The organism is Leptolyngbya sp. CALU 1928, from assembly GCF_056784215.1.
The window spans coordinates 2610724-2668394 of record NZ_JBXBCE010000001.1; the positions used below are offsets into that span (position 1 = coordinate 2610724).

A 57671-nucleotide genomic window follows, 5' to 3' on the forward strand; every position below is an offset into this window, starting at 1 on the left:
GTTGTGAAACGCTTCTGCGGCAAAGATAGTTGGACGGCAGCGTCCCGCAAAAATAGCTCGATGCCAGGTCAATATTACCTACGAAAAGAGGCTCTCATCCACTGCGATACGAGCCTCTTTCTGTTATCTAAATTCAGAAATAAGGATGCTAAGTCTTTGTATAAGATTCTGAGTCTTAATAAGGAACAAGTTGCTGGAGACTTGATAATCTCCTAGCCCAATAAGCCTGAAGCTTAGGGGCATTGTTCAAGATAATGACTGTATATCATTCCATAGGTGTGCTTGTTATACTACAAACACTACAAGCGCTTATATTTCTTTAGAGAATTATCTAAATCATGGCTGCAACAGACCCCGGATCGTATAAAACTACCGTTAACTTGCCGAAGACCTCTTTTGATATGCGGGCAAATGCTGTGAAGCGGGAACCCGAAATTCAGCAGTTTTGGGCAGAACACCAGATTTATCAACGGCTATCGCAATCAAATCCGGGGGAAGTGTTTGTGTTGCATGATGGTCCACCCTACGCTAATGGATCGTTGCACATGGGGCACGCCATGAACAAAGTGCTAAAGGATATCATCAACAAGTATCAATTGCTCAAAGGGCGCAAGGTGCGCTATGTACCTGGTTGGGATTGCCATGGCTTGCCGATCGAATTAAAGGTGCTGCAAGGTCTGAAGCAGGAGGAGCGACGATCGCTGACTTCATTGAAACTGCGGCAAAAGGCAAAAGCGTTTGCTTTAAAGGCTGTGGATGAACAGAGGGAAAGCTTTAAACGATATGGCGTGTGGGGCGATTGGGAAAATCCTTATCTGACACTTAAGCCGGAGTATGAAGCGGCGCAAATTGGTGTGTTTGGTCAAATGGTGCTACATGGCTATGTCTATCGCGGATTTAAGCCAGTGTATTGGAGTCCTAGTTCTAAGACCGCGCTGGCAGAGGCAGAACTGGAATATCCTGAAGGGCACACTTCGCGATCGCTTTATGCAGCGTTTGAAGTCACTAGTTTGCCAGCAGCACTGCAACTGCCGTTTGATCCATTTTTGGGTGAACTGGGAGTTGCCATCTGGACGACGACACCCTGGACAATTCCGGCAAACTTGGGCGTGAGCGTTAACCCAGAACTGGTCTACACCGTGGTTGAAGTGGGTGAAAACGCACCGGGACGGTTTACATATCTGCTGGTTGCCCAAGAGTTGATCGATCGCCTCTCCGAGACTCTCGGTACTACTTTAACTCCTCAAGCTTCGGCAATGGGCAAAACTCTAGAACATCTTACTTATCGCCATCCCTTGTTTGACCGTCACAGTGAAGTGTTGATTGGCGGTGACTATGTTACTACAGACTCTGGAACAGGCTTGGTTCATACCGCACCGGGGCATGGTCACGAAGACTATCAAGTGGGCTTGCGATACGGTTTGCCCATCCTCTCGCCCGTGGATGACGACGGTAACTTTACGGAAGAAGCCGGAATATTTGCAGGGCTAAATGTTTTGGGTGATGGCAATAGCGCAGTAATTGATGCATTGCGAGAAACGGGATCACTCTTGAAGGAAGAACCCTATTTACACAAATATCCTTACGATTGGCGCACCAAAAAGCCAACTATCTTTCGGGCGACGGAACAGTGGTTTGCCTCTGTGGAAGGCTTTCGGGATGAAGCGCTGAAGGCGATCGCTGAGGTGCAGTGGATTCCCGCGCAGGGTGAAAACCGGATCACGCCCATGGTTGCTGAGCGATCAGACTGGTGCATCTCTCGCCAGCGCAGTTGGGGTGTACCTATTCCCGTATTTTATGACGAAGCCACCAACGAACCACTGATGAACCAGGAAACGATCGCCCATGTGCAGGCGATCGTGGCTGAACATGGTTCTGATGCTTGGTGGGAAATTTCTACGGAAGAATTGTTACCCGAACCCTATCGCAGCAACGGCAAAACCTACCGCAAAAGCACTGACACTATGGATGTGTGGTTTGACTCTGGCTCATCTTGGGCAGCAGTCTTGGGAGGGATGAAGGACGAACTGCGAAGTGTGGAGCAAGAATCAGAACCTCCGTCACTCGCTACTCATGATTCGTCCCTTTCTTATCCTGCCGATATGTATTTGGAAGGCTCGGATCAACATCGTGGCTGGTTCCAGTCCAGTTTGTTAACCAGCGTAGCGGTGAATGGACATGCGCCCTATAAGATCGTGCTGACTCATGGCTTTGCTTTAGATGAACAGGGGCGCAAAATGAGCAAATCTATAGGCAATGTGGTTGATCCCGCTATCATCATCAACGGCGGCAAAAACCAAAAAGAAGACCCTGCTTATGGTGCGGATGTGTTGCGGCTATGGGCATCGTCGGTAGATTACACTTCAGACGTGCTGATTGGCAAAACGATCTTGAAGCAGTTGGGGGATGTACGTGCCAAGATCCGCAATACGGCACGGTTTTTGCTGGGCAATCTGCATGATTTTGATCCGGTAAAAGATGCAGTGCCCTATGCCGAGTTGCCGGAACTCGATCGCTACATGCTGCACCGGATCACCGAAGTTTTTAGCGATGTTACCGATGCCTTTGAAACTTTCCAGTTTTTCCGCTTCTTCCAAACGGTGCAAAATTTCTGCGTTGTAGATCTGTCTAACTTTTATTTGGACGTTGCTAAAGATCGACTGTATATCAGTGCCGAGAACTCACGCCGTCGCCGCAGTTGCCAAACCGTGATTTGGGTAGCGCTGGAAAATCTGGCACGAGCGATCGCGCCAGTTCTCTCTCACTTGGCTGAAGATATCTGGCAGTTTTTGCCCTACTCCACGCCCCACCAATCGGTATTTGAAGCAGGCTGGGTAAGGCTGGAGCCAGAGTGGAATCAGCCAGAACTTGCCGAAAAATGGGTCAAAATCCGCGAGATTCGGACTGAAGTCAACAAAGTCTTGGAGCAGGCACGTACCGCCAAAGCGATCGGCTCTTCCTTAGAGGCAAAGTTACTACTGTACGTTCCTGATGCTGGACTTAAGCAAACACTGGCAGCATTCCAACAAGCTGATAGCCTAAATGAAAATTGTGTCGATGAGCTACGCTATCTCTTCCTCACCTCGCAGGTGGAACTCCTGGATTCCACCGATCGCTTAGTCGGTGTTAAATATGCGGCTCAAACTGACGCGATCGCAATTGGCGTGGTCGATGCAGATGGGGAAAAGTGCGATCGCTGTTGGAACTATTCCACCCATGTCGGTGAATTTGAAGAGCATCCCTTGTTATGTGAACGCTGTCACGAAGCGATCAACGGAAAATCCTAACTAGAGAATTTCTATAGACCAGCACTCAGAAATTGCAGACATGGCGGTTAATGAACTTGAAATGTCTGATGATTTCTGGACAATTTATCGTTGGGCAACTCGTCGTTCTGTCTCTTTTTTGATGGCTTTCAGCGAATCGGCAAGGGCATTTTTGTAGATATTAAATACCAGATTGCGAGGTGCCGAATTACCTGGATCAAAAGTAACCTCATGGGTGATCAACACTTGGTTCATTGAAACAGGTTCTAATTTCCAGATGCCATTGAGCGCTTTAATGTTTCCTTCTTTTAATCGAAAGTCAATTTGCTTGGGATATTGCTTCGTGGCTGCCACAACTAGCCGACTTTTTTGAGAAAACAAAAGAACTTTAACTAAATTCACTTGCTCAAATACCGTCTGGTTGCCTTTAGTCTCCAAAATCCGGCTAGACACTACTCCGGGAAGGAAGTCTTTGAAATGGTCATAGTCGGTCAAGACTTTCCAGGCTGTATCCACAGGAGCAGTGATTAACATGCGCCCCGTATAACGACCATTATCACCAGTGAGGACAACGTTTCCAGCTTTTAAGGTTGCTTGCTCTTGAGAGGGCAACCGAGTCAGAAAACTACTAGGTTTTGGTAGGGCTTGGGCAGCTAAGGCAACGGGCAGGCTGAGGGCGATCGCGGAGGTGCAACCCATGAAGCCTAAGTATTTTTTCTTGAAGCAATTCAGCATTAAATTTATGGCGATAGGTACGGATTTCTGTCTTTGTGGGGGTGATATAGAGTCCCAGCTTGCTGGCGCGATCGCCTACCTAACCTTAGCCAAAATAAGTCAGGTCGTGGTGTTTAGATAAAAATTTCTTCTGAAAGCCCAGCGTTTTGGTTCAAAAGAAGAATTTCTGGGAAATCTAAGATGAAATTTGCTTCGGTTACCAAAAAAATATATGCGTTCCCTATTTATGTTGATTAGTCGTGTATCCCTGCTTAGCAGTTTCGCACTTTTATTGCTGAATCCTGCCTATGCTGCTGCTGAAGCGGTTCAAAACCTAAATGTTTCTACTGATTTGCGATCGCCGCGCACCCTCAAAGAAGCGAACCTCACCGCTCATGATCTCACACCTCTTTCTCCAGCAAACCAAACTATGGCAGTCGAGCCGACTCCTGCCGGCACTGGAAATCCTGCCGACTTATCCAGCGCCTTTACTTACCGTCCTCTTCCAGCCCAAATCGGAGCCTCTTTTACTACCGGACCGGGTGTTGGGTATGAAAGCTCTTTTGGCAGTGTTGAAGGGTTCGTGCCGCTGGTACAAACCCCTGGAAAAGAAATTGGTTATGTACAAGGACGCTTGAATTTAGACACTGCGGCTGATCCGGGCGGTAATCTGATCTTCGGCTATCGCGCCTTTAATCCAGTAACAAGCACGGTGCTAGGCGGCTACCTTGGCTTTGATATTCGCAGTACAGGGAATCAAACCGTGAGCCAGCTAGGAGCCGGACTAGAAGCAATCCTGCCAACTGTTGAGTTGCGGCTGAATGGCTACTTGCCTGTGGGAAACCGTAGCCGCGAAATTGCTAGCAGCAGCGTGTTCACCGATAGCATCACAGCGACTTCATCTACACCCAGTTTTCAAGGAAACTTTTTGGTGGTGGATGGGCAGTCTCTCCGCACCACTCAAACAACTCGCTTATTTGAAGATTCGCTGGCAGGCTTTGATGCAGAAGCAGGGGTGAAACTGGCGCGGTGGAGTCCGGTGGGCACTTTGAAAAGTTATTTAGGGCTGTATTACTACGGTTCTCCTAGAGTGGATGGCTTTGTGGGGGTGCGGGGCAGATTGGAAGCGCGGATTAATGAGAATTTCAGGGCAGGGCTATCGATTCAGGGCGATCGCGAATTTGGCATCACCGCCGCCGTTAGTGTAGCGCTCTCCTTTCCGGGGGTAGGGTCTAGCAGCACCGCACCGCAGCAACTCGCTTGGGCAGAAGCCGGAAATTTTGTGTTTCGCCAAAGCACGGTCGCTGTAACTCAGCGCCGCACAACCAATATTGTTACTGCGGTTACAGGAGCTACCACCATTCCATTGCTGAACCCAGCAACCAATCAGCCGTGGTTCTTTCAGCATGTGGCATTGGGAGGAGCCGCCGGAAGTGGCACGTTTGAAGCACCCTTTAGCACGGTACAAGATGGATTGGCAGCAACCAGAGGCGATCGCAACGACATCGTGTATGTGCAAGCTGGAACCAATCCCGGAATTCCGGCGTTTACTATCCCAGCTAACGTGCAAGTGCTATCCACGGGTGTCACTCAGCAGATTCAGACAGCGCAACAGGGCTTAACCACACTGCCACTGTCAGGAAGCGGCATCTTGCCCACCGTGACGGGCACCATAACTTTAGGAAACACCACCACGCTGGCAGGGTTTAATATCACTCCGCCCATAAACAATGTGGGGATTCTTGCCAATAGCGTGCAAGATGTGACCGTTCGGCAAAATCAAGTATCGGTCACAGGAGATAACACCAACGGAATTAGCCTACAAAACGTGACAGGCACAGCGACGATAATTGGTAATACTGTTGCAACCCAGGGCTTTGAATCTCACGGTATTTTCCTAGCTCCGAATGCCAACAGTTCTATCACCACCGCAATAGTTTCAGATAACATCGTCACCACAGATGGAGATTCTGCCCGTGGAATTTTCATCAACTCCGATAACAATAGTGAGATCGCCACGCTAACGGTTTCAGGCAACACCGTCACCACGACTGGATTTTTTGCTGATGGTATTGCGCTTTTTCTTGACAACAATAGCTCTGTGACCACAGCAACGATTTCAGGCAACACAGTCAGAACCCCTGGAGCCGATGCGAATGGGATTTATACAGAGTTACAGGGTGGCAGTTCACTTTCCTCATTTAGCCTGACCAATAACCAAATCCCCGAATCTGGCTTGAACAATGTGCAGATTACGAACCTTGGCGGGCAGCCTATCTGTGCCTCGATTCAAGGCAACGTTGCCCAAAATCCTGGGCTGGGTGGAGTGAATTTTGATTTACTCTCTGGTGGTGCAACCTTTCGGGTAGTTGATTTGCCAAATTTGAACACCAACAACAATGGCGGCACCTTCCGATATGATAACTTTTTCGTAATGCCTACGGGGCCTTTTGTGAGTGTTCCGAGTTGTCCGTAGAGACTGGGGGCGGCAGGGGGGCGGTTGTTGGGTCGTCCTCCAGTTCGGCAGCCCAAGTGATTGGCTCGATCGCGGCATCGCTTACATCGATCGCCACCTCAATCACCTCAGTCGGTTCGATCACCAAGGTTACTTCCTGAGCAAAAATATCTTCCAGCAGGTCTTCCACAATTTCAGCGGCTGACGTTTCCACAGGCGCATTGCCCAGCAAATCCGATACGACCGCTTCGCTAATGGTTTCGCTGGTTGAGGCGATCGCATCCGGGGTGTCTACCCTGTTGGCTACAGACTCTTTGGCTGCTGTCTCTTTCGTTTCTGCGATCGCCTCCTTTACCGATTCTTGGGGTTCTGGAGGGGGTTCTTCTCGAAACTGCTTCCGCACATAGACGGGCTTACTGGCTGGCTTACTTTCTTTGCGTGGGTTCTCCTTCGGTGAGGGCTTCTTTCTCGTTTTTGCAGGGGCAGCAGCGGCATCTTCCCGAAACTGCTTGCGGACATAAACAGGTTTGCTCTCTTTTTTCTGATTTTTTGGGTTCAATCCCTGAAACAGACCGCCCAGCCCTTTCGTAGTATTATCCGCAGTCTCAGCCACCTGCTCGATCGCTGGCTTCGGCACCGGAGCGATCGCTGGCTTCCTCGCTTGAGTAGAGTCTGCCACAGTATTTGCCAGTGCCTCGGTGGGTGTTTCTGTCATATCTGTCAGCTTTTGAAGCATTTCCTGCTTAGCTTGTTCAGCCGTATCCGCGACTTCTCTGGGGATTGTTTCACGCATCGCGTCTTCAACCTGAGCAAGAGGCGATGCAACAGGTTCAGATTCAGGAATCGCAGCCTTGGCAAACCGGGCGATCGCATCCTGTCCGGCGGTGCCAAACTCTTCTAGGCTGGGAGGAACATAGATTTCACTCTCAGTGGGCGATCGCTTTGAAGAAGTCATCCGCGCCACGGCTCCCTGCATCCCCTGTTTCATCTGATTCAACAGACTAGAAGCCTGACCTGCCACCTCTGCCCGACCCTCAGATCCAGTGAGCGCAGATAACGAAGCTTTCACATCATCCGCAGTCGGCAACGGCGTTTGCTGATCGAGTGGAGCCACTTGTCGCCGCAGCAAAAATGTTTGCCAACCCAGCCAGCCAAGCAGCGCCACACTAGCCGCCTGCCCCAGCAGCACGCCCCCCGTAATCCGTTCAGCACAGACCCATAGCACCAGCGCATAAAACAGCCCGACTCCACTCCAAAGAAAGTCATTTTTGCGATGAACTTCTGGAAAAAAGAATGCAGACATATAGAGGGCGAAGCTACCTGAGCCAACAATCAATGCAAGAATATACGCCAGCATTTTCCGGTTTCCATTGTGCTGAACAACTACCTATCACTCTACTCTGTGACAGCGCTTTCGATTTTCAGTCTTTAAGTTTTGCATTGTTTTTGCTGCTGTGTGTCGTGTGTTCTATCGATCAGGTGTAGGACTTTCTCGTCCACTCGGCAGCCTCACCCACCGATACGACTAGCGATACGACTATTGCTTCCAAGGCAAACTTTGATTGATAGGCTCTAAAAATCAGCGAACTGTAGCCGCTGCCTAAGTCCAAAATTCGTTTAGCTTGAGTGAGTCAAAAAGTTTTAACAAAAAAAGATGTGTCTCACTATGCATCCGTCAAAAGCGCAACAGCTTAATATTGTCTTTCTAGATAACCTCATGGGGTTGATCTACCCTAAGGGGTAACGAGTCCCGGTACTTTGCAGCATTATCAGAGAGTTTTATGGCACAGCAATTTGGTGTAATCGGTCTCGCCGTTATGGGCGAAAATTTAGCATTAAACGTCGAGAGCAAAGGATTTCCCATTTCCGTCTACAATCGCAGCCGTGAAAAGACTGACCACTTCATGGCGACTCGCGCCCAAGGCAAAAACTGCGTCGCCGCCTACACCTTAGAAGATTTTGTCGCCTCTTTAGAGCGTCCCCGTCGCATTCTGATCATGGTGAAAGCAGGTGCTCCTGTGGATGCCGTGATTGAGCAACTCAAACCGCTGCTCGATGAAGGCGATGTGCTGATCGACGGTGGCAACTCGCTGTTTACCGACACTCAGCGTCGGGCTAAAGCCCTAGAAGCTGATAAGTTCACCTTTATCGGCATGGGTGTAAGTGGCGGTGAAGAAGGTGCGCTCTTAGGGCCTAGTATGATGCCTGGAGGCACAAAGCAGGCTTATGACAACCTAGAACCCATCCTGACAAAAATTGCGGCGCAAGTCGATGATGGTCCCTGCGTCGCCTATATTGGACCCGGTGGCGCAGGTCACTATGTCAAGATGGTTCACAACGGCATTGAGTATGGCGACATGCAACTCATTGCGGAAGCCTATGATCTACTCAAGAGTGTTGCCGGATTAGATGCCGTCCAACTGCATGAAGTGTTTACCGAGTGGAACACGACGGATGAACTCAACTCTTACCTGATTGAGATTACTGCTGACGTGTTTAAGGTGGTTGACCCGGACACTGGCACCGCTTTGGTAGACGTAATTCTAGATGCAGCGGCTCAAAAGGGAACTGGACGTTGGACGGTGGACAGTGCCATGGAATTAGGGGTGCCGATTCCCACGATTATCGCCGCCGTAACTGCTCGCATTATGTCTTCTTACAAGCAGGAACGAGTGGCTGCATCCAAAGAATTGTCGGGTCCTCCCATGAGTTTTGATGGCGATGTAAAAACTTTCGTCTCAAAAGTGCGCGATGCGCTTTACTGCTCCAAGATGTGTTCTTACGCCCAAGGAATGGCGCTGCTCAAAAAGGCATCCGATGAGTATGGATTCGATCTTGATCTGGGCGAGTGTGCCCGGATTTGGAAAGGTGGCTGCATTATCCGGGCTGGCTTCTTGAACAAGATTAAGAAGGCGTTTGATGAGAACCCTAGTCTGGCAAATCTGCTGCTGGCTCCAGAGTTCAAACAAACGATTCTCGATCGCCAGACTGCATGGCGTGAAGTGGTTTCAATGGCAGCAACCGTTGGCATCCCTGTGCCGGCATTCAGCGCCTCCCTGGACTACTTTGATAGCTACCGACGCGATCGCTTACCCCAAAACTTGACCCAAGCCCAGCGCGATTACTTTGGTGCCCATACCTACGAGCGCGTAGACAAGAGTGGCAGCTATCACACTGACTGGATTCATGTAGTGGACGAAATTCCTGAACCCGCCATGGTGAATTAGGCATTCATCAAAGGAAGAAACCTCTATTGGGTGCGCTATGGCATGGTCATGGTGCACCTTTCCTGTATGAAAATACTGATACTAAAAATGCTAATGCCTTAATCCTGCCAAGAAAATCTAATAATTTTCATTTCACTACTCCTACTCAGGGATGCGCTTTCATCCCATTCATGACTAGGATAGGAAAACGAACTTACCTGTCAACCTTGGCAGGTGGAAACAATAATTTTTCATGAAAAATAATGACTCAAAATGAGCTAACTCAGTCCCTCAATCTTGCTAGGGCGCTTGATCTAATTGTGTCCAGCCGGATCATTAATGGGGTATTGCATGTATACAATGCGGCTGGGCAGTCCAGATCTTGGGATAGTTTTATTTCTGATTTTCCGCTAGAACGAATGCAGGCAATGGCAGCAAGAAGCCAGCCGCGTCAAGCCAGTTAGCGATCGCCACCATCTTTTAGCATCCGCTGTCTCTTAATCCTAAAACTGCTCTAAAAATCGCGAATCGCTGGTATAAAAACGGCGAATGTCGTCAATTTGATACAAAACAGCGGCTAATCGTTCAACGCCCATACCACCCGCAAAGCCTGTATAGACTTCAGGATCATATCCAACCGCTTTCAACACATTCGGATCGACCATACCGCAACCCATAATCTCTAGCCAGCGCCCTTTCCACTCCATATCCACTTCCGCAGACGGTTCGGTGAACGGAAAGAAACTGGGACGCATTCGGATCGCCACTTCACCAAAAAGCTGTTCTAAAAATAGACGAACCGTGCCTTTCATATCGGTAAAGGTTAACCCTTCATCGATCGCCAAAAATTCGATCTGGTGAAATACTGCGGTGTGAGTCGCATCCACCGTATCGCGACGATAGCAGCGACCTGGAATGATAATCCGAATGGGAGGCTCATTCGCCTCCATGTACCGAATTTGCACAGAGGAGGTATGAGTTCGCAGAATGTTGCCGTCGGGCAGGAAAAGCGTATCTTGCATATCGCGTGCCGGATGATCGGGCAAGAAGTTGAGCGCCTCAAAGTTGTAGTGATCGGTTTCCATTTCGGGACCTTCCGCTACGGTGTAGCCTAAGCCCACAAAAATATCATTCACCCGATCCATAATCGTGTTGAGCGGATGAATTCGTCCTTGAGCGCCATAAACTCCCGGCATCGTCACATCCAGGGTCTCGGTTTCTAGCTGTGCCTGGAGTTTGGCTTGCTGTAATGCCGATCGCCGCTGATCTAATTCAGATTGAATCGCTTCTTTGACCTCGTTCGCACGGGCACCAATCCGGGGGCGATCGCTGGGATCAAGCTTCCCCATGCCGCCTAACACGAGGGGAATTGGACCCTTCTTGCCTAAATACTTCACCCGCAACTGCTCTAGTTGGTCAAGCGAACTGGCTTCAATCAGGGCTTGTTGAGCTTCCAGACGGATGGCTTCTAGCTGGGCTTCCAATTCAGTGGACTGAACAGTCATAGGAAAAAGGGTATCAAGATGAACATCAAACAAATTTTAGGGTAAAACAACCAAGCCCTACCCCTATCTAGTGTAGAGGTAGGGCTGGTCATCTGATGCGATCGCACAAAATTAGGCGACAGGATATGGGTTTCTACCGTCCGTAGATCACGCGCGCATTAAGGTTACTATTTCTCAGAAAATAGGTCACAGAATTTGCCGCTTCAAAGCTCGAATAGCCACCAGCGTTGATAAAGCCACCTTCTCGCGCCCGATCAAAATAAGCACCCGGCACAATTCGGCGAACTTGGATCAAATTAACTGGATTGGTTCCCGGCACTGCAACAATATAAGCCCCACCCTGACTAGTAGAGATGGGTCTCAAAATGGGTTGAACCGGATCAGCAGGACCTCCAGCACAATTGTCTACTGGAAAAGACACTTGCTGATAGCAGTTTCCATTGAAGCTGACGTTAACGCTACCCCCAGCCAGATAATCTGTGGCAACCCACCCACGAGGAGTGATCTGCTGCCAGCGATAGCCATCGGCAATCGTAGGAATACCAGTCACATTAAGAGCGACACCATCATTAGCCCACCCAATAATGTCGAAGTTAAGACCGGGTCCTGAACGGACATTAAGACCAACGCCAGACCGAGTGCTAACCGTTCCCCCTGTTCGCGTTACCGAGATTGGACGGTCGAAATAGGTTTGCGCGATCGCCTGATTTGCACTGATCCCAACACCGATAGACGCGATCGCCAGCCCTAAGAGGTAAAGCCAAGTAGCAGAACCTCGATAAAACAAGCGCATCCTTGGGGTCAAACAAACATTAGAAATCTGGTCTTTTTGCTTGGAAGAAGCGCAGACAGAGCCAAGAATTTTCATAGTAAAAGTGAGGTAAACAACAGAATAACCTGCGCCCCAATTTGCTGAACGCCAGGAGAAGAAGCTATTCATTAAATTATCAGAGTCTCATAGGATATGCCTACAGTAGTCAGCTATTTCATCAGGCTAAAAAATCCTATTTTTGGATTGGAGGCTTTGTTTTTTAATCCTATTTACCGATAGGAAAGATTTTTTTGTTTTGTAAAGACAATCAAATTTCGAGATAAAACTGAGTCAACTAACTATTGATAGAAAAGCAGAAATGTGGTTCAAAATACGACCGAAAATTTAGACACCTCAATTGCGATCCGATGAAGCATGGTTCTGTCGCGATCGCAACGACGAAGAATGCCGTCGCCGCATTTGAACTTAAACGATAAAAATCGTAACTAAGCAGGCAATCATTACAGTGAATTCAAGGCTTAAAACAATTCAAAAGACAGATCTTTGAATATTTTGAATATCAATAGACTGAGTGCTAAATCTTCAATTTCATTACATCAATAAATTTGACATCTTAATTTGAAATTAATGTTGATACCAAGCGGTTAGAGCGACAGCAAGGGCATCTGCGGCATCGTCTGGCTTGGGAATCTTGTCTAAATTAAGTTCACGGGCAACGGCTTCTTGCACCTGATATTTCTCTGCATTGCCATATCCGGTTAGAGCTTGCTTAATTTGAGCCGGGGTAAATTCGATTAAGGGCATTTTGTGTTGTGAAAGCACCAGCATGACTACGCCACGGGCTTGAGCAATGGCGATCGTGTTTCCCATACGGTAAAAGAACAGTTTTTCAATAGAAATCAAATCGGGTTGCACCTGATTTAATACGGTATGCAAATCCTCGTAGATCATCTGGAGGCGATCGCCCATATCCGTTTTCGCTGGAGTTTGGATTACGCCAAAATCTAAGGGTATCACTTGCTCAACAGCGCCAGGGTTGCTCGCATCGGGAGCCGAACACTGGATTGCACCAAAGCCTAAGGTCGCCAATCCTGGATCGATTCCTAAAATGCGCTGCTCCATATTATCGCGGGTATAACTCTATGACATCACGCTTAATCTTAATGTCGTAGTTACCCAGAAAATCGTGACCCAATAAGCCATCTGCGGCATTAGGGGCGATCGCCACATTCACATTATTCACCTTCGCTCCTTGAATTGAGATGGAATTGAGCCGACCTAAGGGCATAACAATCGTTCTGCCATCCGCCATGGTGAACTGCCCCGCTCCAACAATTGGAATTTGCAAAGCCTGTGCCATGGAGCGAGTAATCAAAGTGCCACTTGCGCCAGTATCCAACAGCATCTCAAACTTCTGATTGCCATTAAACGTGACATCAATCACCGGGGTTCCCCCATCCCGGCGTTTAATCGGCACCGAGTACAGCCCTTTGGCGGAACTAGAACTAGGCTTGGCATTGCCCGCGCCACACAGCTTGCCGAGGTTGATTCGCCGACCAGCAGCGTTAACCATATAGCACGCTTCATCTTGAGCGGCGGCGGTTAGCTGACTGATTGGCGCAGGTATCAGCCATGCAGTAGTCGCGATCGCGATTGACCAAACTAAATGATATTTCACCGAGCGATCTCCTACGGGATGATTCGACTAGTACTTTAGTGCTTTAAATGCTTGACTCTATTGTGCAGGATTGGGCAAGGGATTGGATCGGTTTTTCTTTTCGGCGATCGCGACCGACTTTGATTATCCCTTACTGCTAGTTTGATGAATGGGAATCTCGATGATGAATTTGGCTCCCTGCTGGGGTGTGGATTGGCAAGTGAGCCGACCTTTGTGTTTTTCGGTGACAATTTGATAGCTAATCGAAAGCCCTAATCCAGTGCCTTTGCCCACTGTTTTAGTGGTAAAAAACGGATCGAATAAGCGCGATCGCACTTGCTCATTCATTCCGGCTCCATTATCCGCAATCTGAATTGCAATGGAACGGGTAGGAAGCACAGCAGTGCTAATGGTGATCAAGGGCAAGAAAGGATCGGCTGCCTTCAAACTTGCCTCTTCCAATGCATCAATGGCATTGCTGAGAATATTCATTAATACCTGATTAAGCTGACCGGGGTAGCAATCGACTAGGGGCAACGTGCCGTACTTTTTAAGGACTTGAATACTAAAGTTGCCAGATTTTGATTTTAGCCGACTTTGCAAAATCATCAGCGTGCTGTCGATCCCGTCGTGAATATCTACCGCTTTAAATTCAGCTTCATCTAAACGAGAGAAGCTCCGCAGCGATCGCACAATTTCACGAATTCGCTCCGAGCCAACCTTCATCGAACTCAGAACTTTAGGCAAATCTTCTTTCAAAAAATCTAGATCAATGGCTTTAGTGGTGGCTTGAATAATGGCAGGGGGATTAGGCACATGAGTTTGATACAACTCCACTAAGTCAATTAAGTCTTGGGTATAGCCATGAGCATGACTGAGATTGCCGTGAATAAAGTTAACTGGGTTATTAATTTCGTGAGCCACCCCTGCCACCAATTGCCCTAAACTGGACATCTTTTCACTTTGAATCAGTTGGGTCTGCGCGTGCTGTAACTCGGCTAAGGTTTGCTCTAAGTGACGGCTTTTTTCATGAAGCAACGCCTCCGCCTGTTTGCGATCGCTAATATCCACTGCGGTTCCCACAAATCGATAAAGCCTACCTGCCTCATCAAACTGTGGGTTAAGGGTGGTTAATAACCAGACCGAGTGATTCTCAAACGTTAAATGTTCCTCATAGGTGACTTTACTTCGCAGTTTTAAGCACTGTGAAAACTGTTGACGCACTTGGGTTCCTAGCTCGATCCCAAACACGTCTTCTGGCGTTTTGCCAACTGCATCAGCACTTTTCATCCCAATCATTTTGTCGGAATACCAGTTCCAACCGCCAAATCGCAAGTCTCCAGTTTCCGTTACGTTAACCACAAAAATATCTTGCTGCACGCCCTCAAAAATGCTGCGAAGGAATTCTTCTCGTTCCTGTAGCTTGGTTTCTGCTTGCTTGCGATCGCCAATATCCAGGGATGTTCCCACAATGCGGTAGATCCTGCCGGACTCGTCTTTTAAGGGATTCAGCGTCGTTAACCACCACCGGGGTTCACCCAAAAATAATAGACACTCTTCATACGACACCGTTTCGTTTGCGGTGATGCATTGCCCATACCGTTGGCGCACTGCGATCGCATCGATTTCACCAAATACTTCTTCTGGCGTTTTGCCCACCGCTTGAGAACTGGTGATATTGGTGATTGTTTCTGCAAACCAGTTCCAGCCTGCATAGCGAAACTCTCCTAATGGCAGGACATCAATCACAAAAATTTGCTCCTGAATCCCGTCAAAAATGCTACGAAGAAATTGCTCTTGCTCTTCTAGTTTTGCTTCTGCGTGTTTGCGATCGGAAATATCTACAGCTAAAGACGCAGAGCCAACAATTTGCCCATCAGAGGCAATCAGCGGCACGTTATACCACTCGCAAGTAATTATTCTGCCGTCTTTGGTCAGGTTTTCATTAATCGCAGAACCCGCTTGCTGATGTTGATTAAGTTTATCCAACCTTTGACTGACATCTTGCCTAATCGCATCAGGTATCAAAAAGCCAAAAGATCGACCGATCGCTTCTTGCCGTTTATACCCAAAAATCCTTTCCGCAGCGGGGTTCCACTCCTGCACTTCTCGATTAGCATTCCATTCGATAATCGCTAAGGGCGTTTGTTGAAAGAGCAACGAGAGCTTTTGTTGAGAATGGCGCAGCTTTTCTTCTGACTGTTTGCGATCGCTAATATCTAACAGCACTCCACAGAAAATAATCTCACTCGCTTCATTCATAGTAGGGGTTGCGTCGCCCTGCCACCAACCCACGGTATTATCGGCTTTAATCACCCGTCCTTCAAAATGCCAGGGGGTTAAGTTGGCAATGGCAGTTTCAATCGCTTCTTGGTGGCGCTCTCGATCATCAGGGTGAATGCAGGCGGTGAAGCAATTGAGATCATTCATAATTTCGGCAGCGGTCACGCCAATGATGCGATGGACGCGATCGCTCATGTAGTCCATCGCCCACTGCCCATCTCGCACCGAAAATTGGAAGACGGCTCCGGGAATGGTTGTTGCAATCATCCGAAATCGCGCTTCACTCTCTGCTAATGCGGTATCGGATTGCTCGCGATCGCAGGTTTCTTGCTCCAACTGGCTCACCACTCGGCTTAGGTCGGCTGTGCGTTTAGCTAGCACACTTTCTAGCTGCGATCGTGCCTCTTCAGACTGCTCTAGCTGCTGGCGGAGAGCCAAATTTTTCTGCTCCAATTCTCGAATTCGGATCTCATCATTCATAGCCAGTCAGAAATCCAAAACAATTTTTAACGTATAACGAGGCACCTACAAATCGCTGTTCAGCAAGCACAGTAACCCTATTTCCAGTCAGCGCTATGGTTTAGATTGCCCCAGGGAAGAGAATGGCTAACGCTTGTAATCTTCAAGTTCTAGTCGGTGTCAGCGATCCAGAAACTTGCAATAATGGGGAGACTGAGGATGCAGAGTGCGGGATTCTTATAAGCAATGAATATAGTCGAATTTTTTGAATTGAGCAGTGGTAAGTGGTTTTCTCAGCGAACCAGTCATCACTTTGACTCCAAGCCGTCCGAAGCAGGCAAGTCTGACCTAATGATCGAAATGGTTGATAAGGCAGATCCGGCAGTTGTAAAACTTTGTCAGCAGTGCCACATTGACCCTGCATTAGCACTGTGTGGCGCACGAGCAACTTGGAACGGCACGATGGAACAGGGTGGGAAAAAATATGCAGGGTCAACGCTGCTAGTCTCCATCGCAGATCCTGAAAATTCTAATCAAGGACAGCTATTGAGTGAACCGGGTACGACTGGAACCGCACCTAGTTTAGGGCGCTATATTGTGGGCGATGATGACGCAGTTACCCTGATTACCGAAGACGAAACCCTCTATGCCGAAGAGCGGCTATGGTTTGCCAGCCCTAATTTGCGCTTACGGACTAGTGTTTTGAAGCGATCGGGTGGGTTTAGTTTGGCTTCATTTTGCTCAGAGATTCGCATGGGTGTTTCTAAACCAGCCGAAGCCCCAACACCAAAGGCTTAATCGCTAGGGGCTAAAGTCTCAACCTTCCGCAGTCGAGAGTTGAGCGAAAACGCAGCCTGATTCACTAGCTCTTTATTTCTATGGGAGTCTTTTATCCGGCTACTTGATTAGGAAATCTCCAAATATTTCCTGGAAACAACCGCTCTATGTCAAGCTGAGAGGCTGCTTGAGCCAATTGAGCGATGTCCATTAGGTTTGAGACATGGGGAAAGGTGCCTAATACTGGAATATTAGTCAATGATTCAATCAATTTAACTGGGGCAAAGTCAGCAACTTTTTGATCAGATTGTGGCTGCGCGCAGTTAAGGATAATCCCTTTTAGGTGGATTTTCGATTGACGGGCTAAGGCGACATTGGCAACGACTTGGGCGATCGCCCCCAATCTCACAGGCACTACCAGCACGGTCGGCAATCGCCAATCCCACGCCAGATCTGCCACTGTAGTGTCGTGAGTCACTGGAGAACCTAGCCCACCGAGACCCTCAACCAAAACAAAATCTCGACTCCGGCGTAACTGCTCAAACGCTTGCCATGCCAATTCCACTGCAACCTTTTTACCTTCTCGATCAGCGGCGATCGGGGGAGCTAAGGGAGCCTCAAACCGAACCGGGGTCACTTTTGCCGGGTCTAGCCCAAACAGTTGGCTATAGAGTTCGCAGTCGCCCACTCCAGACTGTATCGGCTTCAAAATTCCTAGCTGTTCTTTTGACCAATAGGTCTGCCAGTAAGCCGCGAGGGCACTCATAACGACCGTTTTTCCGGCATCTGTATCCGTTCCAGCAACGAGTAAAGCGTTCACTGTGCGCTCCTTTAGCGGTTCACAAGGCTTAAATCTAACGTGTAATCGGTTCCTTGAGATCCCAATGCATCGATGCGATATATTCCTGGTTTGTATTGTCCATCGTAATCAATGATTGCTTGCCAGTAGGTCGCTCCGTTAGAACTGAGAACTTGACCTGCGGAATTATAAACTCGAAGGGTCGTTCCTCCATACATCTGGGCTGTCAATACTGTATTTTGAGGTGCGGACATTACATAGCGGTTGGTGACATTGCGTTTAATGCGATCGCTAAACGATTGAGACGCATCGCCCGGTGGAAACTCGACTGGAATTTCATTAATCCTGGGTTCCGGGGGCGGCAGTGGGGGATCGGTTTGGGTTTGGGTTGGGGTCGGGACTGGGCTGGGTCGAGAGGCACTTCTGAGGGTAACATCCAAGTCGTATCGCCCGTTGTTTGTGCCTTTCACAGGGCTGAGTTCAACGAAGTAATCGCCATTAAAGGGCAAAGAACCTTGCCAATAAGACACCCGTTGAGCGCGACTGTCTACAGGTCTACCATCAGGTCCAACAATGGTCATCAACACGCCCTCCCCGTTGATGACTGTTTCTAGGGTTTGATTTTGAGAACCAGCAACAATGTAAGTCATGGTTTCGTTGCTTCTTAACACGCCTCGCTGGATCACGCTGGTATCTGGATCAATGGTGAGCCGCTTAGTATAGTTCACCGGATCGGGAGGCTGGGGCGTAGGGGTAACTGTGGGCGTGGGCGTAACGGTGGGCGTAACCGTGGGTGTGGGCGTAATAGTTGGAATGACAATGGGCGGAGGGGGAGAGTTTGACGAATTCTGATTGCTGAGGATCGTTTGCATAATCAGCCAAGAGCCTAAACCCGTTAGCACAACTAGCCCAATGCCAAGGGCAATAATTGCCAAGGGGTCATCCCACAAGGAGCTACGGGGTTCTTCGATTATGGGCTGCGATCGCGGAGGGTTTGGAATTGATTCTGGTGGTTGCCGCTGCCCTACTGCCACGGTCTGCATGTGAGACTGGGCTGGCTGAAGTGGTGCAGAGACAGGCGCTTCAACGGGATAGGCTGCTGGCGGTGGCGGTGGCTGAACGAATTGTGGCACCGATGGCGGTTGAACTGGAGCCGCTGGATTGAATGCCAATTGTAGCGCTTGAACGACTTCGCTGACTGATTGATAGCGATCGCCCGGACGATAGCTCAGCATCCGATTTAGCACCTGGGCAAACCCTGGATTCACCGTCACCCAGCGCTGCCAATACCAAGTCATGGTGGAATCATCAAACAATTCTTGCGGTTCTCTGCCCGTCAGCAACACAACCGCCGTTACTGCCAGCGAATAGAGATCACTACTGGGATATGCCTTGCCCGTTTGCATTTGCTCGATCGGGGCATAGCCCGGTTTTCCCACCGTAGTCGGTTGCATCATGCCCGTTGTCATCGTTTGAAAGCGAGTTGCGAGTTCTCGAACCACGCCAAAATCAATCAGAACAGGCTTGCTATCCTGCTGCCGCAAAATCACATTGTCCGGGGCAATATCACGATGAATAATCCCCTTGCTGTGAATATGCGCCATCACAGGCAACAACTGCCGCATAAATTGCAGCGCTTCCCCTTCAGAAAAAGCAATTCCTTGCGCTTTCCGCTGATCCAGCAACGCTCGATACGTTTGCCCTTCCACATAATCCTGCACCAAGAACAAACGTTGATCTTGCTCAAACGTCGCTCGAAATTGAGGAATTTGAGGATGCTGAATCTGGTATAAAATCTGTGCTTCCCGCTGAAACAGTTCCTTAGATTTGTCCAGTGCATACTCTCCTCCTTGGGCGGGAGTTAATTCTTTTAGGGCGCAGCGTTCGTTAAATCGCCCTTGGTCTTCGGCTAAATAAGTGCGGCCAAATCCACCCTGACCCAGAATACTGAGAACGCGATAGCGATTTTGCAAGATAGTTCCAACGGGCAAAGAGGGGCGCATAGGAGTGGATGAGTTACGGGGTTTCGGGTTTCGGGTTTCGGGTTTCGGGCTTCGGGTTTCGGGTTTCAGAAAATAGGAAGCTTTGCTTTTCTGACCCCTGACCCCTATTCTCCTAGTTTAGCTTTCACCATTTCTTGGACTTTTTTGCCATCAGCTTTCCCTTTAAATTGCTGCATGGCAGTTCCCATGACTTTGCCCATATCTTTGGCGGAAGTTGCCCCAACTTGGGAAATAATCGTCTCAATCATTTGGCTAATTTCGTCATCGGAGAGTTGTTTGGGTAGATACTCTGCCAAAATGGTCAATTCCTGAGCTTCTTGATTGGCGAGATCGGTACGCCCTGCCTTCTCGTATTGGGCGATCGAGTCCCGGCGCTGTTTGGCAAGCTGCACGACAATTTCGATTTCTTGTTCTTCGGTCAGGTTTTCTTGCCCCGAAGAGCGAATGACTGACTCTTTTTCCAAAATTACTTTTTTAATGTTGCGAACGGTTTCTAGCCGGATCTTGTCTTGGGCTTTCATGGCTAGTTTAATATCTTCGCTGATGCGCTCTTTTAAGCCCATTGGTTGATGCCTTTTTCGATGATTAAAGTCGTGAAATAATTTTACGCCCAGTCAGACTTGCATAAATAACTATGATTCAGTAGGCTACGGTTTCAAACTTCAAGCTAAAATCACAAAGTATGACGCGCGATCGCTCAACAGCTACCACAATTTAAGCAGTTGTGTGGCGCGATCGTCTCAATTTAGCCATGCCTCTCCGAGAAACTGCTGGAGATGGATACAAAAGCGAGTGATAAGATTTCTATGGTTGCGTTTAAGGGTACGCTGTGATTCATTCCGTATTGCCGACTCCCCAACTTACTTTGCCATCCTTTAATGACAACAATCGTTTGAGATTGCTGTCTGGTTCGGCGAATATGGAACTCTCCCACGAGGTTTCACGGTATCTTGGGATCGATTTAGGACCCATGGTACGCAAACAGTTTGCAGATGGCGAACTGTACATCCAAATTCAGGAATCGATTCGAGGTTGCGATGTTTATCTGCTCCAGCCAACCTGCCGCCCGGTCAACGATCATCTGATGGAATTGCTGACCATGATTGATGCCTGTCGGCGCGCTTCTGCACGGCAGATTACAGCAGTGATTCCTTACTATGGCTACGCGAGAGCCGATCGCAAAACCGCTGGACGAGAATCTATTACTGCCAAACTTGTGGCTAATTTGATTACTAAAGCAGGAGCCAGCCGCATCCTAGCCATGGATCTACACTCCGCTCAGATTCAAGGATATTTTGATATTCCGATGGATCATGTCTATGGTTCCCCGGTGCTGCTGGATTATCTGCATAGCAAGCAGCTATCGGATATTGTGGTAGTCTCGCCGGATGTGGGCGGTGTTGCGCGGGCGCGGGCTTTTGCCAAGAAGTTAGGGGATGCGCCCTTGGCAATTATCGATAAGCGCCGCCAAGCGCATAATGTGGCTGAAGTGATGAATGTCATTGGGGATGTGCGGGGCAAAACAGCCGTCTTGGTCGATGACATGATTGATACGGCTGGCACCATCACGGAAGGAGCACGCTTGCTGAGGAAAGAAGGAGCGCGTCAGGTCTATGCCTGTGCGACCCATGCGGTGCTGTCTCCTCCGGCGATCGAGCGTTTATCAACCGGCATTTTGGAGGAAGTGATCGTGACTAATACTATTCCTATTGCGGAAGAGCATCGCTTTCCTCAACTGACTGTCTTATCGGTTGCTAATTTGCTTGGTGAGGCGATTTGGCGAATTCATGAAGATAGTTCAGTTAGCAGCATGTTCCGCTAATTTGAGCGCCTAATTTGACCGCTTAATTTGACTGGCTAAGGTAGTATGGGGCAAATGTTCAGTTGTTGATGCGACGCTAAACATGACCCTTAATCCCAATCTGCCTGATTCCAATACTGCTCCTCAGCCTGATTCATCTGCTGATACCCCTTTGGCTAAAAATAATTCATTGACAACCCATGAAGACGATTTAGCTCAGTCATTAGAAACAGCAAAGGTGGCTGGAAACGGGCTTATCCGCAATGGTGCCACTGGAACGAAGAAACTCGTCGATCGCTCTTTTTCTTCCCCCAAATCTTCTGATAGCGACCGTCAAACTCCAAAAATTCTGATTTTATTTCTAGCGATCGCCATCATGATGGTGGGTCTGCTGATTGATAATGTTTGGATTGGGCTATCTGGTTCATTGGTTGCCCTAGCAATTTCTCTGCAAATTCTCTGGAATCCAGTACGCCGTCTATTTCTGGAGTTTATTCCTGAACAAGAACGGGCGATTTTGTTAGGCAGTGTTTTTGGCGGTGTTGCGCTGCTAGGGTTGCTCAAATTGAGTGGTTTTTTTAACCGTTTGGGTGCATCCTTGGCGGCGATTGGCTGGGACGCAATTGGGGCAACAGGTGAAGTGTTGGGCGCGATCGGGCAGATTTTGATTGCCATCCTCGCCGTTTATATTGCATGGCGGCAATACATCATCTCGCGTGACCTAACGATTCAGCAAAACTTAATTACCCAGCAGCAAACGATTGATAGTTACTTTCAGGGCGTTTCAGAACTGGTGCTAGATGAGGAAGGATTGCTGGAAGATTGGCCCCAAGAGCGGGCGATCGCCGAAGGAAGAACGGCGGCAATTCTCAGCAGTGTGGATGCTGGTGGCAAAGCCAAAATCATTCGCTTCCTCAGTCGGGCGCGGTTGCTAACTCCCCTGCGGCGAGATCGTCGCCTGGGTCGCGCCATTTTGGATGGATCGGGTGGCTATCAAGAAGATTTGCTCAATGGCATTCGGGTGATTGACTTGGGCGTAATGTTAGCAGGTGCAAATTTAGCCGCAACCGATCTGCGCTGGACAGATTTGAGTGAAGCGAATCTAATTCGAGGTGATCTCAGCTTTTGCGATTTAGTCAAAACTAACCTCTGCCGCACGATTCTTTGTGATGCAAAACTGTGCGGAGCCGACCTGAATGGCACCCGCTTTTTCTATGGCAAAGCTAAAGATGCCAGTCCTCGAAGCCGTTTGGAACCCCCCAATTATCGAACGGGAACCCATACGGGTGCCGTAATTGAAAACGCAGATTTTACCGACGCGATGCAGCTATCTGAAGAGCAACGATACTACTGCTGTGCTTGGGGTGGATCTAAAACACGCGGTACGATTCCAGGCGGATGTGAGGGAATTCCCAATAAATTAGGCAGGTAGAGATGCAGGTTTCAGGGTTCGGCTATCCGGTGGCAGAGGGGATAGAACGCCCACAATGCTAAAACCGTATCACTAAAACAAATTATTCAACTTTTTAATCTTTCACCCGTGTTGATGTCCATGTCTTTTAAATATTCTTTTATTGTGCCGATTTACAACGAAGAGGAAACGCTTTTAGAGCTTTATCGTCGTATTCAAGCGGTGATGGAGCAAATGGATGGAACTGTTGAGCTAATTTTGATCAATGATGGCAGTCGCGATCGCTCGTTAGCGATTATGCGGGCGCTCCATGACCAAGATCCCCGCGTTTGCTACATCAGCCTTGCTCGTAACTTTGGGCATCAAACGGCGGTTACTGCTGGGTTGAATTTTTCCCGTGGACAAGTCGTGGTTATTTTAGATGCAGATTTGCAAGATCCGCCAGAATTGATTCCCAGCATGGTTGAGCAGTGGAAACAAGGCTTTGATGTGGTCTATGCTCAACGCACCCAGCGCCACCGTGAAAGCTGGTTTAAGCGGCTGACTGCCTACGGGTTTTATCGCATTCTCAAGCAATTGGCAGATGTGGATATTCCGACTGAGACGGGCGATTTTTGTCTGCTCGATCGCCAAGCTGTCGAGGTGCTAAATGCAATGCCAGAGCGCAATCGGTATATTCGAGGACTGCGATCGTGGATTGGATTTCGTCAAACTGCCGTATTATTTGAACGCGATCCTCGCTACGCTGGCACCGTGAAATACACCTTTCGGAAATCACTCGCTCTTGCTACGAATGGGCTAGTATCCTTTTCCACAGTGCCTTTGCGCCTTTCTACCTACCTGGGTTTCTTCTCAGCCGTTATGGCGCTCATTATGGTGTTCTTAGTGATTTACTGGCGATTTTCTTATCCCACTTCTTCTATTAACGGATACGCAATTGTTGCGGTTGCCATCTTCTTTTTAGGAGCCGTGCAGCTTTTTAGCATCGGCATCTTGGGCGAATACATTGGGCGCATTTACGAAGAAGTCAAAAACCGTCCACTTTATACTCTGTCAGAAATTGCCGGCTTCAAACCCTTGAAACCTGCACAAACTTACTTAGATCGACAAGGAGTGAGTCAAGAGCGATAAGAGGGGTCGTAGATCAGGGGGTAGACGATTCTATCTATCAACACTTTCCGAAACCTGAAACCCAATTCCTGAAACCTGAAACCCAATTCCTGAAACCTGAAACCTAGCTCTCTCTAGTCAGGGAACCCTGTTAAGCAATATGGCAGCCAAACGGTTGCCGTACAATGAGTGGACAGAAGTCTTTCAGTATTCGTTAAAGTCTAAAACCAGGAGTAGAGGCGTGCCAAAGTCTAAGTATCTATTGATCGGTTCAACCGAAGCCTACAGCGGCAAATCAGCCACCGCTTTGGGCATTGCTCATCAGTTGAAAGAACGAGGTCTAGATATTGCCTATGGCAAACCTCTTGGCACGTTTTACACTTCGCCTAGTGAATTCGTATCTGGCGAACCCGTTGAGGAAGATGTGCAATTTGTGGCACAGACCCTTGAGTTGCCTTCCAGCCGCGTGTTGCCTACTGTATTACCACTCGTTGATTCTACAATTCAAAAGCGAATTCGAGGCGAAAATACTACCGACTATCCCATGATGCTGAGCCAATATTTGCAAACCCAGGGGGCTGATTTGGTGGTGTTGGAAGGTCCTTCTAATTTGGAAGAGGGAAGTCTGTTTGATTTGTCCTTGCAGCAGGTGGCGGAGGTGGTAGATGCCGGGGTATTGCTGGTGGCGCGGTTTCATTCGCTGCTGATTGTGGGAGCGCTGATCTCGGCAAAGCGGCGGTTGGGCGATCGCCTGCTCGGTGTGTTTATCAACGATATTCCCGAAGATCGGATTGAAGAGGTACAAACGACCGTTAAGCCCTATTTGGAAGATCACAATATTCGGGTCTTTGGATTAATGCCCCGAAATGATTTGCTGCGGAGTGTCAGCGTTGGCGACTTGGTGGAACAGTTGCACGCAGAGGTGCTTTGTCGCGGAGATCGCTTAGATTTGATGGTAGAAAGCTTGGCGATCGGTGCCATGAATGTCAACTCGGCGCTGCGCTATCTTCGCAAAGGGCGCAATATGGCGGTGATTACGGGGGGCGATCGCACGGATATTCAGCTTGCTGCTTTGGAAACCTCGACTCAATGTTTAGTGCTAACCGGACAAATGCGCCCCCATCCCGATGTTCTTAGCCGCGCCGAAGATTTGGAAATTCCGATTTTGTCGGTAGACTTAGACACGCTGGCTACCGTAGCAATTGTTGATCGGGCGATCGGGCAAGTTCGGATTCATGACCCAATTAAGATTAAATGTCTTTACCAAATGATGTCTGAATGCTTCGATTTTGATCGCCTGATGACAGATCTAAAGTTGGAGCTTCCAACCCCGGTCGGCTAGGCGATACTCATAAGTGTGAAAGTTCAACATGTGGAGTCCGTGAAGTGCTGAATTCTGCTGGCTCGTTCCGCTTTTGGCAGCGCGCTTTGCTGGTTAATGCTCTTGCTGCTGTCTTTGTCACGGGGCAATCGGTGGATGGGAAGGCACAGGGGCGATCGCCTCAGCCAATGCCAGAACCAACAGTTGACTGTGAACTGCTGATTGTGGGGGCTGGCTTTGCTGGCACTGCTGCCGCCTATGAAGGATTACTCGCTGGGCGAACAGTTTGCCTAACCGACATTACCGACTGGGTGGGTGGGCAAGTCTCCTCTCAGGGTACTTCGGCGTTGGATGAGGCAAAACGGATGCGCGAACAGCGTTTTTTCCCGCGTGGCTACAATGAGTTTCGCGATCGCCTTGTTAAAAAATATGGCAGCCTCAGTTCTGGCAACTGCTGGGTCAGTGTCTCCTGCTTTTTGCCCAGCGATGGACACCAAATTCTGTGGGCAATGCTGCAAGATGCAGCCAAAAAAGGCAAGGGCACCCTCAAATGGTTCCCCAACACGGTTATTAAAGAATTGGACTATAGCCCCGATGGACGGCAGATCAGTAGCGCGATCGCCCTGCAACATGCCGCCGCCGCCAACACGCCGCCGCTCAACACCGAGCCGCTCTCCGCCCTAATCGAAGACATCTATCGTCCTGAAAACTCAGCCCGCCTCGCAAAGCAGCCAATTCGCTTCACCCCGCCTCCCACCACTCAACTTCCTACACCCTGGTATATCCTGGAAGCCACCGAAACCGGCGAAATCATTGCCCTTGCGGATGTGCCCTATCGCTTGGGGCTAGATCCGCTGTCTCACATTAATCCCTCTTCCCCCGTAAAAAACAACGATGCCTACTGCACCCAGGGTTTCACCTACACCTTTGTGATGGAACGCACCGCAACCCCGCAACCCCAGCCAGAGCCAGGTTTCTACCCGCAATATGCGCCTTACTTCAGCTATGAAAACTCAAATAACGTCGGCATTGATGCCGTTTTTACCTATCGTCGTATTTGGAGTCCCAATTTTCAAAAACGACCCAAAGCCACCCGATTTGGCATAGCCGCAGTGCTGCCAGGAGATCTGTCTATGCAGAACTGGACATGGGGCAATGATTATCGTCCGGGGACGGAGCAAGACAATTTGATCTACAGCCGTGACCAGCTTCAGCAGCGCGGTGAACTAAGTCCGGCTGGGTGGATGGGCGGCTTAAGAACAGATACCCTGCGGCGCGGCGAAGAAAACGCGATCGCCTACTATCATTGGCTTGTGGCAGGCACCACCGATTCGCAATTAGGGAATGGCGTGAAGCAGCCTGCCCCCAATCATCGCTACGTCACTGGGTTAGAGTCACCCATGGGCACGGCACACGGGCTATCTAAATATCCTTATATTCGCGAAGCTCGTCGTATCATCGGTCGCCCTACTTTCACCTATCCCGACGGGTTTGCGATGCACGAAATTGATGTGTCTCAAACCGACTATGGCGACGAGGCGCATTACCAAGAAAATCTGCCGCCTGAGATGTATCGCAAACTGCGTAAATCATTGGCGGGGCTGGAATTTTTGAAACTGCCCGATGACGTAGACCCCAATCAAATTCCTCGGCGGACGCGATCTACGATTTACCCTGATTCCGTTGGCATCGCTCAATATGCGATGGATTTTCACCCTTGTATGGCAGAAGCACCGCCCGAAAAGCCTGGAAACGAAGAGCGTCCCGGCGTTCGTCAAGCCCATGGACCTGCCTATCCTGGACAAATTGCTCTCCGCGCCATGATTCCTCAAAAAATCGATAATTTAATCATTAGCGGAAAAAGTATTGCCAACAGCACGATCGCCGCTGCTGCCTATCGAGTCCATCCATTTGAGTGGTCTGTAGGAGCCGCCGCTGGGGTGACCGCAGATTTTGCCTTAAAGGAAGGAATATTTCCCTATCAACTGGTAGACGACTTACCTAAACGAGAGCCACTGCTAGAAAAACTGCGATCGCGACTTGACGCAAGCAGCAATCCAACCGCCTTTCCAAATACCTCTATTTTTAATTTGCAGTGGGACGACTGGAAATCATAGTGATGGGTTTGGGATGCCATGCTTGAGCATTTGTTGGCACTATCAGGAAAACGCTCTCCTGAAAATAGACAAAGCACCAACCCCGAATACAATATCGAACGCTCGTTATATACTAAGGCAATCATGCCAAAAATTGTTGACCACGATCAGTATCGGAGAGAGCTTTTAGACCAGTGCTTCGATTTGTTCGCTGAAAAAGGGTACTCCACAATCACCATGCGACAAATTGCCGCTGGTTTGGGCGTTTCCACGGGCACCTTGTACCATTACTTTTCTAGTAAGGAAGCTATTTTTGAGCAGTTGGTTGAGGAGATGATTCAGCAAGATATGCTGCAAGTTTCCAGTGAGATAGCAACCGCTAAGACCATGAGCGATCGCTTGAAACGAGGCTTTGAGTTTGTAGAACGCAGACAGGACTATTTTTTTAAGCAACTGTTGATCTTTACAGATTACTACCAACAAATTCGGCAGGACAGCACTCAACCCAACGTTTTAGAACGAGTTTGCGAACGCATTCAGCCTAAAATCTCAGAGATTATGGGCATCAACGATCCGCAAGTTGCAGAGTTCATTTTTACGTTTGTAGATGGCATTTGTGTTAGCCAAATCTATGGTTCTAGTGCTGCCAGCTTTTCCGCCCATCTACAGCTACTGCTCAAAATGTTAATCGCTTATTTTGAGAAATATCAGCCGTCTCTTTTAGACTCTGACAAACTGCACTCTTAGCGATCGCTAGATTCACCCGATCGAACGACTCCCTGAAAAGCTTGTGGGTATAAATTTTCTGGACAGGGTCTTAACCCGCTATATTGGCTCAAAGCGTTTCTGATGGATGGAGAAATTCTGATGAAGCCCTACGCTGTCAACTTTTCAAGCTTCTTGTCTGGGACTTAAACACTCGTTATGCCGACTATTTCCAATTTGCGAATTGTTGCAGCACTCCAGCTATTCCTGTTGGCGATCGCTGCGCCCCCCGTGCAAGCAAATCCGTTCACCTGTGACGTGTCCAAAGCCAAGACTGTAAACGATCAGTCCTCTGTAGGAACAGCCAAAGGCGAACTCGAAATCGATGAAAAAAAGGTTGCTTTGACCCATGCTTATGCGATCGCCATAGACCCCCTGTGGGAAGATAACCGAGCTTTGGCAAGTGACCGTAGGGGCAAGCCAGGGTGGCGAGTCCTAATTACAGATCAGGCTGTTACAGATGATTTATTACAGAATTTTTGGCTTGGCAAAAGTGTTTCACCTCAAACTATTGAGGATGGTCGGCTCAGAGGAGTGCTGCTAAGGCTACGAGATTTTAAGCAATACAATATTACGTTTCTCTATTTGCCACCGAGCGGTTGGGGGTTGTCTTCTGCCAGTGACGGCATTGAGCCTCAAAGTTTACAAATCACCCAAAGTCAACTTCGTGGAACGATTTCGGGTTCAGCCCCTTTAGTTCAAAACTTCAAATATCAATTCTCATTTCAAGCGCCCATCCGATCGCCTTTTACCAGTAGGGTTTTGACGGGGGAATCAGCGTTGAATAGCCCACCCGTCAAGGCTTATCTCGCCTATCTCACTACCATTCAACAAAAAAGCCTAGAGCAAATGCGTCCTTATCTTAAAGATGAGAGTTGGCAAAGTATCAATCAACGAATTTTGGCGGTCAGTGAAACCAAGTTTTTTGCTGAGGTACAGTCCTACCTGAAAGGTATGCCTCGCGATCGCTCAGCCTTTAACCAACAGCTTCATCAAGTTGTAATGCGTGGAGGTGAGGCTAAGATTGTCCTCAATGTTAATCCTCAAAAGACTCAGAGCCGCGAGACAACAAGTCTCTTCTTGTCCTGTGAAAATGGTTATTGGAAGCTGTAATTCTTACCCCAAGGCTCAAAAGTTGGGTCAAGTTAGGTCAAGGGTCAACTTAGGAGATTTCTGCTAAAGAAAATACCTGAATTCCCGCGTTGTCGCGTTTCGACTTCGCTCAACGCTCGGGGTTTGGGGCTGAGCGAAGTCGTTCGCATCGCGTTCCGCCAGGAAAAGCCTAGAGCAAAGGGTAGATTCATTCCTGGAAATCTCCTTAAGTCATGCGAGACTAATAGACTCTTATCGATCGCAAGATTCACCCGATCGGACGACTCCCTGAAAAGGCAACCCTAGTGTATGATAAAACTCATTAAATATAACAGTCGTTCGATATAAATAGCTTGTACGTCGTATGTAGGAGCTATTTGTCAAGTGCTTGTTATATCGAATGTTCGGTATAAGTAATCGCTCCATTGCTCTCGTACAACCGAGGTTTCCCATGAGCTTGCAACTGTTTTCAAAACCATCTAACCGCTGGATTATGGGTCTGGTGATCGCGGCGACGGCGATCGCAGGCACTACTGTTTTTTATGGAGTGTCTCAATTTAGTAAACCATCGCCTCCACTGCAACAAGCGGTAGTGCCGCCTAAACCCGCCAAAGTGACTGCCCTGGCGCGACTGGAACCCCGTACAGAAGTGCTGAAACTGTCTGCACCCCAAGCCCTTGATGGCGATCGCGTTATGGAGCTTTTAGTGAAGCAGGGCGATCGGATCCAAACTGGGCAGGTGATTGCAGTGCTTGATTCCCGCGATCGCTTACAACCCGCATTACAGGAGGCGCAGGAGAAAGTTCGCAATGCTCAAGCGCAGTTAGCCCAAGTGCAAGCCGGAGCCAAGACGGGTGAAATTGCAGCACAAAAACAGCAAATTTTACGGCTCCAGGCAGAACTTCAAGGCGAACTGGCGACCCAGCAGGCAACCATTTCTCGCCGCCAGTCGGAACTGAAAAATGCTCAGGTAGAGTACGATCGCTACCAATCCCTTGCGACCGATGGAGCAATTTCATCCTCCAATTTTGATCAAAAACGATTGACGTTTGAGACGGCACAAGCCCAACTGAGAGAAGCTCAATCCAATCAAAACCTGAAGGCAGATTCACTCCGGGCGCAGATTCAAGAAGCACGGGCGACCCTGGATAAAATTGCGGAAGTGCGACCAGTGGATGTGCGAAAAGCCCAAACAGAAGTGGATATGGCGATCGCGGCGGCAAAAAAAGCCGAGGCAGAATTGCAACAAGCGTATATCCGCGCTCCGATCACCGGACAAATCCTCAAAGTTCATACGCGACCGGGCGAAAAATTGAGCAGTGATGGCATTGTTGATCTTGCCCAAACCAATGACATGGTGGCGGTTGCAGAGATTTATCAAACCGATATCGATAAGATTCGCCTGGGACAACCGGCAACGATTACCGGACAAGGGTTTTCGGGTGCAGTCACAGGCACCGTCTCTGAAATTGGGCTACAGGTCAGCCGCCAAAATGTGTTCAGCGCTGAACCAGGTGAAAACCTAGATCGCCGAGTAGTGGAAGTGAAAATTCGCCTGAATCCAGCCAGCAGCAAGCGTGTTGCCGGATTGACAAACTTGCAAGTGCAAACTGCGATCGCGCTCTAAAAACCCATTTTTCAGCAAGGATTTTATGGCTATTTCCCTCAATCCAACGATTGTAAAACTGGATCAATCTCAATCTGATGCCGCGATCGATGTATTAGCTCATTCTTTTTATGCCGATCCCATATTTCGGTATTTTGGGTCTGAACAAGAGTCTGATCTGTTTAAAACCTTGCAATGGTTCATCAAAATCCTATTGCGCTACAGCCAGCCCTATGATTACATTTACACCACGGCTGATCTTCAGGGCGTTGCCATGTGGATTCCGCCGGGAAAATATCCCCTAAATGACTGGAAACTTTTGCAGCTTGGCTTTTACGCTTTACCCTTCAAGCTGCAATGGCGCAAGAGCTTACAGTTTTTGTCTGCCTTTAACAAGATTGAGAAATTGCATAGGGGTGATATGCCCCAGCCCCACTGGTATTTATTTATGTTGGGTGTGGCACCAGAGAGCCAAGGACAGGGTATTGGCGGGTTACTGATTGAACCAATTTTGCACCAGGCAGATTCAGAGAAATTACCTTGCTATGTGGAAACTTCAACGGAACGCGGAGTACGTTTCTATCAAAAGTATGGGTTTGAAACTGTCCACACTGTTTATTTTGAATCTGCTCCTCCTTATTGGTTGATGAAACGAATGCCACAACAGTAGTTTTCAATTTCCCTAAATGGAGATTTCTTAATGCTACAAACCATTTATATATTGCTGTGTTTGCTAGGTTTTGTCTTACCTTACTCACAATTTATTCCATTTCTGATTGAGCATGGTTTGAGTTTAAATTTGTTTTTTGAGCAGCTATTTGCAAACCGAATTTCGGCTTTTTTTGCAATGGATTTACTGGTTTCATCCATTGTTTTTTGGATATTTCTATATTGGGAAGGTTCCCGTCTAAAAATGTCGAATCTCTGGGTCTATGTGGTTTGTAGCTTAGCCGTTGGGCTTTCTTTAGGATTGCCATTATTTCTACTAATGCGGCAACGCAAACTTGAACAAGTGTTGGATCAAACTTTTTCTGTTTAAGGCTCAAGGTAGCTATATGACAAACCTCTATGGACCTGATCCCGTTCGCCCCTATCCAATGGCAGATCAGCGTCGAGTTTGCTTCATCAAGCCATTCATCAAGTCGCCCAATATTATCGTTGGAGATTACTCTTACTATGACGATCCGGTTGATCCAGAAGGGTTTGAGCGCAATGTGCTTTATAACTATGGCAACGATCGCTTAATTATTGGTAAGTTTTGCGCGATCGCTACCCAGGTTCAGTTCATCATGGGCGGTGCCAACCACAAGCTAGACGGCATTTCTACTTATCCATTTCCTATTTTTGGGCAAGGTTGGGAAGGCGAAATGGAAACCCTGATGAATCTGCCCAGTCGCGGCGATACGGTTATCGGCAATGATGTGTGGCTGGGCTACGAATCCTTGATTATGCCGGGGGTCACGATTGGGGACGGTGCTGTGATTGCGGCGCGATCGGTGGTTGTGAAGGATATTTCCGCCTATGCGATCGCGGGGGGCAATCCGGCTCATCCCATTAAGCAACGTTTTATGGATGCAGAGATTGCTCAACTGCTAGCGCTTCAGTGGTGGAATTGGGAGATCGAAAAAATCACGCGCAACATCTCGCTCATCATGGGTGGCGATGTATCAGCGCTCTGCCACGCAACGTAAAAATGCATTGAATTTTCTATCCCTTTACTTCACCCCATTTATGTTATCTAACCTTTTTCGTAAAACACCCCTTGCCTGGTTTCAGGTGACTCGTGAAAAAACTCGGTTGCTGGTGGCGATCGCTGGAATCGCTTTTGCCGACATTCTTATGTTTGTCCAACTCGGCTTCAAAGATGCGTTGTTTGATTCGGCTGCGGTGCCCTATCAAACCTTGCAATCCGACTTATTCATTGTCAATCCTCAGTTTGAAACGCTGTTTTCCACCAAAGTATTTTCACGAGAACGATTGCTGCAAGCGGCGGCAATCGACGATGTTGACTCCATTAGTTGGCTCTATATTGCGATCGCCCAGTGGCGCAACCCAACAACCCGCACATCCCGTTCCATCTTGGTATTTGGCACTGATCCCGCTTCCACCGCATTCAAGCTGCCAGAAGTTAATCAACATCTACAGGATCTGCAACAGTTAAATCAAGTGTTGTTTGACGAAGCCGGACGACCCGAATTTGGCGACATTGCCACCTTGCTCAAAACAACATCCCCTTTACAAACAGAGGTGAATGATAATCTGGTTCGCGTGGCAGGCACATTTAGAATGGGGGCATCCTTTTCAGCCGATGGTAATGCCATTACTAGCGATTCTACATTTTTACGAATTTTCCGCGATCGCCAGCCCGAAGATATTGATGTTGGTTTGATTAAGCTAAAACCAACAGCGGATATAAAACAGGTGCAAGCCGCTCTCAAAGCCAGTTTGCCCAACGATGTTTTGGTGATGACACTGCCAGAATTTGCCACTCGTGAAAAAGACTATTGGGCAAATGCCACTCCCATCGGCTTCATCTTCACCCTGGGAACCATTGTGGGCTTCATTGTCGGCGTGGTGATCGTCTATCAAATTCTCTATTCCGATGTATCTGATCATTTGCCAGAATACGCGACGCTGAAAGCGATGGGCTACGGCGACTTCTACTTTGTTGGCGTGCTGATTCAGGAAGCATTACTGCTGGCAGTTCTGGGCTTTTTCCCTGGAGCCATTCTATCCACAGGGCTATATGCTCTGGCGCAAGGTGCCACCATGCTGCCGATCGCCATGACCATTGAACGGGCTACGAACGTGTTCATACTCACCCTCATCATGTGCGTTGGCTCTGGAGTCATCGCCATGCGGAAGCTTCAATCAGTCGATCCCGCAGACATCTTTTAGTTTTGAGTTCTTAATTTTGAGTCTTTTGCCTTAATTCCTTTATTAATCATCATGCAAACACTCTCCTCACTTCCCGCGCCTAAAGCCTCGCAGAACGGCTCCCAGCCTGTAATTTCGGTGACGAATTTGAATCACTACTTTGGTGAAACTAATCTGCGTAAACAGGTCTTGTTTGACGTGAATTTGGAGATTGCACCGGGCGAAATTGTGATCATGACAGGTCCCTCTGGTTCGGGCAAAACGACGTTGCTGACGCTGATGGGCGGATTGCGATCGGCACAGGAAGGTAGCCTTAAAATTTTAGATCAAGAAATTGTGGGAGCGAGCAAACAAAAACTGCTACAGATTCGCCGCAACATTGGCTATATTTTTCAAGCGCACAACTTAATGACCTTTCTCACAGCCAAGCAAAATGTGCGAATGTCATTGGAATTGCATGATGAAATTGCTACTCCAGAGTTAGATATAAAATCGGCGGAAATTTTGGAACAGGTTGGTTTGGGCGATCGCTTAGACTACTATCCAGAAAATCTATCGGGTGGACAAAAACAGCGAGTCGCGATCGCCCGTGCATTGGTTAGCCGCCCCAAAATTGTTCTAGCTGATGAGCCCACCGCTGCACTCGATAAAAAATCAGGGCGAGATGTGGTAGAAATGATGCAAGCACTTGCCAAAGAACAACATTGCACCATTTTGATCGTCACCCATGACAATCGAATTTTGGACGTTGCTGATCGCATTGTGTATATGGAAGATGGTCGATTGGTCAGCGATGGCGTTGACATGGCTGCAAAAATGCATTGACCGTCTCATTTAAATTCTGATGCCATAACAACGCCTGCTCCACAAGAGTGATACTCTCTTTGTGGAGTGGGCTTTTTGCTGGATGAAACTAGGTGAGAGCCTGTTATCCAATATCTTCCTCTGCTCCCTAAAACCTGACCCCTGAAACCTGAAACCTATTGTTACCCAATGAATCGAACATTTTGGATTACTGCGTTAATTTCCTTTACCAATTCACTCAGCTTCACCATTCTGATTCCGATTCTATATTTGTATGGCAAGCAGTTTAATCTGACAGACTTTCAAACGAGTTTGCTATTTTCCATCTACTCTGTGGCTCAGTTTTTTGCAACACCTATAATTGGTAAATTGAGCGATCGTATTGGACGCAAACCACTGTTAATCATCAGCTTGGCGGGTACGGTGATTGCAAACCTGCTGGCAGGCACCGCCAGCACGGCGGGAGTTCTCTTTTTTGCGAGATTTCTTGATGGCATCACCGGCGGCAATGCGTCCGTTGCTCAAGCCGTCGTTTCAGATATCGTTCCGCCCCAAGATCGAGCAAAAGCATTTGGAGTTTATAGCGCCATCACCTTTGGATTAGCTTTTATTTTAGGTCCAGTCATTAGTTTGATAGCACAAAGTTTCTCTTTAGGTGCAGGGTTTTTAGTCGCTAGCGTTTGTGCATTCTTATCGCTGTTGATTACGATTTTTCTGCTGCCAGAAACATTGGAGACGAAGGCAGCTAAGGCAACTAATATTTTTGATATTGGACTTGGAAACCTAGTGAAAGGATTAACAATTCCTAAAGTAGGTATTTTACTCATTATAAACTTTTTAATTGGCACTACTTTTACGATTTTTACATTTGCATTTCAGCCCTATTTTATTAACGTGCTAGGTCAATCCAGCCAATCGCTGACGTTGATGTTTGTCATGTTTGGCACGATCGCAATTTTAATGCAGGCAGCAGCAATTCCTTTATTAGTAAGGCACGTTAGTCTAGTCAGTATTTTATTAGTTTCTATTTTGGTACGCAGTATATCTTTTGTGGTTATGCCATTCGTTCCCAGTATCATTTATTTTGTGGGCGTTAGCTTGGTTTTCTCAGTATTTAATGCTTTTGTGCAGCCCATGATTACCACGCTAATTTCTCTCAACTCAGATGCGAAAACTCAAGGAACTACATTAGGTTTAAATGCTTCTTACTTAAATGTTTCTAATGCATTTGGTCCCATAATTGCTGGATTAATTGTGAATCAAGCGGATTTTAATACTTATAAATATCCATTTTATTTGGCGGGAGTGCTGACCTTTTTGGTGTGGCTATTTGCGATCGCCAAGCGCGATAAATTTACTCCGACCGCGAAATCGTCTCACTCTTAATGCTTATTTTGTTTGCTTCCACACATAGGTTCCAGTCTTATCAATGTAGCCTGCCTGACCCTCTGTATAAACCAGTGCCAGCCCTTCTACAAAATTGAGCGCTAATCCAAACTGAGGTGGAATGACCATTTTTCCAGTCTGGTCAATGTAACCATAGCGATCGTCGATTTTTACAGCAGCTAACCCATTTGAAAACCGATCGGCTCGATCAAATTGCAGCGGAATTATGACTTTCCCCGTCTTGTCGATATAGCCCCATTTCTCGTCTAGCTGAACGCTTGCCATACCCTCATGAAACTCTCGCACTTCATCAAACTGCGGCGGAATTACCACCGTTCCTGTAGTGTCGATGTAGCCCCATTTTTCGTTTTGTTGAATTCCAGCAAATCCTTCACTAAATACCCACATGCCGGACAGCCAATCGCCTTCCCACTGTGGCTGAATCACCATTTTGCCCGTTTTGTCGATGTAGCCCCGTTTCCCATTTATCAAGACGGGGGCTAATCCATCAGCAAATGCCATAGCATAATCAAATTGAGCAGGGATGACGACCTCTCCAGTCTTGTCAATGTACCCCCACTTTTTGTTAATGTTTACGGCTGCTAATCCCTCTTTAAATGCCTGGGCTTCTTCATATTGAGTAGGAATTACGAGCGTTCCAGCTTTATCAATATAGCCATATTTTGTACCTAGTATGACCAGCGCTAAGTCATCAGAAAAGCCAAACGCTAGACGATATTTTGCAGGAATAACAGGTTTTCCAGTCCCATCAATAAAACCGTATTGATCATTCGATTTATACTGTGCGCGATCGCCCACAAAACCCCACACTAAATCGTTAAATTGAGGTGGAATCATGATCGTACCTGTGCGATCGATAAAACCATATTTCCCGCCCTGAATGATCCGAAACAACGGCTCAGCTTGCTGAGTGGGTACCTTCATAGTCTGGGCAGTCAAAAACAGCGGTTTAGAGGCAGAATTAAGCGATCGCGCCATCCTAGGCTCCACTCGGCTTGCCAAGCTAAAACTTGTTATCAATATCAGCCAAATAAATCTGGAAACAATTATCATCACAACTCACTATCCCAATCTATAAAAACAGCAGGCAAATCAGACTTACTTCATTACTTCTTTGTCTCTGCCTTCCGGCTGAGTCGAGATCTCTATCTTAAGAGTCTTAGAGATAGCCTAAGCAAGTTGATAAGTTTGCTTTATAGAGAAAAATAAATTTAATTTGATTCAGGAGAGCAGTTATGGCAGACGTTGTTAAATCTGTAAAAGACGCAATTAAAAGCGCCGTTCAAGATAGTGATATTCCTGGAATTACTAGCAATAAACCAGTGGTTCCTGATTTGGTCGATGAGACAAACACAACACAAAATCTAGATGCAGAGATGCTGAAAGAATCGATCGCGGAAGGTGATACCAAGGGTCTTAGTGTCGATGTTGGAGCAGACTACGCAGCCGCCCAAGATATGAGTACAGGATCAGTGAGTGCTACCGAAGCGGAAGACATAGTTGCGCCTGACTTTGAGGTGTCTACGCCCGCAGAAGTAGCAGTACCCACAATGTCTGCCAATGATCAAATTGATTATACCGATATGGCAAAAGATATTAACCCTACTGGTGCAGCCGGAAACGTGACCGACGACCTAGTGAAAAAAGCGTTGGACTTAGGAAAACCAGGTAGTTAATTAAGCCGAAGCATGGCTTAGTAACGATCGCATTTTGTACAAACACAGAACTCAAAGTACTAAGGTTTGTATTAAGTAATATTTTTTATAAGAGAAAAGCTATAGCTGCAAGGGCTATAGCTTTTCTCATTTTATTTATCTCAATAGAAGGGAAGCAGACTGAAACAAGCCAATCACAAACCCTAGAACACCACCAAGATTGACGATCGCCTGAAGTTCGCTCTGGACAATACCATTGATTGCTGCCTCTAGATCAGCGGCAGAGGTCGCTTTAACTCGATCAATAATCACTTGATCGATGTTGAGAATCGGAATTGCCTGAGCCACGATCGCTTCTAAGTCGCGTTCTAGATACCGTTCTAGAATTAATGCCAGTTCAAAACTTACCGTTTCTAGCGATTCGTTGACGACCGGTGAAGTTCGCAGGCGGCTCAAGATTAAGCTAGCTAAACTTTCCCACTCAATCGATTTGCCTAGTTCTTCTAAAAATTCTGATCCCTGTTCCTGCACATAGTCGCGTACTGTATCGCGCAGGGTTTTACGCAACTGACGTACTGTAGAGACTGGCAAATTTTGCAGCGATAGATTTTGCAGCCATTCTTTAAGCCGCGATCGCACATTCAGCGATGTCATTAGCTCGCTCAATCGCGCATTACATTCTTCTCGTTCGTCCAAACAGAATGTACGAAGGCGGGCTAACGCATTACGGCTACCAAACAGGTTAGCAACCACCCAATAGGTGCCGCTGGTTTTTTCGCGGAACCCTTCGTCAATCACTTGAATGTTGCGATCAGTGAGAAAGTCGATGAGGGCTTGTCGCAACACATCGGGCGGCAGCACCACGTTTAAACTCCAATCTGCCAGTTTAGTCGCTTGTTCATCCGATAGCTGAAACTCCAGCAGCACTTTGTCAAAAATCTGATTGAGTTGTGCTTCCAAAAAGTCTTCTTGCCGTGCTAGTACTTTCAGCAAGCGAGGCAAAGATTGTCCAAATAAATCTTGCAGGACATTGGCGAGAATTTTTGCTGTTTTCTGCTGCTTATCAGCTTCTACTTGATCCAATGCCAGTTTAAGCAGCCACAGCAATGCCCCTTGTACTCGCTCAGTTTGCAGCAGTCGTCGCGCCAATTTTTGCAGTTCATCTGGAGTGAGCAGCGACCCCATGATGGTGTCAGAAATGCGTTTTGCTAGGCGTTCTTGATTACGAGGAATCAAGCCGGGAGTAAAAGGAATTTTTCGCCCTGCAACATACTTTGCTTGATAGGGACGAAACAACATCCGAATGGCAATATCGTTGGTGAAATAGCCAATAATGCCGCCAACGACAGGAGGCGCAACATAAAGCCAAAGAGTGGAAAGATCCAAGGGAGGCATTGGAAGTTTTGAGTTTTGAGTTTTGATCGCGTAGCGTGTGTCTGGCACTTAGCGTCTTCGGAGGAGAGATTTTGAGTTTTGTTCTCGTTTGCGTACTGAAAACCTGCGACTCAAAACTACTTCGTGATTACTAATATTCCCATCGTACCCCCCGCAATGGGATAGTGCGTAACGGTGGAAAACCCTACCTCTAAGGCGAGGTTTCGCTGCTCTTTTCCAGTGGGGAAGCGATCGAGGCTAGGAGCGAGGTAGGCATATTCCTTGGAATAGCCATAATGGCTAGCTATGGGAACGACGACGGTATCTAAGTACCATTGCTGAAAGCCCCTCACCAATGGATTTGTAGGGCGGTGTAGGTCGAGAATGGCAGCGATCGCCCCCGGTTTGAGGACGCGCCGAAGTTCTTGCAAGGCGCGGGGAATATCGCCCACATTACGCAACCCATAGCCCATCGTGGCAGCATCGAAGTGATTATCGGGCAAAGGGAGGTTTAGGGCATCTCCTTCCATCCAGGTGATAGGTAGGGTGAGATGGCGATTTTGTACCCGCTGACGGGCGATCTCAAGTTGTTCTGTGGCAAAATCCACACCGATAACCTGTCCAGTTTTATCCACCCGTTCTGCTAACATCTGCGCCAAATCGCCGCTGCCACAACAGACATCGATACAGGTGTCGCCCGGTTTAGCGCCGCTCCACTTAATCGCCATTTGCTTCCAGATGCGATGCTGCCCCAAACTGAGCCAGTTGTTAAGGGGGTCATAAACGGGAGCAATGCGATCGAATAGGGCACGAACAGAATCAGGAGTCGGGGCGGAAAGATCAGGCGTAGTCATTTAGATTTAGGTGAAGGCTACAAAAGTGGGAGGCTCTCGATTTCCCACTCATCATCCTACTGGAGAATCGATTCTCGTGAGAAATGCCGCCTTAAAAATAAGGTTCTGTGAAGTTACGAAATCTTTGGAGTTGACCGTGTTGCTTGCAAGGAAGTGTCTAGCAAGTCAGCCATGCCGAACGTTTTACAGTCTAATTTTTTCTGGTTGTTTTACTCCATTGCCCTAACGCTATTCTCTTTTAAGCTCTTCTTTGCTTGGGGATTGATGGTTGGAACCCTGTACAGCCTGTTTTTTCTATTTCGGTTCACTGGACTAGAATCAACGTTATCCAGCCGAGAACATCAGCTTTACTTGACAGCTATTTTGCTATATCCACCCGCTGAAACATTAGTGCAATGGTTGGGGATCAATGGCTTCATTCCAAGAGATTTTACGTTGATTAATCGCCTAGAGCATTTCTGTTGGGCAACGATGCTAGTGCTGTTTTTTTTACCGTTTACCTCAGGTGTTTGGCAGCGGCTAAATCATTGGCAAAATTTAGTCTTCATTATGGGCTTTACTTGTTTGTTAGGGAATATCAATGAGTTTTTAGAGTTTTTCCTGCGAATTCAAGCTAGCCCAATTAATCAGGCTCAATTCGCGGCTTTTTATAGCGACACGATTTACGACATGATGATGAATTTATTCGGCAGTATCGCTGGGTTTGTGATTCTTTACCGCATTCAGCCCAAAAGCACTCAATTAGACAGACTTCCCTATCTGTAGCGCTTGAGTTAAACTGATGCCGTTGGTTGAATAACGGCTGTAAGATCGAAGGTTTCGCCTGGTTGAGGAATTAGAAGCTGCGTTGAACTGCCAGAGGCAATGAGGCGATCGCGAAACTCTGCCTCACTGCCGACTGATTTAATCAACATCTGCAAAATGCCTGTGGCACGCACATCTCCTCGCGTGGTAGGCAAAAAATAGCGGGGTTGCAACGTTTCAATCAGTTGCAGTGCCTCAGTTGCGCCCATGATCACTTGCCCTAAAAGGGGAAAAACTTGGGCAACAATGGGGGCGATCGCTACATCAACTCGTCCCAGTTTTGCCAAATCCTTTAAGGGTGAAAAATGCGGCTCGTAGTAGAGGGTTTCTCCACTGGTCAAATCTTTGAGCAAATAGCCATTTTCTACCTGCCCTGGCTGAATTTCAGCCCCCAGCACTCCCGTAATTTGCAGCGCATCCGCAATCACCGTATCTTGCCAGTGTGCGATCGCCGTTACCTGCTGATAGCCCAGGCTTTGGACCACCTTTGCAGCAGTTGGAGAGGCGACTACTGGAATGGCGCGATCGAGCTTGTCCAGTGTGGGTCTGTGACAGTGGTCATCTACCCCTTGCGACAGCAAAATCAAATCAATCGGCGGCAATGTCTCCGGCGTAATTGCTAATGGCGTGTTGTGATGGGCTGTGAATAGCCACGGCTGACCATAAAACACCAGCGGATCGACCAGCCACGGATCGACCAAAATTGTTTTTCCAGCCAGTTCAAATATCCAGCTATTCAGGTCAACCCAGGTCAATTTCATCGTGCTTTGCAATTCTTAACAGCTATTCTGATAGTAACCCCAAGAATAGGCAGATTGTGCGAAAGTCGAGAAGAGGCTTAAAGTACGAACTCCAAACTCCTATGACTCCTCCTATTGCATTGACGATCGCCGGTTCCGACAGTGGCGGTGGTGCAGGTATTCAAGCAGATTTACGCACCTTCGCCTTCCATAAAGTTCATGGGACTAGCGCCCTCACCTGCATCACAGCGCAGAATACATTGGGCGTGATGCGGGTGGATGCGTTGCCGCCGGAGTCAGTGGCGGCGCAAATGGAAGCGGTAGTTAGCGATATAGGTGTGCAGGCAGCAAAAACAGGAATGTTGCTGAATCAGGGGATTATCGCGATCGTGGCGGAGCAGATTCAAACCCTGCAAGTTCCGAATGTGGTCGTCGATCCGGTGATGGTGTCGCGCACAGGGGCACAGTTGATTGATGATGCCGCGATCGCCACTTTACAAACTGCTCTGATTCCAATTGCAACGGTTCTCACTCCAAACCGCTATGAAGCCCAAATGTTATCAAAGATGGAGATCCACACCCTGGAAGATATGCAAATTGCCGCCCAAAAAATTTATCAGCTAGGCGCAAAAGCCGTATTGGTTAAAGGCGGCGGCATGGCTGAAGATCTCTGTGGTGTGGATGTTTGGTGGGATGGGCAGGCAGTAGAAATTTTAAAGACGGAGCTAGTGGATACAACCAATACCCATGGCACAGGTTGTACACTGTCTGCGGCGATCGCTGCAAATCTGGCGATCGGACACGATGCCTTCACTGCTACTCGTCTGGCGAAAGAATACGTCACGACTGCTCTGAAATATGCGCTGGCGATCGGCAAAGGACAGGGACCCATTGGGCACTTTTTCCCTCTGTTACAACCCAATGACGACTCTAAATCATGAGCCATGTACCCATCCGTAAGTAACTAAGCCACTTTTTGAGGAATATTTAGCAACTCTCGCCACTCTGTTAGAGATCGCTCCCAGTTTTCTTCCCATTTTTGGGCTAGAAGAGGTTGAGCATTCATTCCCGTCCGGTAGCCAGAAGCAAGACGATCGAGCACTTCATTAAGCTGCTCAGGCGTATTAAACAACGTTTTCAGCAGCCCTCCACAGACCAGCACTGCTGCCATCGTTCGCCGAGTTTGTGCCAATTCAAACGCCTTTAACCCCAGTTCTCCCGCTACATCAGTGTTAAATCCTGCCACAATGTGCCAGATATCATGGGTTTGACGCATCCGCAAGAGAACGTAGCTCGCATCATCTATCACATTAATGGGTCGGTAAAAGTTGGGATCAAACCCTGCATCGCGAATGTAATGGGCATAGGTATAGCCCAAAGAATTTGGTGGAAGTTGGGCAAGAAAATCTAGATTGAGCGGCGGCGGCTGATAACGCTCAGCGATTAGGCTAGCGACCGCCGGATCTTTTTGCACAAACGCGATCGCCGCTTGGGTTGCCTGGGTGTTTCGCAATCCGTCTTCAATGTCATATACTGACTCGGTTTTTTCTGGATCTCTCAGCAACGTTAACGCACCTTTAAGCGTGCTGAAAAAATCAATATTTAACTGCGATCTAGATCCATAAAACTTACGCATGTTAGAGGAGTTAAATAAATTGTCTTACTGCTGAAAGTATCGAACTGAAGGTGTTGAACTAGAAGTATTGACCTGAATATATCGTTAATTGGTTCAAAGCATATGATGACTTGCTGTATTTCTGACTTTTCTAGAGCAAATCCATCCATATAATATAGAAGCGTCATAGAGGCAGATGCAGACTCCTCCATTTAGGTTCTGCCTGCTGCTCAAGACCTGCCGAACCGATCGCTAGGGGAGACTGCTCGTTTATGTCAATGATTGAGACAAAAACCGAACCCATGGTCATTAACATGGGTCCTCACCATCCTGCCAGCCACGGATGTTTCCGACTGGTGGTGACGTTGGATGGCGAGAACGTGATCGATTGCGAACCCGTTTTGGGCTATCTGCATCGCGGCATGGAGAAAATTGCCGAAAACCGCACCAACCTGATGTATGTGCCCTACACCAGCCGCTGGGATTACTACGGCGGCATGTTTAATGAAGCGGTGACCGTCAACGCGGTGGAAAAACTGGCGAAAGTGCCTGTGCCTAAGCGGGCTAGCTACATTCGCGTCATCATGCTGGAACTAGGACGCTTGGTGAATCATTTGCTGTGGCTTGGTCCATTCGTGGCAGATATTGGAGCGCAAACGCCCTTTTTCTATACCCTGCGCGATCGCGAAATGATTTTGGATTTGTACGAAGCGGCAACCGGCTACCGCATGGTCAACCACAACTATTTCCGCATTGGCGGTGTGGCGGCAGATCTGCCTTACGGGTGGGTCGATAAGTGTCAAGAATTTGCCGATTACATGATGCCCGTGATCGATGAGTATGAAAAACTGATCACCAACAACCCGATTTTTATCCGCCGCGTGGAAGGTGTGGGCACGCTCAGCCGCGAAGACGCGATTAACTGGGGCTGCTCCGGTCCCATGCTGCGGGCTTCTGGCGTGAAGTGGGATTTGAGGAAAGTGGATCACTACGAATGCTACGACGAGTTTGATTGGGACGTGGTCTGGGCAACCGAAGGGGATTGCCTTGCCCGATATGTGGTGCGGATGCAAGAAATGCGCGAATCCGTCAAGATCATCCAGCAAGCCTTAAAAGGCTTGCCCGGTGGAGCTTACGAAAATCTGGAAGCGAAACGTATCTCTGCGGGCAAAAAATCTGAATGGGATGGCGCAGATTATCAGTACATCAGCAAAAAAGTTGCTCCCACCTTCAAAATTCCTACTGGAGAGCACTATGTGCGGATCGAAGCGGGTCGCGGCGAAATGGGCATTTTTATCATGGGCAATGATAATGTCTTCCCGTGGCGCTGGAAAATTCGTCCGGCAGACTTCAACAACCTTCAGGTGTTGCCGAACCTATTGAAGGGACGCAAAGTTGCAGACATTTTTGTGATTTTGGGCAGCGTGGATGTGGTGATGGGATCAGTCGATCGCTAATTCCATCCATCACTGCACTTTTTTACGAGTTGGGGTGGCAGGTGCCGCCCTTTTTTCATGGTTTCCATCGCAGTGTTCCAGACGGCTGCACGAAATCCATTTGTATTGGAATTGACGATGAAGGGGGCTTCGATATAATTTTGTGTCAGATTAAATATTAATCCGTTAGAGATTAAGGATTCTCCGATGCTGCAATTTGCATTTGATTTTCAGACCCTACTGAGTACTCTGGCAGATCCATTGACGGGGTTGATGTCGCTGCCGCTCGTCCTAGGCTGTACTCGCGCAGTTTATCGGGGACTTGATAATCTGGTGATCACTGGGCGCACTATGGACTGGCTCAACGACATGCAGAGCAATATCTGGGCTTTCCCGCGCGGCATTGAACGCGATGGTGCGGCGGGTGCAAACTCGATTCGCTGGGTTTCAAAATACGGCAGTGTGGGAGCCGCAGGGTGGGATATAGGTATTGCTGACGGCATGAACGAGCAGGGATTGTTCGCCAACTTGCTTTATCTAGTCGAGACCCAATACCCAACGCCCGATTCCGCCAATTCGCGCCAGCCTTTGTCCCTGTCGCTGTGGGCACAATATATGCTGGATAACTTCGCAACTGTGAGTGAGGCGGTTGCGGCGATCGCGCAAGAACCTTTCTATGTAGTGCCTGCGCGATCTCCGGATGGCAAGCCTGGAACGATACACCTTTCGCTTTCAGATGCGACGGGTGATTCAGCCATCTTTGAATATGTGGAAGGCAAGCTGGTCATTCACCACAGCCACGATTATCAGGTAATGACCAACTCCCCAGTCTATAGCAAGCAGTTGGCTTTAAATGAATATTGGCGGATGATTGGGGGGACGATGATGCTTCCCGGTACGAATCGAGCAGCGGATCGGTTTGTCCGTGCCTCCTTCTACATCAACGCGATTCCCAAAACGGCTGATCCGGTAGAAGGGGTCGCTGGTGTATTTTCAGTGATTCGGAATGCGTCAGTGCCCATGGGCATCAGTACGCCCGATCAGCCCAACATCTCCTCAACGATTTGGCGAACGGTCGCCGACCAGACAAACAGGCGTTATTTTTTCGAGTCAGTTCGCAGCCCAAATGTTTTCTGGGTCAATCTGGACAACCTGGATTTCGCCGCCGGCAGCCCAGTCAAAAAACTGACGCTGACGGATGGCTCGGTCTTCGCGGGTGACACTTCAGCCCAGTTTCAGCCGACTGAACCAATGAAGTTTCTACAGGTATGAACCTCCATTGACCTAGGTGAAATGATTGAACCGACGCACAATGATCAGATATTAAGTCGCACTTCCCCTTTCAGGGTCATCGGTCTGACGGTATGGATGGTTTCGTACAATATTGGGGTGCTGCCCGCGATCATGCCTGCGATCGTGCATGATTTTGATTCGAGCATTGGCTCCATTCAAACCGTCCTAGTTCTGTTTTCGCTAACGACTGCCGCTTTCGCGCCCACAGCGGAAAATCTCTGCCGCTATTTTGGTCGCACACCCGTTTTCCTAGCTGGATTGATACTCTATGGGATCGGCATCGGCTTGACTGCCCTGAGTCCTTCGATCGCAATTCTGGCAGTCAGCTTTGCCGTCCTAACCGGGTTAGCGGCAACCCCCCTAGTGAGTACCCCTTGGACATTGGTAGATCTGATTTATCAAGGCAAATCTGAACAGCAGGCAACGGTCGGTCTGATTGTCGTGTCTACCCTAGGCAGCTTGATGGGGTCGCTGCTGGGTGGCTTCCTCGCATCTGAGGTTGGCTGGCGCTGGGCGTTTGTGCCGTCGCTGGTCGCTCTGCTTGCTATCTGGTCTCGGCGGCGATCGCTGCCCAATCTTAGCCAGTATTGTGAGCAGCCGATTGACTGGGTGGGCGGGCTGCTGTCTTTTCTGGGGCTGGGGCTGATTCTGACGGGCGTGAGTCTGGCGATGGAGTTTGGCTGGTGGGAGCCGAGGCGCATGTTCTCGATTGGCGGAGTCGTACTGCCGCCGTTTTCCTTATCGATCGTGCCGCCCCTGATTGCCGTTGGCTTAATTCTGCTAGGTTTCTTTGGCTTCTGGCAGCGACGGCAGGCAAAAAAGGGAGCAGCCTCGATCCTGCGGGCTGGATTGCTGCGAAAGCCGGGATTTGTATTGGGAATGCTGGCGGCGATGCTGCATACGCTGGTTACGGCTGGGGTGCAGTTTAATCTATTTCAGTATGTGCCTCTGGCGCTGTCGCTCGATCCCTACCAGACGGCTCTGACGATTATGCCTTATAACATCACGAAGATTCTGGTGGTGGTTGGATCGCTAAAGCTGCTGGCGCTGGGAACCGATCGCAACGGAGACACGGTGTTTCAGCGCTTACCGCCCAAATTCATTGTGTTCGGTGGATTAACTCTTTTGGCAACCGGAATCTTCATGCTGTATCGCAACCTAACGCTTCAGATCACGCCCATCGATTTGCTGCCGGGGTTAACGGTGATGGGTATCGGTTCAGGACTGTTTACCTCCCATGTCAGTCGATTGACCTATGCGGCGGCAGAAAACAGCAGAGTAGAAGGGACGGGAATCTACAATCCGGTTCAGAATTTAGGCAGTTCGCTGGGCAGAGCCATTCTGGGGACATCGCTGATATTTTTTGCCTCACGAGATATTGTGGACGGCATTTTGCAGCAGATGGGGCAAACCATGGCTCCCGCCGATCGCGTGCGGCTGATTGCCACTCTGCAAGAAATGATCCAGACGCTTTCCCGTCGAGAAGTGAGCGCAGCGGTGGTCAACCAAGTGCCGCCAGCGGTCGTTCCTTTCGTTCGCCAAATTAGCCAGGAAGCCACCAATTCAGGAATGCAAACTTCTCTGCTGCTGGCGCTGCTGTTCACCGGACTTTGTTTTTTGCTTGCAACGACCCTGCCCAAATATCCGTCGCGCTGATAGTTGCGGGTGGAGCCTACGAAAACCTAGAAGCGAACTAAAAGTCTTTCTCCTTAAGGAGTAGACCGCAAATCGTGCGAAGCAGGGTTGGGATGTAGCATGCTTCCTACAGGGTGGATAAATTAATCGAACATCTATACCCTGTCACTGTGCTTTTTTCCGAGTTGGGGCGGCAGGTGCTGCCCTTTTTTCATAGGTGGGTCGGCTCAAAATGCGGAAGTACAACGCTTTGGTGTCGCTCTCCAATAGACACAAGTAGGAGAAATTTTGCCAGCCTTTTGAAGTCATCAATCGACCATTGCCCATGACTTCAGTACTAATGAATTGGCTACCGACTTTACTCTCGAAGCGATCGCGGCGAGTTTTAGTATCATCAATTAGCTGAATCTGACGAATTTCCTTTACCTGTCGATATAGTTCACGCGCATAGATTTGGCAACTTTGTACGGCGGGATCAGAGCCAAGATCAGGGGCTTGGGCATTTACAACATTGGGCACTACCAAAACAGCCGTCAGGCAGGATATTAAAAAAAGTTGACGGTTCATCACGCAAGGCAAATAGAAACAGGATGCAAAATATACCGCTCTGTTTTAACGCATTTTGAGGGGATTGCAGGGAAAACACGATCGCGCTGCCCAATTTGCGTGCGATCGCCCTATGCTAGGGGTTGAACTGTGAATGAGGACAAATCCCGATGGCAGACCCAATTACGCCCGAAGTGAGCCAACGCATCTGCGCTCACATGAATGATGACCATGCTGAGGCTGTAGTAATGTATGCCAAAGTGTATGGAAATTTACCCGAAGCTACGGCTGCTAAAATCGCCGCGATCGACCCTGAAGGGATGGATTTGGATACGCAAGTCAACGGCTCAACGACTTCCATCCGAATTGCGTTTGACCATACTCTACAAGACTCTGAAGATGCCCATCAAACGCTGATTGCCATGGTTAAACAGGCGAGACAGCAGACGAAGAATCTTTAGGTAGGTTTCAAGTGTCGGGTGTCAGGTTTAAGGGGGGACAGGTCTCTTTTTTCAAAAGCTGTTTAAAAGCAGGAGACCCGGAGTCTACGCCTACCGTAAGCATCCCGTATTGCTGCTACCTTCCGGTCCTGACAAGATTTGGGCGTTGCGATCGCATAGATCCGAGTCAGACTTAACCATAGCATTTCTAGGTACAAGTTTTTACACCCTTACTGCTTGTCCCAAAAAATCAAAAGTCTTTCAAGTCATCTAACTAGCTATCTGTCGATCAAAAGCAAGTTTTTTGCTCCTAAAAACTTAAACCTCTCCTCGAATCGTAAACGAATAATCGCCACCGGGTTCTAACTGATAATCTTTTTGCTCTAAAAATCGTCCGAGTGGCTCCTTGATCAAAGCTCTTCCTAACGATGGCTGCACCGAAAGCTCCCCTAGCCGAAAACACCAGGCAAATTGCCACTCAAACTGATTTGCCCGGACTTCGCCCTCCAGCATCCCTTGTTGCCAGCAGTGACGAGTTATCCGAACATATGCAGTGGTTTGGGGAAGGCGTTTAGCCACAAAAATTCTAAATAAATGAGTGCAAATTAAACGATAGCTGACTCTGCTTATTGAGCATCAGATCTCGATATCCACCATACCAAACCCTCAGGAACTTGCGTTAATAGAACGTGTGCTTACTTGTTTACCCATTGGGCTATTCGCTGAGCAGCCTTCAAGATAAGCAAGCATCGAAAGGCGCTAAAACAATTCTCTTCATGATGAATAGCACCAATGGGGGGATGGCAAGCTAGGTAAGTTCATATAAAAATTCTTAGATGAGTCGGGATAATCATAAGCGCCCTCGAAGATGTCATGAAACCCTCAGGGATATTAGAAGGCGGTCATGGGTTGGGCGCGATCGCTCAAATGGATAGCTTGAAATAATAAACTCTCGCTAAACCATAGCTTTCGGGTCTAAACCATTGAGCGATCGTACTAAGTGTTTTATCGGTTAAAACCCAGTAGATAAACCAAACTTTCTAGAAAAACGTACGGATCAAGCACAACCAAAGGGGAATTCTATTTTTAGCTAATGATTGGAAAATCTTCTGTTATCAGAGAGAATGAGTTTTCAATTTCAGCAAAACTGACTCAGGTTGAAAGATAACATCTACTAAGTTATGGCTTCTATTGCCCGTAAGAACTTATTTGAAGATATTCCTCGCTTTATTGTTGCCCAAGCGGGAATCATGTTCGCTGTCAGTTTGGTAACAATCCAAGTAGGAATTTTAGACGGCTTTAGCCGTTCAACGACTCGGTTGATCGAACAATCAAATGCTGACTTATGGGTCACTTCCAAGGAAATGCTTCAGTTAGAGATCACCTTACCCATGCCACTACAGCGATTGACTCAAGCGCGGGAAGTGGAGGGAGTAGCCCACGCAGAAGCGATTATTTCTCGCAACTCTCTTTGGTTGGATACAAACGGAAAAATTGTCCCCATTCGGGTCTGGGGGTTTAATCCAACCGGTCGGCTATTTGGGAATTGGTCAATGTCTAAGGGAACATCCACTTCTCTAAAAGAGCCATACACATTTATTACAGACCGCAGCAACCTGAATGCCCTAAATCTTAAGCAAGTAGGCGAAGTGGGTAAGATCGTGCCGCTAAAAGCCAAGCTGGTTGGGTTGAGCGAGTATACCCAATCGATGGCATCTAGCACCTCTCTCTATGCATCTTTAGAATCGGCAAACGCCTTTACTTCAGGATTAGGCTCATCTTTGAACTGCACGATTAATTCGGGTGACGTAGAGTGCAAAAATCCCCTCTCAACAACTGATATACCATTAGGTGAACCGCAGCCTCAACCGCGCCGTCTAAATTTAGCAGACCAGATTACCTATGTACTCGTTCAAGCAAAACCGGGGCAAGACCTCCGAGTGCTTAAACAGCGCTTGGAGGCAAAGCTACCTAACACTCGTGCTTATACCCAAGAGGAAATGGCACTGATTACGCGAACCTTCTGGCGAGAACGGACTGGAATTGGGTTCATTTTAGGATTGGGTGCAGCCGTGGGGGTAATTGTGGGAATTGTAGTAGTAAGTCAGATTTTGTATTCATCGGTTTCAGATCATCTCAAAGAGTTTGGAACTCTAAAGGCGATGGGTGCGTCTGATTGGGTAATCTACGGCGTGATTACAGAGCAAGCGCTGTGGATGGCAATCCTGGGATATATTCCCAGCATGGCGCTTTGTTGGGGGTTAGGTGCTTGGACGGTTGCCGCAAAAGGAATTGTAATTTTGATTACACCGACTACCGCGATCGCTGTTTTTGGACTGACCGTATTTATGTGTGTCGGCTCTGCCCTAATCGCGATTCAAAAGGTAACCCATGTTGATCCTGCAATTGTCTTTAAAGCTTGACTGTTTGATCCGCGATCGCTCTCTTATCCGAATGAGTAAGTCATCTGGTATTCTCGTTACACTAGTTAATAAACGCCTATTTTCAGCATAATCTGTAAAATCAATCCAAATCATGCGGATAATGCGTATTCTCAGCTGAAGTTAAAGTGCAGCCTGCTCTCATGAATTGTTAAAATCAGCCGCCTCTTGCTTGTGTCCATGCCTCTGTCTATCATCTACACGCACCCAGAGATTTAATCAATGACTGCTTCCCGAATCCACATTAACAAACTTATTCAGCATTCAGAGTACTCTGCATCTACTGTTCAAGAGCGCACTCTTTATACTCCAGGTAACTGGGACAATGCCCCAGGCGTTTGGGAGAAGTCAGATAAATGGGCAGTGGTGGCAAAGGGTGTGAAAATGGAATTCCGTTCTGGAGCGGACTCTACGCCGATTCTCCAGGGTATTGATTTAGAAATTCCCCGTGGTGAAATTCAACTGCTCATGGGACCGTCTGGATCTGGCAAAACGACCCTGCTCTCAATTCTGGCTGGAATCTTGACTCCAACAGCAGGAACAGTCTGCCTGTTAGGACAAGAAATTACGCGCATGTCCAAGAATGAGCTATCTCGCTTCCGCTTGAAAAATATTGGCTTTATCTTTCAAGGATTCAATTTGTTTCCAGCCTTGACTGCATCCGAAAATGTGGAAGTGGCGCTCCGAATGAAGGGTATTCGCAAATCTGAAGCACGTAAGCAGGCAACAGATCTGTTAATGGAAGTGGGGCTGAATGATCGCATGAATCATCTTCCGCGCGATTTGTCGGGTGGACAAAAGCAACGAGTGGCGATCGCTCGGGCGTTGGCAGATAACCCCAAGTTGATCATGGCAGATGAACCTACTGCGTCTCTAGATTCTCACAGTGGTCATGCGGTGATTGAACTGCTGCGGAAATTGGCAAAAGAGAATGGACGCACTGTATTAATCGTTACCCACGATTCGCGCCTGATTGATGTGGCAGATCGGGTGACCTATTTGGAAGACGGTAAGCTGGTAGGCTAAGAGCGCAGTCCAAGATACGAAGTGCATGCAAGGCAATTCCATTATTCAAACGCTTCAAGGCGGCTTGATTGTTTCTTGCCAAGCGCCGTCTGAGTCTCCCATGCATCAGCCGTTGGTGATTGTGGCAATGGCAGAAGCAGCAGTGAACCAAGGAGCGATCGCGATTCGGTTAGATACGCCTGCTCATGTGGAAGCAGTCCGGCAAAAAAATTCTTTCCCGATCATTGGCTTATGGAAGCAGCAAATTCCAGGCTTTGAGGTTTATATTACGCCTCAGTTTGATCATGCCGCCGCGATCGCTCAGGCAGGAGCCGATATTATTGCGATTGATGCAACCTTGCGATCTCGCCCCAATCAAGAAATAGTCGCAACACTAATTGCTCGAATCCACACTGAGTTGGGCAAGCTAGTGATGGCAGATGTGGATACCCTAGAGGCAGCGATCGCGGCGGTTGATGCCGGAGCCGATCTAGTAGGCACTACTTTATATGGCTACACCGCAGCCACCCAACATCTCACCCCCCCTGGCTTCGATCTACTAGCTGAACTGGTTAAAAAACTGGAAGTACCGATTATTTGCGAAGGGGGGATTGCCTCTACCCAAATGGCAAAACAAGCATTAGACCTAGGAGCCTATGCCGTGGTAGTGGGCACTGCCATTACAGGGATCGATCTTCAGGTGAAAGCTTATGCGACAGCCTTGGATAATCCGCCTAATCTCGGTAGCTGTGTAGAAACTTTTCAAGCACACCAAATCCGTTTTTTTGATGTGGCTATTCCTAGCTATTGCAATCTGATTGACACGCGGCTACGAGAGTACAACCAAAGTATTCCTTCCGCCCAGTCGTTTTTTGCTACTAAACGACAAACTAAGGCACTCCATCTATTCCTAATGGATGATCGCCAGACAATTATGGGCGGATTGATTGGATTTACTTCCAACTGGAACTGGCTGGAGATTGATTTGCTTTGGGTTGATGAACCGTTAAGGCTGCAAGGATACGGCGATCGCTTGATGCGACTGGCAGAACAGGAAGCTCAAAAACGCGGCTGTACCTTTTCACGGGTTAGCACCCAGAGCTTTCAAGCAAAAGGCTTTTATGAAAAATTGGGCTATCAAGTGGCTGGGATATCAGAAGACTATCCACCCAGTTACATTCGTTACACCTTACAGAAAAGGTTCTAATGTGCTGAGATCTCCGAGTCTTTGGAAAACTCGGAGGTCTCAGATGCCAGACTTAGAAAGTGAAGGTTGTTCGGACAGTGCCAATCACTACATCTTGGTTTCTTGAGTTATGGTCAGGAGCAGTCAGCCATACTACACCCGGAGTAATTGCGATGTTGTCATTGAGGCGATATTGATAAAACGCTTCTACATGGATAGAGGTGCTGGGATCTCGACCAATCACCGATCTCAGCCCAGGGGAAACGGAATCGACTCGCGGCTCCACCCCTACAATGATGCCGCCCAAGCTACCCGTTTTCCCTAAATCGGGGAATGCTAAGCCCACTGCCCAGTTGAAAATGCTGAGGTCGCCCCGTGGTAGCACGCCTCGTGTGGCGAGGGTGCGGGTATTGGTATAGCCGAATGAGCCATTAATCACGAACTTAGGACTCAACTGGAAAGATGCTGAGGCTCCATAGGCGTTGCTGGAAGTAGGAATATCTAACCCCTCAAAAGCACCCTCTAATAACAGCGGATTGCTGGCTAGAGCCGATCTCAAGTTGGCGCGGTTGCTGCCTGTAGAACCGTTGGCAGTGAAATCATTGTTGTAAGCATGAATGTAAGTTAAGCCCACAGTAAACTTCTCGGATGGTCTAATGGTCAATTGACCAATCGCGCCATAGGGTCCGTTAAACAAGCCTGCACCTTGCAATGGAGAACTAGCATCGTTAGCTAGATAGCCTGCACTAATCTCAATAAAATCATTCAGTTCATATTTCAACCCGACTCCAGTGCCGTTGACCAGATAGTAAATCGCGTTACGTGTGCCAAAATGAGTGAGCGCTCCGGTGCCGCCATCTCCATCTAGGAAAGGGTTAATCGTGTCAACGAAGTCATCGATCGCCCCTGCATTCGCTTCCAACGTTACCGTTAGCTTCTCACCCACAGGAAATTGATAAAGCAAGGCATCAATGGAAACTGAATTATTGTTGTCATTCGCAAAAGCTCCTCCCGCAAACCGTAGATCCCCTTCGGGCGTGAACGTAGAGGCACCTGAAAGAGCATTGAGGTTTGTTGCCTGCAACCGGGTTCTCAGCAGATCTTCGCCAGTGAAAGTAGTATCGAAGTTGAGCCGAACGCGATCGCCCACAACTGTGGTTCTCGGAATATCGCGCCCAATTGCATCTTGTCCAGCCAAGCCGCTCACTACACCAAAAACCACTTCCCCACTCAGCTTAGTGGTTGCAGAAAACTGCTGCTTCTCCAAAGTTGCGGTGCGAACTTCCAATCCTTCGACCCGACCTCGCAGCGCCGCCAACTCCGCCGCAAATTCTTCCTGGAGTTTTTTGACAACTTCCAGATCTTCTTTCTTGACAAAATCTGCCGTTGCCGCCGCAATCAATTCCTGAATTTTATCTAGGCAGGCATTTAAACCCGCGGCAAATTCAAACCGAGTTAAAGCCCGGTTACCGCGAAAAGTTTTGTCGGGATAGCCCACAATACAGCCATAGCGTTCTACCAAAGATTGCAGTGCTTGAAACGCCCAATCGGTTGGTCGAACATCGGTTAGCTGAGAAACGGAAGTAACCTGATCTATCCCATTTGGAGAGATTGCCTCAGCTTCAAACTGAGCAACTTTAAGGCTATCTGTCGCAGAGGCAGCAGCGTTTTCTTGCGCCGATACCGATGAAACCGCGATCGCTGCCAGCAAAACGGGACTTAGCAGGAGAGCATTTCTAACTAACTTCAACATCTACTTACCTCACACTCAATACACTTTTAGTTCTACTTACCGCCCGAATCCCCGCTCGAAAGGGAATGTTTTTTCAAAGCAGGCATCTAAGAATGCCATTTCAAAACAAATACCATCTAAAACGATAATGATTATCATAATAGACTAAATTTTAGAACAAACTCAGGTCTAGCTTAAAGCAAACCTTAATGAAAGTAAATCTCAACTTCAAGATTTTTTAGAGAGCATTTTTTGAATTTGCATAGAACAGATCTACCATTTTGAGCAGATCTGGTGTATTATCCAAGTCTGATCGAGAATGCTAAAAATCGGTTCAGTTGTTTTTTGGGCATCATGGCATGAGCTTAGAACTGCCACCCCTAGGGTCTGTTATTCAAGGATCTTTGAGTCAAGGACTAGAAGTTCGTCTGCACGCAAACGTGCTGGTGGAAGATATGCGGGTCGGTAAGTTTTTGGTAGTCCAAGGACGGCGATCGCGCTTTTTCTGTATGTTGACTGACGTGGCACTTGGCACCAGCAGTCCGCGCATTCTGGCAAACCCGCCGGAGCCTGAGAACACATTCTTGCAAGAAGTACTAGCGGGTACAGGCACCTATGGCACCGTGAATCTCACGCCAATGCTGATGATCAGTGAGTCCCAGGAATCAGAAGGCAGGGGGCAAGGAGAAGAGCGGAATCAACAAAGCAATTCAAAATATTCCCCACGGGAACGCTACGCGAACAAAACCCAAACCCTAAAAACCGCTTCTTATCAAGCTCAATCCAGCGCGCCAATCGAACTGCTACCCGTCAAAACCATTCCCAGTCACTTTAGCCAGGTGTTTGATGCGAGTGAATGGGATTTTCGGGCGGTGTTTGGCTGGGAAGATGATCCCCATCGGCGAAACTTTGCGATCGGTCAGCCAATCGACATGGAAGTGCCCATTTGTCTCGATCTCGATCGCTTTGTTGAGCGCAGCAATGGCATATTCGGCAAGTCAGGCACGGGCAAATCTTTTTTGACGCGGCTGCTGCTATCGGGCATCATTCGCAAACAGGCAGCGGTGAATTTGATTTTTGATATGCACTCAGAATATGGCTGGGAGGCAACCCGCGAAGGCAAACAATTCAGTACAGTGAAAGGCTTGCGGCAGTTGTTTCCTGGACAGGTGCAAATTTATACGCTTGATCCAGAATCTACTAAGCGGCGCGGGGTGCGCGATGCCCAGGAGCTTTACATCAGCTATGACCAAATTGATGTAGAAGATTTGATGTTGGTGCGCGGCGAATTGAACCTGTCGGAAGCTAGTTTAGAAAATGCCATCATCCTACGGAATGAATTTGGCAAAGCCTGGATTTCGCGCTTGTTGACGATGAGCAATCCAGAGATTCAAGAGTTTTGCGAAACGAAGATGGGCAGCAAGTCTTCGATCATGGCACTGCAACGTAAGCTGCAAAGGCTAGATGGATTGAAATATATTCGCAATACCTGTCCACACAACTATGTCGGGCAAATTTTGGATTCTTTGGAGGCTGGCAAACATGTGGTAGTTGAGTTCGGTTCTCAATCCAATCTGCTGTCTTATATGTTGGCAACCAATGTGATTGCCCGACGGATACACCATGCCTATGTGCAAAAGGCAGAGCGATTTTTGCAGACCAAAAACATCAGCGATCGCCCCCAACAAATGGTAATCACCATTGAAGAAGCCCATCGCTTTCTCGATCCGGCAACCGTGGGACAAACCATTTTTGGCACGATCGCCCGTGAAATGCGGAAGTACTTTGTCACTTTGCTTGTGGTGGATCAGCGCCCGTCAGGGATTGACAACGAAGTCATGTCCCAAATTGGCACTCGCATTACTGCGCTGCTGAATGATGAGAAGGATATTGATGCCATTTTTACAGGTGTTTCTGGCGCACAAGGGTTGCGATCGGTGCTAGCAAAACTAGATTCTAAACAGCAGGCGCTCATTCTAGGACATGCCGTCCCCATGCCCGTTGTCATCCGCACTCGCGCTTATGATGAAGCCTTCTACGCCGAAGTGGGTAACACTGCTTGGGACGAAATTCCTGATGCGGTGGTGTTCAAAGCAGCCGAAGCCGCTAGGGCAGATCTGGGTTTTTAACCAATCCAACTGACACACGACAGTCGTATAGCCTTCATATGGCTGCTAAATGGTTTAGATATAACTATAGTCTCGTTCAAAAGTCTTGCTTCAAGCTCCTGATTGCATCCTATCTACTCCACTTAACAGCAGCTACTTTATTTTTCCCACCTAGCTAATTTCATCATTTCTGCAACCCTTTCGGTTCGGCTTCCTCTACCCAAGTCCATAAAACCGCACTCTCAAATTCGGTTATCCCTGCTCATTCAGCCTATCTAGATTCAAGGAATTAACTCACTATAGAGTGATAGGAAAACGATTTATTCCGGCGGTAGTTTTTCTAATAGCAGATCACAGAGCCGAACCTTAGTTATCAGCTTCTCTTGACTTACCTATTTCTACACCAAGATCACCCTACCGGAGGAAACAAAAACACCTTCATCGCGTCTACAATTCTTGTTAGGATCTCAATATGAACTCATAATGACTTCGACTTAGCGAGTTCGATTCTTTACTTTAATGCATTAGTGTTTCTTACTATCTTCATTCACCTATCACCGCTCTGTTATTTATCTCTTCTCTGTCGCTCATCTAGCACTTTTATTCTAAACAAGTTTCTTG

51 protein-coding genes and 1 other RNA gene are annotated in these 57671 nt (G+C 48.1%); 33 read left to right on the plus strand and 19 right to left on the minus strand.

What is annotated here, in order from left to right:
- Both AC1S5B_RS12125 and ileS read left to right on the plus strand, forming a co-directional pair.
- On the plus strand, positions 1 to 216 hold a 216-nt coding region (locus AC1S5B_RS12125; RefSeq protein WP_482035926.1), incomplete at its 5' end, for a hypothetical protein.
- A gap of 122 nt (positions 217 to 338) precedes the next feature.
- Positions 339 to 3287: an isoleucine--tRNA ligase gene (gene ileS, locus AC1S5B_RS12130; protein ID WP_482035927.1), complete on the plus strand. Its 2949-nt coding sequence runs from the start codon at positions 339 to 341 to the stop codon at positions 3285 to 3287.
- An 84-nt stretch (positions 3288 to 3371) separates the two neighbouring features.
- Here ileS and AC1S5B_RS12135 read toward each other — a convergent pair whose 3' ends face one another.
- Positions 3372 to 3965 carry an SRPBCC family protein gene (locus AC1S5B_RS12135; protein WP_482035928.1) on the minus strand — a complete coding sequence of 198 codons (594 nt, stop codon included), beginning with the start codon at positions 3963 to 3965 and terminating at the stop codon, positions 3372 to 3374.
- On the opposite strand from AC1S5B_RS12135, the gene AC1S5B_RS12140 reads away from it, so the two are divergent.
- Positions 3964 to 4122, plus strand: coding sequence for a hypothetical protein (locus AC1S5B_RS12140; protein ID WP_482035929.1), 159 nt, complete (start codon positions 3964 to 3966; stop codon positions 4120 to 4122). The two genes, AC1S5B_RS12135 and AC1S5B_RS12140, sit on opposite strands and share 2 nt — an antisense overlap.
- A 105-nt stretch (positions 4123 to 4227) precedes the next feature.
- Positions 4228 to 6456, plus strand: a complete 2229-nt coding sequence (locus tag AC1S5B_RS12145; protein ID WP_482035930.1) for a hypothetical protein — start codon at positions 4228 to 4230, stop codon at positions 6454 to 6456.
- On the opposite strand, the gene AC1S5B_RS12150 is transcribed toward AC1S5B_RS12145, so the two are convergent.
- Positions 6419 to 7792, minus strand: a complete 1374-nt coding sequence (locus AC1S5B_RS12150; protein ID WP_482035931.1) for a Ycf66 family protein — start codon at positions 7790 to 7792, stop codon at positions 6419 to 6421. The two genes, AC1S5B_RS12145 and AC1S5B_RS12150, sit on opposite strands and share 38 nt — an antisense overlap.
- A gap of 424 nt (positions 7793 to 8216) precedes the next feature.
- On the opposite strand from AC1S5B_RS12150, the gene gndA reads away from it, so the two are divergent.
- Positions 8217 to 9662, plus strand: coding sequence for an NADP-dependent phosphogluconate dehydrogenase (gene gndA / locus AC1S5B_RS12155; RefSeq protein ID WP_482035932.1), 1446 nt, complete (start codon positions 8217 to 8219; stop codon positions 9660 to 9662).
- Positions 9663 to 9904: 242 nt separating this feature from the next.
- Positions 9905 to 10105 (plus strand): hypothetical protein, encoded by a 201-nt coding sequence (locus tag AC1S5B_RS12160; protein ID WP_482035933.1) that lies wholly within the window; start codon positions 9905 to 9907, stop codon positions 10103 to 10105.
- 39 nt (positions 10106 to 10144) lie between these two features.
- Here AC1S5B_RS12160 and pheS read toward each other — a convergent pair whose 3' ends face one another.
- The 5 genes from pheS to AC1S5B_RS12185 all read right to left on the minus strand — a co-directional run bounded on the left by pheS (position 10145) and on the right by AC1S5B_RS12185 (position 16338).
- Entirely contained in the window at positions 10145 to 11146 is a 1002-nt protein-coding gene (pheS, locus tag AC1S5B_RS12165; RefSeq protein ID WP_482035934.1) for a phenylalanine--tRNA ligase subunit alpha, read from the minus strand.
- Between the two features lie 133 nt (positions 11147 to 11279).
- Complete coding sequence (locus AC1S5B_RS12170) at positions 11280 to 12014, minus strand: SH3 domain-containing protein (RefSeq protein WP_482035935.1); 735 nt, start codon at positions 12012 to 12014, stop codon at positions 11280 to 11282.
- Between the two features lie 528 nt (positions 12015 to 12542).
- On the minus strand, positions 12543 to 13040 hold the full coding sequence (gene ruvC, locus AC1S5B_RS12175; RefSeq protein ID WP_482035936.1) for a crossover junction endodeoxyribonuclease RuvC: 498 nt from the start codon (positions 13038 to 13040) through the stop codon (positions 12543 to 12545).
- Between the two features lies 1 nt (position 13041).
- Positions 13042 to 13596 carry a retropepsin-like aspartic protease family protein gene (locus tag AC1S5B_RS12180; protein WP_482035937.1) on the minus strand — a complete coding sequence of 185 codons (555 nt, stop codon included), beginning with the start codon at positions 13594 to 13596 and terminating at the stop codon, positions 13042 to 13044.
- A gap of 123 nt (positions 13597 to 13719) precedes the next feature.
- Positions 13720 to 16338 carry a PAS domain S-box protein gene (locus tag AC1S5B_RS12185; protein ID WP_482035938.1) on the minus strand — a complete coding sequence of 873 codons (2619 nt, stop codon included), beginning with the start codon at positions 16336 to 16338 and terminating at the stop codon, positions 13720 to 13722.
- Between the two features lie 225 nt (positions 16339 to 16563).
- Here AC1S5B_RS12185 and AC1S5B_RS12190 point away from each other — a divergent pair, with 225 nt between their 5' ends.
- Positions 16564 to 17115, plus strand: coding sequence for a phycobiliprotein lyase (locus AC1S5B_RS12190; protein ID WP_482035939.1), 552 nt, complete (start codon positions 16564 to 16566; stop codon positions 17113 to 17115).
- 91 nt (positions 17116 to 17206) lie between these two features.
- Here AC1S5B_RS12190 and bioD read toward each other — a convergent pair whose 3' ends face one another.
- The 3 genes from bioD to AC1S5B_RS12205 all read right to left on the minus strand — a co-directional run bounded on the left by bioD (position 17207) and on the right by AC1S5B_RS12205 (position 20459).
- On the minus strand, positions 17207 to 17914 hold the full coding sequence (bioD, locus tag AC1S5B_RS12195) for a dethiobiotin synthase (protein ID WP_482035940.1): 708 nt from the start codon (positions 17912 to 17914) through the stop codon (positions 17207 to 17209).
- An 11-nt stretch (positions 17915 to 17925) separates the two neighbouring features.
- Positions 17926 to 19896: a protein kinase domain-containing protein gene (locus tag AC1S5B_RS12200; protein WP_482035941.1), complete on the minus strand. Its 1971-nt coding sequence runs from the start codon at positions 19894 to 19896 to the stop codon at positions 17926 to 17928.
- Between the two features lie 104 nt (positions 19897 to 20000).
- Positions 20001 to 20459 carry a GatB/YqeY domain-containing protein gene (locus AC1S5B_RS12205; RefSeq protein WP_482035942.1) on the minus strand — a complete coding sequence of 153 codons (459 nt, stop codon included), beginning with the start codon at positions 20457 to 20459 and terminating at the stop codon, positions 20001 to 20003.
- A gap of 266 nt (positions 20460 to 20725) precedes the next feature.
- Here AC1S5B_RS12205 and AC1S5B_RS12210 point away from each other — a divergent pair, with 266 nt between their 5' ends.
- From AC1S5B_RS12210 to AC1S5B_RS12275, 14 genes are all read left to right on the plus strand, one after another.
- Entirely contained in the window at positions 20726 to 21718 is a 993-nt protein-coding gene (locus AC1S5B_RS12210) for a ribose-phosphate pyrophosphokinase (RefSeq protein ID WP_482035943.1), read from the plus strand.
- A gap of 82 nt (positions 21719 to 21800) precedes the next feature.
- On the plus strand, positions 21801 to 23129 hold the full coding sequence (locus AC1S5B_RS12215; protein WP_482035944.1) for a pentapeptide repeat-containing protein: 1329 nt from the start codon (positions 21801 to 21803) through the stop codon (positions 23127 to 23129).
- A gap of 114 nt (positions 23130 to 23243) precedes the next feature.
- Positions 23244 to 24239, plus strand: coding sequence for a glycosyltransferase family 2 protein (locus AC1S5B_RS12220; protein ID WP_482035945.1), 996 nt, complete (start codon positions 23244 to 23246; stop codon positions 24237 to 24239).
- A gap of 220 nt (positions 24240 to 24459) precedes the next feature.
- The gene (locus AC1S5B_RS12225; RefSeq protein WP_482035946.1) at positions 24460 to 25560 is read left to right on the plus strand and encodes a phosphotransacetylase family protein; all 1101 of its coding nucleotides are present in this window, start codon (positions 24460 to 24462) and stop codon (positions 25558 to 25560) included.
- Between the two features lie 44 nt (positions 25561 to 25604).
- A complete protein-coding gene (locus tag AC1S5B_RS12230) occupies positions 25605 to 27656 on the plus strand; it encodes an FAD-dependent oxidoreductase (protein WP_482035947.1) in 2052 nt (683 codons plus the stop codon).
- A 123-nt stretch (positions 27657 to 27779) separates the two neighbouring features.
- On the plus strand, positions 27780 to 28382 hold the full coding sequence (locus tag AC1S5B_RS12235) for a TetR/AcrR family transcriptional regulator (protein ID WP_482035948.1): 603 nt from the start codon (positions 27780 to 27782) through the stop codon (positions 28380 to 28382).
- Positions 28383 to 28559: 177 nt separating this feature from the next.
- Positions 28560 to 29513: a hypothetical protein gene (locus AC1S5B_RS12240; protein WP_482035949.1), complete on the plus strand. Its 954-nt coding sequence runs from the start codon at positions 28560 to 28562 to the stop codon at positions 29511 to 29513.
- Between the two features lie 430 nt (positions 29514 to 29943).
- A complete protein-coding gene (locus AC1S5B_RS12245) occupies positions 29944 to 31119 on the plus strand; it encodes an ABC exporter membrane fusion protein (protein WP_482035950.1) in 1176 nt (391 codons plus the stop codon).
- Positions 31120 to 31144: 25 nt separating this feature from the next.
- Positions 31145 to 31768, plus strand: coding sequence for a GNAT family N-acetyltransferase (locus AC1S5B_RS12250; RefSeq protein ID WP_482035951.1), 624 nt, complete (start codon positions 31145 to 31147; stop codon positions 31766 to 31768).
- Between the two features lie 30 nt (positions 31769 to 31798).
- Positions 31799 to 32137 (plus strand): DUF2834 domain-containing protein, encoded by a 339-nt coding sequence (locus tag AC1S5B_RS12255; protein WP_482035952.1) that lies wholly within the window; start codon positions 31799 to 31801, stop codon positions 32135 to 32137.
- 16 nt (positions 32138 to 32153) lie between these two features.
- Complete coding sequence (locus tag AC1S5B_RS12260) at positions 32154 to 32789, plus strand: CatB-related O-acetyltransferase (RefSeq protein WP_482035953.1); 636 nt, start codon at positions 32154 to 32156, stop codon at positions 32787 to 32789.
- Between the two features lie 40 nt (positions 32790 to 32829).
- Positions 32830 to 33996: an ABC transporter permease DevC gene (gene devC, locus AC1S5B_RS12265; protein ID WP_482035954.1), complete on the plus strand. Its 1167-nt coding sequence runs from the start codon at positions 32830 to 32832 to the stop codon at positions 33994 to 33996.
- Between the two features lie 51 nt (positions 33997 to 34047).
- On the plus strand, positions 34048 to 34800 hold the full coding sequence (locus AC1S5B_RS12270; RefSeq protein ID WP_482035955.1) for a DevA family ABC transporter ATP-binding protein: 753 nt from the start codon (positions 34048 to 34050) through the stop codon (positions 34798 to 34800).
- A gap of 168 nt (positions 34801 to 34968) precedes the next feature.
- Complete coding sequence (locus AC1S5B_RS12275; protein WP_482035956.1) at positions 34969 to 36165, plus strand: MFS transporter; 1197 nt, start codon at positions 34969 to 34971, stop codon at positions 36163 to 36165.
- A gap of 3 nt (positions 36166 to 36168) precedes the next feature.
- Here the strand turns inward: AC1S5B_RS12275 and AC1S5B_RS12280 are convergent, their stop codons facing one another.
- The gene (locus AC1S5B_RS12280) at positions 36169 to 37110 is read right to left on the minus strand and encodes a WG repeat-containing protein (protein WP_482035957.1); all 942 of its coding nucleotides are present in this window, start codon (positions 37108 to 37110) and stop codon (positions 36169 to 36171) included.
- Here AC1S5B_RS12280 and AC1S5B_RS12285 point away from each other — a divergent pair.
- Positions 37097 to 37264 carry a hypothetical protein gene (locus tag AC1S5B_RS12285; protein WP_482035958.1) on the plus strand — a complete coding sequence of 56 codons (168 nt, stop codon included), beginning with the start codon at positions 37097 to 37099 and terminating at the stop codon, positions 37262 to 37264. The two genes, AC1S5B_RS12280 and AC1S5B_RS12285, sit on opposite strands and share 14 nt — an antisense overlap.
- A 157-nt stretch (positions 37265 to 37421) precedes the next feature.
- Positions 37422 to 37862, plus strand: coding sequence for a hypothetical protein (locus tag AC1S5B_RS12290; protein ID WP_482035959.1), 441 nt, complete (start codon positions 37422 to 37424; stop codon positions 37860 to 37862).
- A 135-nt stretch (positions 37863 to 37997) separates the two neighbouring features.
- On the opposite strand, the gene AC1S5B_RS12295 is transcribed toward AC1S5B_RS12290, so the two are convergent.
- Positions 37998 to 39236 (minus strand): DUF445 domain-containing protein, encoded by a 1239-nt coding sequence (locus AC1S5B_RS12295; RefSeq protein ID WP_482035960.1) that lies wholly within the window; start codon positions 39234 to 39236, stop codon positions 37998 to 38000.
- Between the two features lie 116 nt (positions 39237 to 39352).
- The gene (gene ubiE, locus AC1S5B_RS12300) at positions 39353 to 40069 is read right to left on the minus strand and encodes a bifunctional demethylmenaquinone methyltransferase/2-methoxy-6-polyprenyl-1,4-benzoquinol methylase UbiE (protein WP_482035961.1); all 717 of its coding nucleotides are present in this window, start codon (positions 40067 to 40069) and stop codon (positions 39353 to 39355) included.
- Positions 40070 to 40240: 171 nt separating this feature from the next.
- Between ubiE and AC1S5B_RS12305 the strand changes: the two genes are divergently transcribed.
- The gene (locus AC1S5B_RS12305; protein ID WP_482035962.1) at positions 40241 to 40834 is read left to right on the plus strand and encodes a DUF2238 domain-containing protein; all 594 of its coding nucleotides are present in this window, start codon (positions 40241 to 40243) and stop codon (positions 40832 to 40834) included.
- Positions 40835 to 40842: 8 nt separating this feature from the next.
- Here AC1S5B_RS12305 and AC1S5B_RS12310 read toward each other — a convergent pair whose 3' ends face one another.
- Positions 40843 to 41634, minus strand: a complete 792-nt coding sequence (locus AC1S5B_RS12310; RefSeq protein WP_482035963.1) for an MBL fold metallo-hydrolase — start codon at positions 41632 to 41634, stop codon at positions 40843 to 40845.
- A 101-nt stretch (positions 41635 to 41735) separates the two neighbouring features.
- Between AC1S5B_RS12310 and thiD the strand changes: the two genes are divergently transcribed.
- A complete protein-coding gene (thiD, locus tag AC1S5B_RS12315) occupies positions 41736 to 42554 on the plus strand; it encodes a bifunctional hydroxymethylpyrimidine kinase/phosphomethylpyrimidine kinase (RefSeq protein WP_482035964.1) in 819 nt (272 codons plus the stop codon).
- A 23-nt stretch (positions 42555 to 42577) separates the two neighbouring features.
- Here the strand turns inward: thiD and AC1S5B_RS12320 are convergent, their stop codons facing one another.
- Positions 42578 to 43249: a Coq4 family protein gene (locus AC1S5B_RS12320; protein ID WP_482035965.1), complete on the minus strand. Its 672-nt coding sequence runs from the start codon at positions 43247 to 43249 to the stop codon at positions 42578 to 42580.
- Between the two features lie 251 nt (positions 43250 to 43500).
- Between AC1S5B_RS12320 and AC1S5B_RS12325 the strand changes: the two genes are divergently transcribed.
- The 3 genes from AC1S5B_RS12325 (at position 43501) to AC1S5B_RS12335 (ending at position 47613) form a co-directional block, all read left to right on the plus strand.
- Positions 43501 to 44685 carry an NAD(P)H-quinone oxidoreductase subunit H gene (locus tag AC1S5B_RS12325; protein WP_482035966.1) on the plus strand — a complete coding sequence of 395 codons (1185 nt, stop codon included), beginning with the start codon at positions 43501 to 43503 and terminating at the stop codon, positions 44683 to 44685.
- A gap of 186 nt (positions 44686 to 44871) precedes the next feature.
- Entirely contained in the window at positions 44872 to 45936 is a 1065-nt protein-coding gene (locus tag AC1S5B_RS12330; RefSeq protein WP_482035967.1) for a linear amide C-N hydrolase, read from the plus strand.
- Positions 45937 to 46032: 96 nt separating this feature from the next.
- On the plus strand, positions 46033 to 47613 hold the full coding sequence (locus AC1S5B_RS12335) for an MFS transporter (protein WP_482035968.1): 1581 nt from the start codon (positions 46033 to 46035) through the stop codon (positions 47611 to 47613).
- Between the two features lie 144 nt (positions 47614 to 47757).
- Here AC1S5B_RS12335 and AC1S5B_RS12340 read toward each other — a convergent pair whose 3' ends face one another.
- Entirely contained in the window at positions 47758 to 48159 is a 402-nt protein-coding gene (locus tag AC1S5B_RS12340) for a hypothetical protein (protein ID WP_482035969.1), read from the minus strand.
- A 149-nt stretch (positions 48160 to 48308) separates the two neighbouring features.
- On the opposite strand from AC1S5B_RS12340, the gene AC1S5B_RS12345 reads away from it, so the two are divergent.
- Positions 48309 to 48599: a DUF2470 domain-containing protein gene (locus AC1S5B_RS12345; RefSeq protein ID WP_482035970.1), complete on the plus strand. Its 291-nt coding sequence runs from the start codon at positions 48309 to 48311 to the stop codon at positions 48597 to 48599.
- A gap of 71 nt (positions 48600 to 48670) precedes the next feature.
- Here AC1S5B_RS12345 and ffs read toward each other — a convergent pair.
- Both ffs and AC1S5B_RS12355 read right to left on the minus strand, forming a co-directional pair.
- An RNA gene (gene ffs, locus AC1S5B_RS12350) (signal recognition particle sRNA small type) lies at positions 48671 to 48767 on the minus strand.
- Positions 48768 to 48896: 129 nt separating this feature from the next.
- Positions 48897 to 49157 (minus strand): DUF3146 family protein, encoded by a 261-nt coding sequence (locus AC1S5B_RS12355; protein WP_458650579.1) that lies wholly within the window; start codon positions 49155 to 49157, stop codon positions 48897 to 48899.
- A 602-nt stretch (positions 49158 to 49759) separates the two neighbouring features.
- Here AC1S5B_RS12355 and AC1S5B_RS12360 point away from each other — a divergent pair.
- The 3 genes from AC1S5B_RS12360 (at position 49760) to AC1S5B_RS12370 (ending at position 53231) form a co-directional block, all read left to right on the plus strand.
- A complete protein-coding gene (locus AC1S5B_RS12360) occupies positions 49760 to 51001 on the plus strand; it encodes an FtsX-like permease family protein (protein ID WP_482035971.1) in 1242 nt (413 codons plus the stop codon).
- 240 nt (positions 51002 to 51241) lie between these two features.
- The gene (locus AC1S5B_RS12365) at positions 51242 to 52045 is read left to right on the plus strand and encodes an ABC transporter ATP-binding protein (protein ID WP_482035972.1); all 804 of its coding nucleotides are present in this window, start codon (positions 51242 to 51244) and stop codon (positions 52043 to 52045) included.
- A gap of 25 nt (positions 52046 to 52070) precedes the next feature.
- Positions 52071 to 53231, plus strand: coding sequence for a putative N-acetylmannosamine-6-phosphate 2-epimerase (locus AC1S5B_RS12370; RefSeq protein WP_482035973.1), 1161 nt, complete (start codon positions 52071 to 52073; stop codon positions 53229 to 53231).
- A 52-nt stretch (positions 53232 to 53283) separates the two neighbouring features.
- Here AC1S5B_RS12370 and AC1S5B_RS12375 read toward each other — a convergent pair whose 3' ends face one another.
- Positions 53284 to 54963, minus strand: a complete 1680-nt coding sequence (locus tag AC1S5B_RS12375; RefSeq protein ID WP_482035974.1) for an iron uptake porin — start codon at positions 54961 to 54963, stop codon at positions 53284 to 53286.
- A gap of 338 nt (positions 54964 to 55301) precedes the next feature.
- Between AC1S5B_RS12375 and AC1S5B_RS12380 the strand changes: the two genes are divergently transcribed.
- Positions 55302 to 57071: a helicase HerA domain-containing protein gene (locus AC1S5B_RS12380; protein WP_482035975.1), complete on the plus strand. Its 1770-nt coding sequence runs from the start codon at positions 55302 to 55304 to the stop codon at positions 57069 to 57071.
- The last annotated feature ends 600 nt before the right edge of the window (positions 57072 to 57671 follow it).

Excerpts from the sequence above, each read along its gene's own strand:
- AC1S5B_RS12280 (WP_482035957.1), bottom strand. The coding sequence starts at position 37,110 with ATGAAGGTACCCACTCAGCAAGCTGAGCCGTTGTTTCGGATCATTCAG.
- devC (WP_482035954.1), top strand. The coding sequence starts at position 32,830 with ATGTTATCTAACCTTTTTCGTAAAACACCCCTTGCCTGGTTTCAGGTG.
- AC1S5B_RS12145 (WP_482035930.1), top strand. The coding sequence starts at position 4,228 with ATGTTGATTAGTCGTGTATCCCTGCTTAGCAGTTTCGCACTTTTATTG.
- AC1S5B_RS12170 (WP_482035935.1), bottom strand. The coding sequence starts at position 12,014 with ATGAAAATTCTTGGCTCTGTCTGCGCTTCTTCCAAGCAAAAAGACCAG.
- AC1S5B_RS12260 (WP_482035953.1), top strand. The coding sequence starts at position 32,154 with ATGACAAACCTCTATGGACCTGATCCCGTTCGCCCCTATCCAATGGCA.
- AC1S5B_RS12200 (WP_482035941.1), bottom strand. The coding sequence starts at position 19,896 with ATGCGCCCCTCTTTGCCCGTTGGAACTATCTTGCAAAATCGCTATCGC.
- AC1S5B_RS12250 (WP_482035951.1), top strand. The coding sequence starts at position 31,145 with ATGGCTATTTCCCTCAATCCAACGATTGTAAAACTGGATCAATCTCAA.
- AC1S5B_RS12360 (WP_482035971.1), top strand. The coding sequence starts at position 49,760 with ATGGCTTCTATTGCCCGTAAGAACTTATTTGAAGATATTCCTCGCTTT.
- pheS (WP_482035934.1), bottom strand. The coding sequence starts at position 11,146 with ATGACTGTTCAGTCCACTGAATTGGAAGCCCAGCTAGAAGCCATCCGT.
- AC1S5B_RS12245 (WP_482035950.1), top strand. The coding sequence starts at position 29,944 with ATGAGCTTGCAACTGTTTTCAAAACCATCTAACCGCTGGATTATGGGT.
- AC1S5B_RS12325 (WP_482035966.1), top strand. The coding sequence starts at position 43,501 with ATGTCAATGATTGAGACAAAAACCGAACCCATGGTCATTAACATGGGT.
- AC1S5B_RS12150 (WP_482035931.1), bottom strand. The coding sequence starts at position 7,792 with ATGCTGGCGTATATTCTTGCATTGATTGTTGGCTCAGGTAGCTTCGCC.
- AC1S5B_RS12240 (WP_482035949.1), top strand. The coding sequence starts at position 28,560 with ATGCCGACTATTTCCAATTTGCGAATTGTTGCAGCACTCCAGCTATTC.
- ruvC (WP_482035936.1), bottom strand. The coding sequence starts at position 13,040 with ATGGAGCAGCGCATTTTAGGAATCGATCCAGGATTGGCGACCTTAGGC.
- AC1S5B_RS12215 (WP_482035944.1), top strand. The coding sequence starts at position 21,801 with ATGACCCTTAATCCCAATCTGCCTGATTCCAATACTGCTCCTCAGCCT.
- ileS (WP_482035927.1), top strand. The coding sequence starts at position 339 with ATGGCTGCAACAGACCCCGGATCGTATAAAACTACCGTTAACTTGCCG.
- AC1S5B_RS12305 (WP_482035962.1), top strand. The coding sequence starts at position 40,241 with ATGCCGAACGTTTTACAGTCTAATTTTTTCTGGTTGTTTTACTCCATT.
- AC1S5B_RS12190 (WP_482035939.1), top strand. The coding sequence starts at position 16,564 with ATGAATATAGTCGAATTTTTTGAATTGAGCAGTGGTAAGTGGTTTTCT.
- AC1S5B_RS12205 (WP_482035942.1), bottom strand. The coding sequence starts at position 20,459 with ATGGGCTTAAAAGAGCGCATCAGCGAAGATATTAAACTAGCCATGAAA.
- gndA (WP_482035932.1), top strand. The coding sequence starts at position 8,217 with ATGGCACAGCAATTTGGTGTAATCGGTCTCGCCGTTATGGGCGAAAAT.
- AC1S5B_RS12235 (WP_482035948.1), top strand. The coding sequence starts at position 27,780 with ATGCCAAAAATTGTTGACCACGATCAGTATCGGAGAGAGCTTTTAGAC.
- AC1S5B_RS12365 (WP_482035972.1), top strand. The coding sequence starts at position 51,242 with ATGACTGCTTCCCGAATCCACATTAACAAACTTATTCAGCATTCAGAG.
- ubiE (WP_482035961.1), bottom strand. The coding sequence starts at position 40,069 with ATGACTACGCCTGATCTTTCCGCCCCGACTCCTGATTCTGTTCGTGCC.
- AC1S5B_RS12185 (WP_482035938.1), bottom strand. The coding sequence starts at position 16,338 with ATGAATGATGAGATCCGAATTCGAGAATTGGAGCAGAAAAATTTGGCT.
- thiD (WP_482035964.1), top strand. The coding sequence starts at position 41,736 with ATGACTCCTCCTATTGCATTGACGATCGCCGGTTCCGACAGTGGCGGT.
- AC1S5B_RS12220 (WP_482035945.1), top strand. The coding sequence starts at position 23,244 with ATGTCCATGTCTTTTAAATATTCTTTTATTGTGCCGATTTACAACGAA.
- AC1S5B_RS12320 (WP_482035965.1), bottom strand. The coding sequence starts at position 43,249 with ATGCGTAAGTTTTATGGATCTAGATCGCAGTTAAATATTGATTTTTTC.
- AC1S5B_RS12345 (WP_482035970.1), top strand. The coding sequence starts at position 48,309 with ATGGCAGACCCAATTACGCCCGAAGTGAGCCAACGCATCTGCGCTCAC.
- AC1S5B_RS12160 (WP_482035933.1), top strand. The coding sequence starts at position 9,905 with ATGACTCAAAATGAGCTAACTCAGTCCCTCAATCTTGCTAGGGCGCTT.
- AC1S5B_RS12140 (WP_482035929.1), top strand. The coding sequence starts at position 3,964 with ATGAAGCCTAAGTATTTTTTCTTGAAGCAATTCAGCATTAAATTTATG.
- AC1S5B_RS12135 (WP_482035928.1), bottom strand. The coding sequence starts at position 3,965 with ATGGGTTGCACCTCCGCGATCGCCCTCAGCCTGCCCGTTGCCTTAGCT.
- AC1S5B_RS12275 (WP_482035956.1), top strand. The coding sequence starts at position 34,969 with ATGAATCGAACATTTTGGATTACTGCGTTAATTTCCTTTACCAATTCA.
- AC1S5B_RS12340 (WP_482035969.1), bottom strand. The coding sequence starts at position 48,159 with ATGAACCGTCAACTTTTTTTAATATCCTGCCTGACGGCTGTTTTGGTA.
- AC1S5B_RS12270 (WP_482035955.1), top strand. The coding sequence starts at position 34,048 with ATGCAAACACTCTCCTCACTTCCCGCGCCTAAAGCCTCGCAGAACGGC.
- AC1S5B_RS12310 (WP_482035963.1), bottom strand. The coding sequence starts at position 41,634 with ATGAAATTGACCTGGGTTGACCTGAATAGCTGGATATTTGAACTGGCT.
- AC1S5B_RS12375 (WP_482035974.1), bottom strand. The coding sequence starts at position 54,963 with ATGTTGAAGTTAGTTAGAAATGCTCTCCTGCTAAGTCCCGTTTTGCTG.
- AC1S5B_RS12330 (WP_482035967.1), top strand. The coding sequence starts at position 44,872 with ATGCTGCAATTTGCATTTGATTTTCAGACCCTACTGAGTACTCTGGCA.
- AC1S5B_RS12370 (WP_482035973.1), top strand. The coding sequence starts at position 52,071 with ATGCAAGGCAATTCCATTATTCAAACGCTTCAAGGCGGCTTGATTGTT.
- AC1S5B_RS12295 (WP_482035960.1), bottom strand. The coding sequence starts at position 39,236 with ATGCCTCCCTTGGATCTTTCCACTCTTTGGCTTTATGTTGCGCCTCCT.
- AC1S5B_RS12335 (WP_482035968.1), top strand. The coding sequence starts at position 46,033 with ATGGTTTCGTACAATATTGGGGTGCTGCCCGCGATCATGCCTGCGATC.
- AC1S5B_RS12290 (WP_482035959.1), top strand. The coding sequence starts at position 37,422 with ATGGCAGACGTTGTTAAATCTGTAAAAGACGCAATTAAAAGCGCCGTT.
- AC1S5B_RS12380 (WP_482035975.1), top strand. The coding sequence starts at position 55,302 with ATGAGCTTAGAACTGCCACCCCTAGGGTCTGTTATTCAAGGATCTTTG.
- AC1S5B_RS12255 (WP_482035952.1), top strand. The coding sequence starts at position 31,799 with ATGCTACAAACCATTTATATATTGCTGTGTTTGCTAGGTTTTGTCTTA.